Source organism: Rhodococcus sp. WS3 (assembly GCF_003797085.1).
Lineage (GTDB): Bacteria > Actinomycetota > Actinomycetes > Mycobacteriales > Mycobacteriaceae > Rhodococcus_F > Rhodococcus_F globerula.
This window is the reverse complement of sequence record NZ_RKMA01000001.1, coordinates 1,151,747-1,206,160: the sequence shown is the minus strand read 5'-3', so window position 1 is coordinate 1,206,160 and position 54,414 is coordinate 1,151,747. Positions and strand designations below refer to the sequence as shown.

64 protein-coding genes and 1 tRNA gene (2 of these 65 only partly in view) are annotated in these 54,414 nt (G+C 62.9%); 23 read left to right on the top strand and 42 right to left on the bottom strand.

Going from position 1 to position 54,414, the window contains the following annotated elements; genetic code table 11:
* From EEB13_RS05435 to EEB13_RS05300, 29 genes are all read right to left on the bottom strand, one after another.
* Positions 1-147, bottom strand: the beginning of a protein-coding gene (locus tag EEB13_RS05435) for a hypothetical protein (protein WP_141484780.1). 294 nt of this gene lie to the left of the window's left edge; 147 of the gene's 441 nt are visible here — the first part of the coding sequence; the start codon lies at positions 145-147; the stop codon falls past the left edge of the window.
* 1 nt (position 148) lies between these two features.
* A complete protein-coding gene (locus tag EEB13_RS05430; protein ID WP_410055757.1) occupies positions 149-1,429 on the bottom strand; it encodes a head maturation protease, ClpP-related in 1,281 nt (426 codons plus the stop codon).
* Positions 1,430-1,452: 23 nt separating this feature from the next.
* Positions 1,453-2,745 (bottom strand): DUF935 domain-containing protein, encoded by a 1,293-nt coding sequence (locus tag EEB13_RS05425; protein ID WP_261984447.1) that lies wholly within the window; start codon positions 2,743-2,745, stop codon positions 1,453-1,455.
* 13 nt (positions 2,746-2,758) lie between these two features.
* Positions 2,759-4,396, bottom strand: a complete 1,638-nt coding sequence (locus EEB13_RS05420; protein ID WP_141484778.1) for a hypothetical protein — start codon at positions 4,394-4,396, stop codon at positions 2,759-2,761.
* Positions 4,344-4,694, bottom strand: coding sequence for a hypothetical protein (locus EEB13_RS05415; protein WP_141484777.1), 351 nt, complete (start codon positions 4,692-4,694; stop codon positions 4,344-4,346). The genes EEB13_RS05420 and EEB13_RS05415 overlap by 53 nt, the downstream gene beginning before the upstream one ends.
* A 107-nt stretch (positions 4,695-4,801) precedes the next feature.
* Positions 4,802-5,173, bottom strand: a complete 372-nt coding sequence (locus tag EEB13_RS05410) for a hypothetical protein (protein ID WP_141484776.1) — start codon at positions 5,171-5,173, stop codon at positions 4,802-4,804.
* 117 nt (positions 5,174-5,290) lie between these two features.
* Entirely contained in the window at positions 5,291-5,611 is a 321-nt protein-coding gene (locus tag EEB13_RS05405; protein ID WP_141484775.1) for a hypothetical protein, read from the bottom strand.
* A gap of 278 nt (positions 5,612-5,889) precedes the next feature.
* Positions 5,890-5,962, bottom strand: a tRNA-Met gene (locus EEB13_RS05400).
* 345 nt (positions 5,963-6,307) lie between these two features.
* Positions 6,308-6,874, bottom strand: a complete 567-nt coding sequence (locus tag EEB13_RS05395) for a hypothetical protein (protein WP_141484774.1) — start codon at positions 6,872-6,874, stop codon at positions 6,308-6,310.
* Between the two features lie 65 nt (positions 6,875-6,939).
* Positions 6,940-7,878 carry a hypothetical protein gene (locus tag EEB13_RS05390; RefSeq protein ID WP_141484773.1) on the bottom strand — a complete coding sequence of 313 codons (939 nt, stop codon included), beginning with the start codon at positions 7,876-7,878 and terminating at the stop codon, positions 6,940-6,942.
* 184 nt (positions 7,879-8,062) lie between these two features.
* Positions 8,063-8,707 carry a hypothetical protein gene (locus tag EEB13_RS05385; protein WP_141484772.1) on the bottom strand — a complete coding sequence of 215 codons (645 nt, stop codon included), beginning with the start codon at positions 8,705-8,707 and terminating at the stop codon, positions 8,063-8,065.
* Positions 8,704-9,261, bottom strand: a complete 558-nt coding sequence (locus tag EEB13_RS05380) for a crossover junction endodeoxyribonuclease RuvC (protein WP_141484771.1) — start codon at positions 9,259-9,261, stop codon at positions 8,704-8,706. Before EEB13_RS05380 ends, EEB13_RS05385 begins: the two co-directional genes overlap by 4 nt.
* Positions 9,258-9,473 carry a hypothetical protein gene (locus tag EEB13_RS05375; protein WP_141484770.1) on the bottom strand — a complete coding sequence of 72 codons (216 nt, stop codon included), beginning with the start codon at positions 9,471-9,473 and terminating at the stop codon, positions 9,258-9,260. The genes EEB13_RS05380 and EEB13_RS05375 overlap by 4 nt, the downstream gene beginning before the upstream one ends.
* Positions 9,466-10,518 (bottom strand): hypothetical protein, encoded by a 1,053-nt coding sequence (locus EEB13_RS05370; protein ID WP_141484769.1) that lies wholly within the window; start codon positions 10,516-10,518, stop codon positions 9,466-9,468. Before EEB13_RS05370 ends, EEB13_RS05375 begins: the two co-directional genes overlap by 8 nt.
* A 162-nt stretch (positions 10,519-10,680) precedes the next feature.
* Positions 10,681-11,679: a DUF5131 family protein gene (locus tag EEB13_RS05365; RefSeq protein ID WP_141484768.1), complete on the bottom strand. Its 999-nt coding sequence runs from the start codon at positions 11,677-11,679 to the stop codon at positions 10,681-10,683.
* Complete coding sequence (locus EEB13_RS05360) at positions 11,676-12,275, bottom strand: hypothetical protein (protein WP_141484767.1); 600 nt, start codon at positions 12,273-12,275, stop codon at positions 11,676-11,678. Before EEB13_RS05360 ends, EEB13_RS05365 begins: the two co-directional genes overlap by 4 nt.
* Before the next feature lie 72 nt (positions 12,276-12,347).
* Positions 12,348-12,692 carry a hypothetical protein gene (locus EEB13_RS05355; RefSeq protein ID WP_141484766.1) on the bottom strand — a complete coding sequence of 115 codons (345 nt, stop codon included), beginning with the start codon at positions 12,690-12,692 and terminating at the stop codon, positions 12,348-12,350.
* Between the two features lie 41 nt (positions 12,693-12,733).
* Positions 12,734-13,639 carry a hypothetical protein gene (locus EEB13_RS05350; RefSeq protein ID WP_141484765.1) on the bottom strand — a complete coding sequence of 302 codons (906 nt, stop codon included), beginning with the start codon at positions 13,637-13,639 and terminating at the stop codon, positions 12,734-12,736.
* Positions 13,636-14,550: a YqaJ viral recombinase family protein gene (locus tag EEB13_RS05345; RefSeq protein ID WP_141484764.1), complete on the bottom strand. Its 915-nt coding sequence runs from the start codon at positions 14,548-14,550 to the stop codon at positions 13,636-13,638. The genes EEB13_RS05350 and EEB13_RS05345 overlap by 4 nt, the downstream gene beginning before the upstream one ends.
* Complete coding sequence (locus EEB13_RS05340; protein WP_141484763.1) at positions 14,547-14,735, bottom strand: hypothetical protein; 189 nt, start codon at positions 14,733-14,735, stop codon at positions 14,547-14,549. The genes EEB13_RS05345 and EEB13_RS05340 overlap by 4 nt, the downstream gene beginning before the upstream one ends.
* Positions 14,735-16,258, bottom strand: a complete 1,524-nt coding sequence (locus tag EEB13_RS05335) for a DNA cytosine methyltransferase (RefSeq protein ID WP_141484762.1) — start codon at positions 16,256-16,258, stop codon at positions 14,735-14,737. Before EEB13_RS05335 ends, EEB13_RS05340 begins: the two co-directional genes overlap by 1 nt.
* Positions 16,258-16,566 carry a hypothetical protein gene (locus EEB13_RS05330; protein WP_141484761.1) on the bottom strand — a complete coding sequence of 103 codons (309 nt, stop codon included), beginning with the start codon at positions 16,564-16,566 and terminating at the stop codon, positions 16,258-16,260. The genes EEB13_RS05335 and EEB13_RS05330 overlap by 1 nt, the downstream gene beginning before the upstream one ends.
* 1 nt (position 16,567) lies before the next feature.
* The gene (locus tag EEB13_RS05325) at positions 16,568-16,849 is read right to left on the bottom strand and encodes a hypothetical protein (RefSeq protein ID WP_141484760.1); all 282 of its coding nucleotides are present in this window, start codon (positions 16,847-16,849) and stop codon (positions 16,568-16,570) included.
* Positions 16,846-17,031 carry a hypothetical protein gene (locus EEB13_RS05320; RefSeq protein ID WP_141484759.1) on the bottom strand — a complete coding sequence of 62 codons (186 nt, stop codon included), beginning with the start codon at positions 17,029-17,031 and terminating at the stop codon, positions 16,846-16,848. Before EEB13_RS05320 ends, EEB13_RS05325 begins: the two co-directional genes overlap by 4 nt.
* Before the next feature lie 79 nt (positions 17,032-17,110).
* Positions 17,111-17,467 (bottom strand): hypothetical protein, encoded by a 357-nt coding sequence (locus EEB13_RS05315; RefSeq protein WP_141484758.1) that lies wholly within the window; start codon positions 17,465-17,467, stop codon positions 17,111-17,113.
* Positions 17,468-17,553: 86 nt separating this feature from the next.
* Positions 17,554-17,730, bottom strand: coding sequence for a hypothetical protein (locus EEB13_RS31380; protein WP_187328495.1), 177 nt, complete (start codon positions 17,728-17,730; stop codon positions 17,554-17,556).
* A complete protein-coding gene (locus EEB13_RS05310; protein ID WP_141484757.1) occupies positions 17,727-18,038 on the bottom strand; it encodes a hypothetical protein in 312 nt (103 codons plus the stop codon). Before EEB13_RS05310 ends, EEB13_RS31380 begins: the two co-directional genes overlap by 4 nt.
* Entirely contained in the window at positions 18,035-18,439 is a 405-nt protein-coding gene (locus EEB13_RS05305; RefSeq protein ID WP_141484756.1) for a hypothetical protein, read from the bottom strand. Before EEB13_RS05305 ends, EEB13_RS05310 begins: the two co-directional genes overlap by 4 nt.
* Positions 18,436-19,131 carry a hypothetical protein gene (locus EEB13_RS05300; protein WP_141484755.1) on the bottom strand — a complete coding sequence of 232 codons (696 nt, stop codon included), beginning with the start codon at positions 19,129-19,131 and terminating at the stop codon, positions 18,436-18,438. Before EEB13_RS05300 ends, EEB13_RS05305 begins: the two co-directional genes overlap by 4 nt.
* 419 nt (positions 19,132-19,550) lie before the next feature.
* Between EEB13_RS05300 and EEB13_RS05295 the strand changes: the two genes are divergently transcribed.
* The 5 genes from EEB13_RS05295 to EEB13_RS05275 all read left to right on the top strand — a co-directional run bounded on the left by EEB13_RS05295 (position 19,551) and on the right by EEB13_RS05275 (position 21,847).
* Positions 19,551-19,823, top strand: coding sequence for a hypothetical protein (locus tag EEB13_RS05295; RefSeq protein ID WP_141484754.1), 273 nt, complete (start codon positions 19,551-19,553; stop codon positions 19,821-19,823).
* 19 nt (positions 19,824-19,842) lie between these two features.
* Positions 19,843-20,580, top strand: a complete 738-nt coding sequence (locus EEB13_RS05290) for a lysophospholipid acyltransferase family protein (protein ID WP_141484753.1) — start codon at positions 19,843-19,845, stop codon at positions 20,578-20,580.
* A 72-nt stretch (positions 20,581-20,652) separates the two neighbouring features.
* Positions 20,653-20,886, top strand: coding sequence for an HTH domain-containing protein (locus EEB13_RS05285; RefSeq protein WP_033235460.1), 234 nt, complete (start codon positions 20,653-20,655; stop codon positions 20,884-20,886).
* Positions 20,887-20,890: 4 nt separating this feature from the next.
* Positions 20,891-21,427 (top strand): Clp protease N-terminal domain-containing protein, encoded by a 537-nt coding sequence (locus EEB13_RS05280; RefSeq protein WP_045063812.1) that lies wholly within the window; start codon positions 20,891-20,893, stop codon positions 21,425-21,427.
* Between the two features lie 39 nt (positions 21,428-21,466).
* Positions 21,467-21,847 carry a phage holin family protein gene (locus EEB13_RS05275; RefSeq protein ID WP_033235458.1) on the top strand — a complete coding sequence of 127 codons (381 nt, stop codon included), beginning with the start codon at positions 21,467-21,469 and terminating at the stop codon, positions 21,845-21,847.
* A gap of 31 nt (positions 21,848-21,878) precedes the next feature.
* Here EEB13_RS05275 and EEB13_RS05270 read toward each other — a convergent pair whose 3' ends face one another.
* The gene (locus EEB13_RS05270) at positions 21,879-22,748 is read right to left on the bottom strand and encodes a 1,4-dihydroxy-2-naphthoate polyprenyltransferase (RefSeq protein ID WP_045063810.1); all 870 of its coding nucleotides are present in this window, start codon (positions 22,746-22,748) and stop codon (positions 21,879-21,881) included.
* 61 nt (positions 22,749-22,809) lie between these two features.
* Between EEB13_RS05270 and EEB13_RS05265 the strand changes: the two genes are divergently transcribed.
* Positions 22,810-26,013, top strand: a complete 3,204-nt coding sequence (locus tag EEB13_RS05265; protein WP_261984446.1) for a BTAD domain-containing putative transcriptional regulator — start codon at positions 22,810-22,812, stop codon at positions 26,011-26,013.
* Between the two features lie 10 nt (positions 26,014-26,023).
* Here the strand turns inward: EEB13_RS05265 and EEB13_RS05260 are convergent, their stop codons facing one another.
* A complete protein-coding gene (locus EEB13_RS05260) occupies positions 26,024-26,851 on the bottom strand; it encodes an ABC transporter permease (protein WP_033235455.1) in 828 nt (275 codons plus the stop codon).
* A complete protein-coding gene (locus EEB13_RS05255) occupies positions 26,848-27,855 on the bottom strand; it encodes a daunorubicin resistance protein DrrA family ABC transporter ATP-binding protein (RefSeq protein ID WP_033235454.1) in 1,008 nt (335 codons plus the stop codon). Before EEB13_RS05255 ends, EEB13_RS05260 begins: the two co-directional genes overlap by 4 nt.
* Positions 27,856-28,096: 241 nt before the next feature.
* Between EEB13_RS05255 and EEB13_RS05250 the strand changes: the two genes are divergently transcribed.
* The 4 genes from EEB13_RS05250 (at position 28,097) to EEB13_RS05235 (ending at position 33,967) form a co-directional block, all read left to right on the top strand.
* Positions 28,097-28,990 (top strand): type IV toxin-antitoxin system AbiEi family antitoxin domain-containing protein, encoded by an 894-nt coding sequence (locus tag EEB13_RS05250; RefSeq protein ID WP_116101735.1) that lies wholly within the window; start codon positions 28,097-28,099, stop codon positions 28,988-28,990.
* Between the two features lie 269 nt (positions 28,991-29,259).
* Complete coding sequence (locus EEB13_RS05245) at positions 29,260-30,486, top strand: ABC transporter substrate-binding protein (RefSeq protein WP_116538726.1); 1,227 nt, start codon at positions 29,260-29,262, stop codon at positions 30,484-30,486.
* Positions 30,487-30,512: 26 nt separating this feature from the next.
* A complete protein-coding gene (locus tag EEB13_RS05240) occupies positions 30,513-33,233 on the top strand; it encodes a branched-chain amino acid ABC transporter permease/ATP-binding protein (RefSeq protein WP_141484751.1) in 2,721 nt (906 codons plus the stop codon).
* On the top strand, positions 33,230-33,967 hold the full coding sequence (locus EEB13_RS05235) for an ABC transporter ATP-binding protein (RefSeq protein WP_051730611.1): 738 nt from the start codon (positions 33,230-33,232) through the stop codon (positions 33,965-33,967). The genes EEB13_RS05240 and EEB13_RS05235 overlap by 4 nt, the downstream gene beginning before the upstream one ends.
* A 19-nt stretch (positions 33,968-33,986) precedes the next feature.
* Here EEB13_RS05235 and menE read toward each other — a convergent pair whose 3' ends face one another.
* Genes menE through EEB13_RS05210 form a run of 5 tightly spaced genes read right to left on the bottom strand, consistent with a single transcriptional unit; the run spans position 33,987 to position 37,283 of the window.
* Complete coding sequence (menE, locus tag EEB13_RS05230) at positions 33,987-35,126, bottom strand: o-succinylbenzoate--CoA ligase (RefSeq protein ID WP_141484750.1); 1,140 nt, start codon at positions 35,124-35,126, stop codon at positions 33,987-33,989.
* Positions 35,123-35,428 (bottom strand): DUF3349 domain-containing protein, encoded by a 306-nt coding sequence (locus EEB13_RS05225; RefSeq protein ID WP_033235450.1) that lies wholly within the window; start codon positions 35,426-35,428, stop codon positions 35,123-35,125. Before EEB13_RS05225 ends, menE begins: the two co-directional genes overlap by 4 nt.
* A gap of 4 nt (positions 35,429-35,432) precedes the next feature.
* The gene (locus EEB13_RS05220; protein WP_033235449.1) at positions 35,433-35,765 is read right to left on the bottom strand and encodes a DUF3349 domain-containing protein; all 333 of its coding nucleotides are present in this window, start codon (positions 35,763-35,765) and stop codon (positions 35,433-35,435) included.
* A 55-nt stretch (positions 35,766-35,820) separates the two neighbouring features.
* Entirely contained in the window at positions 35,821-36,084 is a 264-nt protein-coding gene (locus EEB13_RS05215) for a hypothetical protein (RefSeq protein ID WP_141484749.1), read from the bottom strand.
* Positions 36,085-36,098: 14 nt separating this feature from the next.
* On the bottom strand, positions 36,099-37,283 hold the full coding sequence (locus EEB13_RS05210) for an inorganic phosphate transporter (protein WP_033235447.1): 1,185 nt from the start codon (positions 37,281-37,283) through the stop codon (positions 36,099-36,101).
* Positions 37,284-37,545: 262 nt separating this feature from the next.
* On the opposite strand from EEB13_RS05210, the gene EEB13_RS05205 reads away from it, so the two are divergent.
* The 5 genes from EEB13_RS05205 to EEB13_RS05185 all read left to right on the top strand — a co-directional run bounded on the left by EEB13_RS05205 (position 37,546) and on the right by EEB13_RS05185 (position 43,133).
* On the top strand, positions 37,546-38,970 hold the full coding sequence (locus tag EEB13_RS05205) for an ABC transporter substrate-binding protein (RefSeq protein ID WP_045063800.1): 1,425 nt from the start codon (positions 37,546-37,548) through the stop codon (positions 38,968-38,970).
* A 75-nt stretch (positions 38,971-39,045) separates the two neighbouring features.
* A complete protein-coding gene (locus EEB13_RS05200) occupies positions 39,046-41,298 on the top strand; it encodes an ABC transporter permease (RefSeq protein ID WP_141484748.1) in 2,253 nt (750 codons plus the stop codon).
* Complete coding sequence (locus EEB13_RS05195) at positions 41,291-42,034, top strand: ABC transporter ATP-binding protein (RefSeq protein WP_092801985.1); 744 nt, start codon at positions 41,291-41,293, stop codon at positions 42,032-42,034. Before EEB13_RS05200 ends, EEB13_RS05195 begins: the two co-directional genes overlap by 8 nt.
* Positions 42,031-42,774: an ABC transporter ATP-binding protein gene (locus EEB13_RS05190; protein ID WP_141484747.1), complete on the top strand. Its 744-nt coding sequence runs from the start codon at positions 42,031-42,033 to the stop codon at positions 42,772-42,774. The genes EEB13_RS05195 and EEB13_RS05190 overlap by 4 nt, the downstream gene beginning before the upstream one ends.
* Entirely contained in the window at positions 42,771-43,133 is a 363-nt protein-coding gene (locus EEB13_RS05185; RefSeq protein ID WP_172936292.1) for a hypothetical protein, read from the top strand. The genes EEB13_RS05190 and EEB13_RS05185 overlap by 4 nt, the downstream gene beginning before the upstream one ends.
* Before the next feature lie 63 nt (positions 43,134-43,196).
* Here EEB13_RS05185 and EEB13_RS05180 read toward each other — a convergent pair whose 3' ends face one another.
* Complete coding sequence (locus EEB13_RS05180; RefSeq protein WP_092801979.1) at positions 43,197-43,583, bottom strand: VOC family protein; 387 nt, start codon at positions 43,581-43,583, stop codon at positions 43,197-43,199.
* 49 nt (positions 43,584-43,632) lie between these two features.
* Entirely contained in the window at positions 43,633-44,526 is an 894-nt protein-coding gene (locus EEB13_RS05175) for a 1,4-dihydroxy-2-naphthoyl-CoA synthase (RefSeq protein ID WP_033236506.1), read from the bottom strand.
* An 83-nt stretch (positions 44,527-44,609) separates the two neighbouring features.
* Here EEB13_RS05175 and EEB13_RS05170 point away from each other — a divergent pair, with 83 nt between their 5' ends.
* Genes EEB13_RS05170 through EEB13_RS05160 form a run of 3 tightly spaced genes read left to right on the top strand, consistent with a single transcriptional unit; the run spans position 44,610 to position 46,761 of the window.
* Positions 44,610-45,254 (top strand): PaaI family thioesterase, encoded by a 645-nt coding sequence (locus EEB13_RS05170; protein WP_045071274.1) that lies wholly within the window; start codon positions 44,610-44,612, stop codon positions 45,252-45,254.
* A gap of 1 nt (position 45,255) precedes the next feature.
* Positions 45,256-46,266, top strand: coding sequence for an o-succinylbenzoate synthase (locus EEB13_RS05165; RefSeq protein WP_141484746.1), 1,011 nt, complete (start codon positions 45,256-45,258; stop codon positions 46,264-46,266).
* Positions 46,267-46,314: 48 nt separating this feature from the next.
* Positions 46,315-46,761 carry a DUF6918 family protein gene (locus tag EEB13_RS05160; RefSeq protein WP_033236504.1) on the top strand — a complete coding sequence of 149 codons (447 nt, stop codon included), beginning with the start codon at positions 46,315-46,317 and terminating at the stop codon, positions 46,759-46,761.
* Between the two features lie 67 nt (positions 46,762-46,828).
* Here the strand turns inward: EEB13_RS05160 and EEB13_RS05155 are convergent, their stop codons facing one another.
* Entirely contained in the window at positions 46,829-47,656 is an 828-nt protein-coding gene (locus EEB13_RS05155; protein WP_141484745.1) for a siderophore-interacting protein, read from the bottom strand.
* A 43-nt stretch (positions 47,657-47,699) separates the two neighbouring features.
* Entirely contained in the window at positions 47,700-48,299 is a 600-nt protein-coding gene (locus EEB13_RS05150) for a flavin reductase family protein (RefSeq protein ID WP_141484744.1), read from the bottom strand.
* Positions 48,300-48,366: 67 nt separating this feature from the next.
* Between EEB13_RS05150 and menD the strand changes: the two genes are divergently transcribed.
* The 4 genes from menD to EEB13_RS05130 are packed head-to-tail and all read left to right on the top strand — an operon-like array spanning position 48,367 to position 52,356.
* Entirely contained in the window at positions 48,367-49,980 is a 1,614-nt protein-coding gene (menD, locus tag EEB13_RS05145) for a 2-succinyl-5-enolpyruvyl-6-hydroxy-3-cyclohexene-1-carboxylic-acid synthase (RefSeq protein ID WP_033236476.1), read from the top strand.
* Positions 49,977-50,420, top strand: a complete 444-nt coding sequence (locus EEB13_RS05140) for a DUF3592 domain-containing protein (RefSeq protein ID WP_033236475.1) — start codon at positions 49,977-49,979, stop codon at positions 50,418-50,420. Before menD ends, EEB13_RS05140 begins: the two co-directional genes overlap by 4 nt.
* A 57-nt stretch (positions 50,421-50,477) precedes the next feature.
* Positions 50,478-51,620, top strand: coding sequence for a glycosyltransferase family 4 protein (locus EEB13_RS05135; RefSeq protein ID WP_222839786.1), 1,143 nt, complete (start codon positions 50,478-50,480; stop codon positions 51,618-51,620).
* 37 nt (positions 51,621-51,657) lie between these two features.
* A complete protein-coding gene (locus tag EEB13_RS05130; protein WP_033236474.1) occupies positions 51,658-52,356 on the top strand; it encodes a demethylmenaquinone methyltransferase in 699 nt (232 codons plus the stop codon).
* Between the two features lie 11 nt (positions 52,357-52,367).
* Here the strand turns inward: EEB13_RS05130 and EEB13_RS05125 are convergent, their stop codons facing one another.
* Positions 52,368-53,630, bottom strand: coding sequence for a geranylgeranyl reductase family protein (locus EEB13_RS05125; protein ID WP_033236501.1), 1,263 nt, complete (start codon positions 53,628-53,630; stop codon positions 52,368-52,370).
* 104 nt (positions 53,631-53,734) lie between these two features.
* Between EEB13_RS05125 and EEB13_RS05120 the strand changes: the two genes are divergently transcribed.
* On the top strand, positions 53,735-54,414 hold the 5' portion of the coding sequence (locus tag EEB13_RS05120) for a polyprenyl synthetase family protein (RefSeq protein WP_045071268.1). The gene runs 370 nt beyond the window's last position; only the first 680 of its 1,050 coding nucleotides appear in the window; the start codon lies at positions 53,735-53,737; the stop codon falls past the right edge of the window.

Genomic DNA, 54,414 nt, shown 5'->3' with positions numbered 1-54,414 from the left:
GGATACGCCGAGGACTCGCAAACTGTTGGCGGCGGCGAGGCCGATTCGACCATTGTCGCGACCTTCGACGAGCTTGCCGCCGAGGATGACCTCGGTCGGCGTGAAACTCTTCGGGCCGCCCTGTGTTACCTGTACGACTGCGGACATTTCAGGCCTCCATCCAGCTCTTGAACTTGTCGTTTTCTTCGACGTTGTCGGTGGCGTCGGATTCGTTCTGGCCGTGTCCGAGTTCGGTTACGGGCACCAAGCCCTTGGCCAGACTGTTGATGTCCTTGGTCGCACCGTCGCGATCGGTCTCGAGCGCCTTGAGCCAATCGGCACGGCGAGCGGGGCCGAACTTTCCTTCACGGATTGCGTTGGAGACCAACGCTTCGTCAGCGTCGCGCAGTTGCTGTGCCCGCGCGCGTACGCCCGCTTCGGCATCGCGCTGCAAGTCAGCGAGCGTCGCAGCATCGACCGCGACAACTCCCTCGGGCAGACGCGCCGTGGCGGTGCGGGTAGCGGCGTTATCCGATTCGGTTTCGTTCTCCTCGGGCGCGGTGGCCAAGTCCTCGACCGCTGTCACGACCTCGTCGGCGGTGGCGCCGGCCTCAAGCCCGAGGGCCTCGAGGACGGAGGTTTCCTGCTCGTCAGTCAGTGTCATTGCCACTGTCGAGCCTCCTTTTCGTGTAGACCCGACCGAGCTTGCGGCTGGGGTTGTTGGCGCCCGACGCGATGCGCTCGGGCGAGATCCGGCACGGTCTGCGTGCCGGATGATCTGTGGTGGCGCCGGCGCTTCACGGCGACCCGCGTAGTTGAAGATCGAGAGGTCGAACGAGTTCTTCGCCGCAGCCTTGTCGTCTTCTTCGGTCTCAGCCTTGGCGTCGACTCGATTGGCGAGTCCGGCGTCGACCGCTTCCTGTGCGGAGTACCAGGTTTCGGCGAGCATGAAATCTCGCCATTCCTCGGTGGTTCCGCCAGTACGCTCGGCGTAGATCGACGCGATGTTGTTGCTGACGCGGTCGAGATCGTCTGCGCGCTTGCGTAGGTCGCCCGCGTTGCCGGCGCCGTAGCTCGACGCGTCGTGGATCATCATTTCGCTGTTGCGTCGCATGACAACTTCGTCGCCTGCCATGGCAATGAAGCTCGCGGCGGATGCGGCGAGCCCGTCGACATAGACGGTGATGGTTGCCTTGTGCGAGCGGAGCGCGTTGAGAATCGCGATGCCGTCGAAGACATCGCCACCAGGGGAGTTCAGGCGCACGGTGATCTCGTCAGCAGTAATGGCGCCGAGATCCTTGGCGAAGTCCTGGGCGCTCACGCCGCCCCACCAGCCGTAGCCGATCTCGTCGTAGATCAGGATCTCGGCCGGGCCATCGTCGTCATCCGCTGCGTTGCGGATCCTGTACCAATCACGCTTACTGGCAGCGGCATCGATTGGGACGCGCATGCCGTTACGCATGGATGCTCGGCTCACTCTTGCCCTCCTTCGTTGGAATCAGATGCGCCCTCGGCGCTTTGGGTGTCGGGCGTGGTGAGGCCGAATTTCTGACGGAGCATGATCTTGAGTTCGTCATCGGGCTCGAGGAGTCCGTTCTGGACGAGGATTCCGAGAGCGGCCGCAGTCGCGTCCTGCCGGGAACCGATCTCGTCGAACACAATTCGCGGCGCGGGCTCGTCTTCACCGAAATTGATATCGACCAGGTCCTCGACAACGTGGGCATTCGAGGTGTCACGGATGAATTCACCGAGCGCCTGCACGGACTGCACAAACGGATCCGCAAGGACTGACGCCAGCGCGTACGACCCGCCTCGGTCGAGGTTGAGGAAGTGGGCGAGGCCGGCGAGTGCGATCGATTTGTCGTGAAAGTTGATCGCCGGTTGCATGTCGAAGACGGTGCCGGTTGGGGCAAGCAGTTCGAGCTTCTGACCGTTCGCAAGACCGACACCGGAATTCGAGCCGCCCTTGTAGTTCGAGGCGACGGCCTGCATGTGGTCGACCTCTTCCTGGTCGTCGGCCTTCGAGGCGGTGCCGACAGGAACACCCATGCCGTGACGCCTGGCTGCGGCGGCTTGAATGCGCATGAACTCGTCCTTCAGGAGCCAATGTTTGTAGGCCGGCCGCAGGATCGAATTGCCTCGCCAATCGCCAGGTTCCGCGTCGCGCACATATGCGACGAGTCGGGAAACGGGGATCTCGACACCGGCGATTCCGTACGTGACACGCTCGGTACTCGCGGGCGGGTGTTGCTTGATGGAGTGCAGGCCGCCGTCGAGTGCGACGTTTATTTCCGAGATTGTCTTCTGGGGCCGCGGTGCAAGTTTGTGCAGCCGCGCCCGCGTTGCGTCCTCGTTCATTGAGTAGAGCTGCTCGAAGTAGCTGTGGCCGTAGGGCAAGAGCAGCAGAACATTCTGCAGGTGCTGCGCCCACGAGAAACGGCCCTTCATGCGGGGCTGCGTTCCAGGTTCAGTTCCGAGGATTGGCAGTCCGAGGTTGCGGGCGACGTCTTCCGTCACTTCATCGCGTGCGCCATTGGGGTCAACCCACCAGTGGGCGCTTCGAATCGGCAGTCCGATTGCCGACAGCACTGAGGAGACGCGGCCGTCGCCCTTCATCATCTGGCCGTAGACGTGATTGCATTGCGGCCAACGGAGTTCCGGAACGTGTTCGTCGGAATCCCACTGCTGCCAGTCGGGGTTCTGTCCCTGTGTGGTGACATAACCGAGTTCGTACTGGGGCACTGCCGTCTTCTTGAGCTCGACCACCGTGCACCTCCCTTCAGAATCCCGCTGCTAGAGCGTCGAATTGGTTCACGTCGGTTTCACGAGCGCGGGAGCCGGACCATCCGCTGATCGAATCCAGCGGTTGTTCAGCCTTTGGTTCGGCCGTCTTGGTGGAGACGCGCGATCCGAAGGTGAGTAGCGCCCACCGCGCGATCTGGGCGGCGTTGAGCGGTGCAACGATTGCGTCCGCTCGCTTGTCGAAGACGAAATCCCCACCGGGCAGGGTGCGTTCGACCGCACCCTCGACTGAATCGTTGAGAACTTTCTGATTCGAGTGACTGATGACCGCACCCTCGGCGTCGTCGACGAACGCGCGACACGAGGTAGCCATCTGATTCGTCGTCATCTTGATCAGTTCAAGCTCGGCAGTTACCAGATGCGGCTCGAGCACTGCGGCATGCGATCTCGAATCCGTCGCTATGACGCACGGGTTCCAAGCGCTGACCACCGCCAGCAGCAGCCTTAAGATCTGCTCGTGGGTACCGGCCTGGTAGTAGCCGATCTCGACGTGAATCCGCCCGAACTCTGTCCGCTGCGCAGCGGCGATAACCCACAGTGAGCCATCCATTGTGCGGTCGATGGATACTGCGACAGGACCGGTGAGCGCAGGCGCTTCGTCGTGGAGTTCATGCCAAGCGGTTCTGCCGATTACGGTCCAGGTCGGGACGTCGCTGGCGAGCTTGGGCCAGTCACCTCGACCGAGGTACTCGACGTCGAAGCTCTTCTTTCCCGCCTCGGTCGAGAACTTCTTGAGCTCGGAGGTCAACTTCTTGACGGTCTGAATGACGCCGAAGGATGGGTTCGCCCATCGCCACGTCTCATGGTCGGTTCGGTCGAGACCGTCGGGCGCCATCCATTCGGCGAAGAACAGGCCTTCCTCACCGGCGAGACCGCGTTCACGGACAGCAGCGAGGACCGCACCGTTCGGATGCTGATCCTGATTGACTGCGGACGAGGTGTAGATCGTCTGCGGATCCCCGGCGGCCATCTTGGTCGGCGAGAGTGCGGCCATGTCCGCTTCAGTCAGGTCGTATGCCTCGTCGTAGATTTCGAGATCGACCGTGTCTAGGCCGCGGCCGGCGTCCTTCGATCGGGTGGTGAACACGACCTGGGCGCCAGACTTGAGCACGATCGTGCCGCGTCCCTGCGAGCAGGTCTTCGACTCGACCAGTTCGCGCAACCAGGGTGTGCTTTTGACGATCGCCCATGTGCGCTTCCATAGCGACTTCGCCGTTTCCCACTGCTGCGCCGTGAAGACGATGTTCTCGCCGAGTTTGTAGAGGCCGTACAGCACGCGGATCGAGAGGATCAGCGACTTGCCGTTCTGGCGGGGGACGATCAGGCAGCACTCGGGATGTGTCCACGTTCCGTCGGCCGACTTCGACATGATCCGTTCGAGCGACCAGGATTGCCATGGCATCGCGCGGATGCGTGAGGATGATCGGCGCGCGAGTTCGGCGGCCTTGAGTCCGAGCTGCACGTCGCCGGGTGTGTACGTCAGCGAGTTCGGCGTCTGCCGACCTTCGAGCTTCGGCCACTCGGTGGCGATGATCTGCTGGAACTTTTCGTCAATATCCTCGTCACAGATCGTCGAGGGGATTGTCGTATCCACCGGCGCCGGGGTCGACGTCATCGGCGCGCCTCCTCTTGATGTCGGTGAGCATCTGGCGATACACCGTCAAGAGCTGACGTGCCTCGGCAGCCGCTGCATCGATGCGCACTTCAAGGACCGTGGAATCACCCCGCGAGGGAACTAGGCGCATCCAGAGCGCCTTTTCACCAGTCAGCACGCGGTGACAGAGGTCGAGGCGATCCTTGACTCGGCAGGTCTCGATGATCAGTGATGTGAGCTCGTAAGAATCCGCTTCGAGAGACATTTCGTCGAAGAGTTGGCGCCCTCCTGAGCCCAGTCCATCCGCCTCGTCATCCATCGCGGGCCCCCCTTGCGTGAAAGTTTCGAGGCCGAGCAAAAAAATCTTCCTGACTAGGGCGGCCAGTCAGGAGACCCCCCACCCCCTTAGTAATTTCAGGGGAGGGGTCATGGCCAAGGCATCACCCGGACGCCCAGGGCCTCCAGGTCGGCCTGAGCCTGCATAACTGGCTTTCCAGTGACAGCGGGACGCAGATCATCTCGTGATCCATCTCCGCGCTCCTTGTTGCACTTGCCGTGGAGAAGACGATCGGCTTTGAGTCCGCCGTGCGCTCTCGCGTGAGAGTGGTCGGCGGCGAGTGAGCCTGACGCGGCATCGGGTGATGCGGGGTCGTAGTCCCAGTTGTGCGTGCGGTCGCGGAACATCGGACGCAGGCACCACCAACACGGGGCACCGTCGACGTGGGCTCGGATCAGTCGCTCGCGTTGCTTCTGGTGATCCCATCCGAGACCGCGCGCGGTCGTAGTCTTGGCGACCATTCACGCCCTCCGCATTCGAACGAGTCCTTCGATCACCCAACAGATCAGCCTGAGGCTGGGCATCAGATCACCCAGAACTCGATGAGCGCGATCACGATTCGAACGAACTCGATGAGGTCACGCATGGGCTTCGAGGATCATGTCGAAGTTGCATTCGCGAATCCTGTTGAGCGCGCCAGCGGATGCGAAGAGCACTTCACCGCCACGCTCGAAGGTGATCCGCGTATCGGCATAGCTTCGGTAGATGCGCTTGACGTGATCGCCGAACTTCTTCTCGGCCAGTTCGACTGCTGCATCGAACTCTCCACGGACTCGCGCACTATCTCCGTCATGCATGACGAGTACACGATTGTCCATCACTACAGCCGCGATGACTGCCGCTCGCGCTGCGGAGTATCGCGCCTTGGGTATGAGTGCGACAAAGGTTCGATCAAGCACTGCGACCTCCTGAAGTTGATCCCCGGTCGCGCAGCCCAAGCCGAGTGTTGATTGCGGGCAACGCATCCGGGGGTTGCTGCACCATCCTCAAAAGGAGCGCCGTCGTCTCAGGATCGGCGCGGTGTGCAGCAAGTAAGTGGGTGGAGTAGGCGCGTGGCGTCGCCTCGTTCTTAAGCCGCAGATCAGTGATCCCACCCTTGCCGCTCGAAGCGCCCGGGTTGATCCTTGGCCGCACGTTTGGGTGACTTGCCCAGTACCGGCCTGCGGTCTCCACCTCGTGGCGATGGCGGGACTCGAACCCGCGACCTCTGGGATATGAGCCCAGCAAGCTACCAACTGCTCTACATCGCTATGACCTGACAGGCGAGTAGGCCTGACAGGCTATTCAATTTGCACCCACTCCAGCAGCTCGGCGAGGTCGGTACGTCGACAACCTCGTTGCGCCTTGCTTGGATTCCGTGATCCCCGCGAATACGACGGGGCGGTGACCTCTTGTAACCGGGGTGAGGGTCTAAAGACGCCCGGCCCCGGAGCACTCACTGGTGATGCAGTGGTGCGTCGACAGGGCCGGGCGCGATTGAGTGAGGATGGTTGTGCGGGTCAGGGAGTAGATACACCTATGGCACTGCGGATCATCCTTGCATGCTGGTCAGAGTGTTTCAACCTTCGCCACTTTTATGGGCGATGCGGCAGCGGTCAAAGGATGGCGGCTTTGTGGGTTGTATGCACTTTCTCTGCCAGCTTCGTGAGCTTGTTCGCCACCTTGTCCTGCGCTTCTACGCTGGCGAGGTCTTCGCCAGGCAGGCCAATGATGACGAGGATGACTTCGCGCAATGAGCCCGCCGCAGCGTCAAGCCCAAGAAGGGTTAATTTCGCCTCGGCCGTGCGACACGGGCTTACGCCAGGAACCAGGTCAATGTAGTTCTGACTAGTTGGAGCCGCAATGTACTTGAGGGCTAACACGTTTGCGTGCTGAAACGCTGTCAGCGAATCCGCCAGTGCGTCGAGGCGACGCTCAAGGCTCGCGCGCGTTTCGGTCGACGCGATCTGATCCATAACGCCTCGATACGCGAGAAACGCACTTCCTGCTGCGATAAGACCAGCGCATAACCCTGCCAATAGGGTGGCAACAGGCTGGGTAAACCAACTCGGGTCGGCCCCAATGTTCTGAATGGTCACCTGCGGAATCTCGGAGATATCAAATGTCGGAGGGTCCATCGGGAGTGGTGTCTCTTGTAGGCGAAACAGGCTGGACGGGCTCATGGACATCCTTATTGTTGAGTGATCGGCCATCCTAACGAGAATCGCAGGAAGCCGATCACTCAATGTCACCACGCCGGGGCGTCTGATATTCGCACCTCTCGAATGTCGCCAAGCCGAAACAGGGCTGGGTCAGATCTGCGCATCCAGAACTTGGAGTTCGTTCCGTCGGACTGCCGCCATGCACGCGGTTCGATCACCTTGCGCGAGTGCCAGGAATAGAGCGTGCCAATGGGAATCGGTTCTCCGAGCTCGCGCAATAGGCGATCAATCTCAGCCAGCGTGAACAGTTGATCGTTGACGGTCCGCATCATGGTGCGCTCAAGGTCTGTTACGCGATGGTGCGTCCAGCAACGTGGGCAGCTCACGTAATCCTCGCCGCGTTCAACATAGAGATCTGCCGAGCAAGAGAACGGTTGCTGTTCCTCGTCGTAGCCGATATGGGGGCAAGGTCCCTTGTATGCCAACTCAGGGAGTCGGTCGATCGCCTTGCGACACCGTGCAATCGCGTCCTCAATGCCGTCAAACAGTTCAGCGACGGCGGGATGACGGCGAAGATCGTCGGCATACAGCGAGAGCCAGATCGCCGCGAGTTCGGCGTCCAGTGCTCCGTCCTGTGACAGCGATGCCGGGTCCGGCCGGCGGCTGTGCCGATGACGATGCACCATGTCCCGCAACCCACGCGAGTCGATCGCCGCATCCAGATCCTCGCCTGTGAGCGCAGCCAGATCCCTTGCCCACGTCGCGAGTTCGTTCGTGAGCGCGTCAAGTGGTCGCTGTGTCGGGAAGTTGCCGAACTTGTCCATGCGGATCGGCAGAGCAGTTTCGGCACTCTTGCCGACCGACAATCCTGCGCTCATTCGGTCCTGGCGCGATCGGGTGATCAGGATGTCCGAGACCAGGCCTGGCACCTGCTGCAGGTTCTTCACGAGTGTCGCGGTGCATTCATGGCAGAGATCGAACCCGTCGGGGACTACGCGGCCGCAGTTGTGGCATTCAGTGTTCACCGCCTGCCCCTCTCTTCAAAGATCTTCGCGGCGGCGCGGTCATTGGTCTCGGGCCCTCGGCAAGGGCATGTCCCATCGCATGCGAATCCCCCGTGCGTGTGAGGTTCCGGATAGACGCACCAAGGGTTTCCGTTCATGCAATCGGTTCCCGGTTCGAAGTTCAGGTCGAGGGGAGTGGGATCGCTCATCGGTGCCTCCGTCGGGAATTAGTGCGACTCCTGCGCTGCGTACCGACATCCTTGGTCCAGAACGGTGGGCTAGTGCTCGGTTGCGGCAGTGCGCGTTCTTGCGTTGTGCGGGTGCCGGGTTCGGCGGGTTCACCCTGCACTTGGGGATCGGCATACTCGAGAAGGCGCTGAAGTGTTTCCGCGTAGTCGGGCCATTGTCGCGACGCAAGGTGAGACCACGCCTCATCGATGAACATCTGCGAGGATTCGACGCCCCTGATGTCCGCTTCCTGGGCGAGGTTGCGTTCGCACTCCAGTGCATCGCGGAGTTGTTGCGCCCGTGCGCTATACCGCGGATCCTCGGCGAGGTACGAGATGCTTCCGTTGGCGCGCTCGGTGATGTCGACAATGACTCCGAAGTGCCGACGTCCATCGCCTGTTTCCAGCGCGACCAGATCGCCGCGAACCAACTGTCGGGATGGATTGCGGCCAATTCGCGGCGGTTTCCATGTAGTGCTTTCAATCCCCGGATCGCCGGGCTCCCGAAATATCGTCCACGGATTCGATGGCACATCACCGAAAAATGCCGCGGCGCGAAGATCGGGAAAATCTGGCAGTCCACAAAGCCTGCGCATTTCTTCATACGGGATCGGTTCGATCACTTGAGGACTCCTGTCCAGTCGACCTTCGGGGCGTAGTGGTGCGGTAGTTCCGGCTCATGCCAGCCGAGGTGCATCGCGCCCATCGTGGCGAGCGCGAGTGCGTCGGACTGGTTGTCATCGCGGATCGGTGCGTGCGGCCAGAGCTCGCGCATGGCTGCCATCACTTCGAGCTTGTCGGCGCGGCCGTTGCCGGTGGCGAAAAACTTGACCGTCGTCACGCTGGCTGCGACGACCGGGACGCGGCGCAGGGCGAGCAGCTCGACGACGCGGTGGAAAAGCGCGCACCGCTCTTGGAAGAGCGAGGCGTTCTTCGGGGGCACGAACGGCAGTTCCTCGATGACGACGAGCTGGACGCTGGCAGGCATTGAACGGATGATTCGTTCGAATTGCTTGCCAACTCGGATGCTGCGCTGAGCCAGCGTGTCGGTTTTCGACCCCGTAGCGCCAACGCTGGCGAGTTTTGGGGCGTTCGGGGTATGTGCGGTGTCGGGAGAGCGCAGAATTGCGATTCCGGCCGCCGTGAGGCTCGGGTCCAATCCGACGATAGTGCTCATCGCAGCGCCTCACGTTCGGCGTCGAGTTGGCGCAAGCGCTTCTGGCGTTCGGCTCGTTGGTTGCGAGCTGGGTGGGCCGGGAAGTTCTGCAGCGGATGCGACTTGCCGTAGCGATCCTTGGCCGTGCAGACCTCGCCGGCCTTGGCGCAGCAGTGCGTGCAGATCACGGCGAGCGATTCGTCGCGGCTGATCAGGTCATCGAAATTACGCATCGTCGTCCTCGGATTTCGCTTGAGCCTTGGCACGCGCCTCGGCGAGGGATTCGTTGACCAGTTCCATTCCGCGTCGAGCTCGGGTGAATCGCTCGGAGTCGTGATCGCAGACTGTCGTGCCGATGTAGCCGAGGTCGTTGCAGAGATCGCATGCATCGATGGCGACGGTTTTGATCTCGGCCCGCAGGCGTAGCTCCTCGGAAAGCGCGAGCGACTGCGCGTCGGACTGCTCGCGGTCCCATGCCTGTCGAGTGCGCCGGGCGTCGCCGCAGGCGCGGCACGGGTCCATCGTGGGTTCGTTGATGTGTCGAGGGCAGTGGGCGGGTGGGGGTTCGATCGTCGAATCGACAACTTCGATCGCCTCGCGCTCGCGCCCTCCCAACTTAAAATCTGCAGTAGGTGACTGAGCAACTGCAACTGCAACTACAACTGTGGGATCCGGGAAGGGTTCCCCGATCCCTTCCGGGAAGGGTTCCATTTCCCCAGGTCGCTCGATCCCTTCCGCAATGGGTTCCGGTATCCCTTCGGGGAAGTCATCGGCAAAGGGTTCCGGGAAGGGTTCGAGCATCCCTTCCGAAAGAGCTGTGAGCCGGTGGTTTCCGTCAGCCATGGCGACGTCGAGCTTCTTGAGAATGGCGAGATTCTTGAACTGTGGCACCTCAACCTTGGCGATTTCGTCGAGGAGGACCGCGCCGAGTTTCGGCGATTCGACCTGAGCAGCCGACCGAAGGGCGTTCAGGAGCAGGTTTGGCTGCTTGTAAACCTCGTCGTTTCGGATGAATGTGCGGATCAAAATCTCTTCGGTATCGCTGTCCGTGAAGGCGTAGCGATTGCGCTCGAGACGAATGAGGGCGGCCTTGATTTCCCGCTCGGTGCCGCCACATGCCTTGCGTAGCTTTCGGAGCTGCATGGGCAAGACGCCGGCGTAGTTGACCGCAGGCTGCGCGACGAGGGCGACGTAAACGAGTTTGTCGAGCCGAGGCTGTGCGCAGAAATGGTCGTCCTGGAAGAGTGAGAACCAGATCTTGCCGAACTCACGAGCCATGATGTGCGATCTCCTTTCTTGAAAGTGATTCGATGGGGTCTAGGTCGGATGCGTCTTGCCCGGACATGGGGCACGCGTTGCCGGCCTTGTCGCGGTGGCGAGTCATCCGCGACTCGTCGTCGAGCGGGATTGATCGCCAGCAAACTGGGCAGCGGCCTGGGGTCATGGTTTTCTCTCGGTTGGGAACTCGTCCCATGTGCGGCCGTCGAGTTCGCGGCCCGCGGCTTTCTTGGCGACGCGGGACACTGACGCGTACTCGCCAGTGAACTGTCCGTCGACAGTCGGCTTGGAGTAAAAGCCTTGGCCGGTATTGCCTTTGCGACTTCCGGTGTCGCGGACTCCTGGCGCCCATTCGCCCCATTGTTTGAAGAGGAACGGCACTTCGGCGTCGACGCACTGGTCACGCAACGTCCGTGTCCACTCGGGATGCATCGAACGGGCATTGCGGCCGGACTCGCCGCCGACGATGACCCAATCAAGAGCCTTGTAGGTCAGCGCGGGGCATCCGCGCCAATGGACCGGGATCGGACCATGATTCGGCAGACCCGTGCACGTGCACTTGCCCGGAACCCAGGCTGCGAGGTCTACCGGCCCGAGAAGTGGTTCAGCGCTGATAAACCGAACTGCAGCAGGCGTGTCGAGAAGAATCGGAATCCGAATGTCGGCCCACTTCTGATCTTCCGTCGAGACTCCGAGCCAGACGTTCGGCAACGGCCAGATTCGAGGCTCGCTCCACATCATGTCGTTTCGGCGGAAGGATGCACCGGCATGTGGACTGTCGGCGGCTTGCTCGGCCCATCGCCTGAGTAGCGACCGCATTCGGCCCGGCCGCTTGGTGAGGATCTGGAACGTGTGTTGCTTCGCAGCGGCCATGGTGTCGAAGACGCTGCCGATGAAGTTGTCGGGGACGTCGTCGTGGAACAGGTCGCTCATCGAGTTGACGAAGATTCTTCGCGGTTTGCGCCACTCGAGCGGCTGACGGAGTTTGTCCGGCCGGAGCTGGACGTCGAAACCGCCCTCGAAGTAGTGGCCAGGCGTACCGCGGAATCGCTCAGAGAACGTCTCGGCGTAGCAGTTGTCGCAGCCCGGCGAGACTTTCGTGCAGCCGGTGACGGGATTCCATGTGGCGTCAGTCCATTCGATGCCGGTTTTGTCGCTCACGCTCGACGCTCCTCGGCCGCAACGAAGGGGGCGCACCATCTGGGGATCTGCACTGGCGACCCCCAGATGCCGCTACCGGTATGGGACAAGAACTGCCACTCGCAGACACCCCAACGGCGCCAAAGGCCACCCTCCTTGTCCCGGATCCCGTACACGCCTTCGGGTACGTCTTCGATTCGCTGCCACGGTCCGATTTCGTTGGGGGCGGGGACAACTGGCGGATGGACCTTGTACCCGAATTCGCTGCACGTCTTCGCTATCGCCCAGGCCCCATCCTCTGTGGGTGCGTAGAACCTATGAGCGCCTGACTCGACCATCCACAACTCGGGGTGAGGCCGCTCCGCTTTCGTCTCCGCCTCGGCGGGTACGGCAGGGGCGAGCATGTTGCGCCTGCGCAGTGCGCGAAGGATGGAACGCACACCTGCACGGGTGTCCTCACGCTGCTCTTCGGCGCGGTCTTCCCATCCGACCACTGGCGGCTGATCATCATCGGATTCGGCATCCTGCCAGCGGGTGTACGCGGATTGCTGCGAGGCTTCCCATGCGAGATGAGAGAGTGTTTCGACGAGCGCGGGATCGATATCGTTTGTGCCCATTGTGGATAACTCCTGTGCATAAGCCGGGCCGCCGTCAATACGACGACGGCCCGGAGCTGTTGCTGGGTTTGGTTACTCGTCGGCCGAGAACTCGGGGCCGGTGAATGCCGCGACGTTCGAGGGGGTTTCGTCCTCGTCGCCCTCGGGGTCAGGCTCGACGGGAGAGTCGAAGAGATTGGGCTCGACAGGCGCCTCTTCGTTGATGCGCTTGTCGACGCCGATGAGGATCTTCTCGATCTTCATGTTTGCGATCTTGCGTGTGCCTTCATTCGCCATCTGCTCTTCAATGTGCTTGGTGCACTGAGCCGTAATGGTGAAGGTGCGGGTCTCGCCGATGTCCGGAATGTCCTCGAAATCCTCGGAGGAGATGCCGGAGAACTTGAGACGAGCGGAGTCGATCAGGGGCTGAGCATTCATGGTGCAGACCTTTCGCTGGAGGTAGTGAATGACGTTCGTCTTCAGGCGGGTTCGCCGTTGACCATGAAGTCGAGGACTGCCGCGATCTCGGCGCTGGTGAGGTCTTTGGACTTTTCGATCTCATTGCGGCCAGTCCGTGCGCGGAGGAACGGAATGGCTTCGGCGGGATCGGTAATGCCACCCTCGGCGAGCCCGGCAACGAGCTGTGCGATCTCGTCTTCGGACGCAGGGGATTGGACGGGCTCGGCCGGTTCTGGCTCGGGGTCAGCCTTGGCCGTGCCGAGCATGGCCGCGAGTCCAGCCGTGCCACCCTTCGGCGCCGGTACGCGCTCCGATTCGACCTTGCGGGGCTCCAGCTCCAAGTCTTCGACCGTGTAAGCCATGCCCATCAGGACATCCGGGCACGCGCGCCGGCACGCATCTGCGAGAGCCTTCGCGTACAACATTCCGCGAGGATCCGACTGGTACTTCGGGTTCGAGGTATACCCGGCCTGCTTGGCGATATCGATCGTCCACGTCACCTCTTCCCAGTTCGGGGTTCCGGCGTGACGTGCGCGCACTGTCGCCGAGGTGAGAGTGCTTTCGATGGTCTCGACCTCGTGCCCCTGGCTGATGAGGAGTGCTTTCATGGCACGGGCGTACATACCCGGCACACCGTGCACGGTGAAGATGTTCTGCAGTGATGGCAGGGGCGCCCATCCGAGCTGCATGCCGTGGTAGATCGCGATTGCGGCTTCCTTGCGACCCGCGCGCCTCTTGCCTTTGTTGTCGGTGCCTCCGTCGTACGCCTGGACGGACATGTGAATCATTCCGGCGAGCAGGTCCGCCGATTCCAGAGCGGCGACGTGTGCGCGCAGGCTGTCGGCCATCGCCACGAGTGCGGCCGAGTCGGCCACAGGAGCGATGGCGGCGGATGGTGCTGTGTATGGCTCGATTTCGTTGCTCATGCTGAGATTCCTTCGATAGTGGCCGGGTCGGCCTTGGTGTTGGAGCGGAGTGCGATCGCATCACCGCGCGCAGGCGAGCGAGTGGCGATCTTGAGGTCGACAACGACGGCCGTCTGCGCGTTGCCCATGGCGTCGAGGACGCGAGTCTTCAATCCGCGCAGACGCTTTGTGATCTCTTTGTCGTCGGTAACGGCGGTCAGGTAGTCGTGCGCCAGGGCGGCGTCGAGCTGGACCTCTCGGCCGTCGATCTCGGGGTGAAGTCGGCGAACGGTCTCATAGGTCGTGATCGAGTCGTCCAGCTCGGGTGGGATTCCGCTAGCAAGGCTGGCGTTCCACTCGCGTACGAGTGTCAGGATCGAAGCGGCAATCTGGGCGTCGTACTCGATCGAGTAGATCTTGGGCTTGCCGTACTGCGGCCAGAGGACGATGTTCGCGGGTTCGTGCCATCCGGTGATGAGCTGCTGCCAGATCACCTGTGCGGCATAGTCGGCGGGTACTTCACCTGATCCGTCGTCGCCCCACTCCTCGAGGTCGCGGGCCGTCTTGATCTCGACGATGCGCCGCCATGCACCGCGCGAGGCTCGGCCGTCAATCGTGGCAGCGTTGCCGAACTCGAGTGCGTCGTCGGTGTATTGGACCTCGCCGCGGGAAATGACCCATCCGTCGTTCTTGTATCGCCAGTACTCGGCCGCGGCCAGCTCGACGGCGTGACCGTAGTCGAAGTCGTCCTGCCGAGATTCGCTGATCGGCTCGGATGGGACATTGCCGGCCATCTCGTGCCACAGTGCGAACTGCGACTTGAAGCGCGAGATGCCCAGGATTGACGGAATCTTGGATGCGGTGACGAGCTTGAGCCATTCCGGTGAGCCAGGCTCGGCCTTGTCGGCCTTGGTGACTTCGCGTGCGGTCATCTTCTGCTCCTGTCGAACTTGAGGTTGTCGGGATGGGTTGCGTGAATGACCGCAGGTTCGCCGTAGTGGACGTAGACGTACTTCTCGTCGCAGTGCGAGATGACGCCGGATTCCTTCGCGCCGGTGCCCGGGTCGGTGTAGGTCACTCGGCCGCCTGGGTTTGCCTTGGCTGCTAGTAGTTTCATCACGCCACCGCCAACGACTCGACGACGGCTGAGACGAGATCTCTTGCATTGGGCGGACATACGGCATTACCTGCCTGGCGTACCTGCTCGCGCTTGTTGCCGAGGATCTTGTAGCCGGGTGTGAACGCCATGCCTGCTGCGATCTCGTGGGGCTCGAGCATGCGGAACATGCAGTCATCCACCTTCGGCACTTCCCATGTCGTCAGCGACGCGGTTGGCACGGCCGTCAGTGTTCGGAGAGAGTCGTTGATCGCCGTCGACATCTCGGAGCCGTCGCCCTTGCGAGAGCTGTTGTGCCGCGTGATCATCGCGTGGTGCAGACCGTTGGCAGCGAACGTGTCGAGCGGCTCGGTCATAGCCTTCGGCGTGTTGTTGTTTCGCATCGGGACGATGAACGCGGTCTCGTTGCGAGTGGTCATGGTGCGCAGCGGGTCGGATGCCGATCGGGCTTCCTTTCCGTCGCGACCTTCGACCGGGATCAGCAGACCCTCGGTGTCGCGGGTGGTGCGTGTGCGCATGACGTCATCGAGGGAGGTGGCGCTTTCGTTCCACGTTCCGCCGGCGGGTACGAGCATTCCGTGATGGATGTTGGTCGATAGCGTGCCGATCGGGTTCGTGACTGGATGGTTCTTCGACTTGCCGTACATCGTGGTGACGAAGGGTTGCGGTCCACAGAACTTCTCGAGGCCTGCCTCGATGCGGGCGACAGTCTTCGGCGCGAGAGGCTTCGACCGGTCTCCGATGCGGTCGCCCTTGAGTGTCCAGTCGATCGCCGACGATGCGGGCAACCATCCGGGCTCAACAATGCCGTTGCGGCATGCCACTTTCGGGCAGCGCCACACGTACTGAGCGCGGTACCGACCCCAACGAGTTGGCTTCTTCCATCCCTGCAGGGCGGAGATAACCTCGTCGCACGATGGGCAGTAAGCCTTCGGGCGGGTCCACTTGTCGAGGTCCGGCGTGCGATTGCCCTTGAGCCAGAACACGACGTACATGCGGTCGCGGGACTGCGGAGCTGGATCGCCACCGGCCTGCGCGTGCATGCTGTTCATGTAGACGATGTGGTGGTCGTAGCCGAGTAGGTCCATTGCCTGTAGCCATGCCGGGAACATGATCCACTTGGCGGCGTCGACGACATTCTCGGTGATGATCGCCTTGTACTGGTGATGCTCGGCGAATCGGGGAACGTCCCACATTGTTGCCCTCGAGCGGTCAGCGGCGGCATCGGGCAGAACCTCGTCGAAGAGGTCCGGCGTCGAGTCGAGGTTCCGCTTCTTACCTTTAGCCTGACTGTGATTCGTGCACTCGGGCGATGCCCACAGCAGGTCGGTGCGAGGGAACAGGCGCGGGTCGACCTGCGAGAGGTCGGCGCATGCGTGGTCGGTGGTCGGATGGTTGGTGTTGTGGGTCTCGATCGCGAGATCCCAGTGATTCGCTGCCATGCGAACCGAGACGCCGGGCACCTGGACTGCGCCAGTGCTCGAACCGCCTGCGCCGCAGAAGAGATCGGTCATGGTGATCATCAGTACGGAGGCTCCTCACTGGACTTAAGTCCATAGGCGGTAACGAGCGTGCCGATGTCGAAACTCGGATTGACGAACGTGACGGCGACGATCCGGCGATGCGCGATAGCGACGTCATTCGTTGTCGGCCACTCGCTGCGAAGCTCGAGGAATCCGTGTCGCGTGTACACGCTCGAGGTGTCAGAGTCGACGAGCGGGCGACCGATGATCGCATCGGGACGCTCACCCGTGATGCGCTCGTACTCGACGAGCACTCGACGCCTGCGCTTGGCAGCCGATGCGCCGGGCATTGTTGCGGGAGTCGGCATTTCACAGTCCGTTCTTGTGGTCGGTCGAGTCGTATGCGCGGTCGACCGCGGCACCGAACTCGGGCGCGTGCTGATGTTGGACCGGGAGTCGTGCGGCCGTGACGTGGATCGAGGACCGGTCGCCGTCGGGGGTGGTGATCTCGAAGTAGCCGGAAGCGAGTCCGAGCTTGTCGGCGTCCATGTGGTTCTCGACCGTTGCTTCGTTCCATGCGCCGAAGCCTTCGACCTGAGGCATGTTTTCGTAGATGTCGAATACGACGCCCTCGGCGTCGAGGTCACTCATCGGTCATCCACTACGCCGCGCGGATTGAAGTCCGACGCATTGATCTGCTGCTGACGATTTTCGAGTGCAATGGCGAGCGTGACAGCGTCGAGGGCTTCCTTGTGTTGGCCGCCCTGCGCCAGGTCGATGGCCTGGTCATCGAGAGCTGCAGCCATTCCACGGAGGGTGAGATATTCGCTCATGGCTTCACCATCAATGCCGGGAGGATGAGCGCTCCGGCGATGCCGAGTGCGATTGTCATTGCGAGCCAGAGCATTCCAGTCACCGCCATCCGGATTGAGTTGCGTACGCCAGCAAGACGATGACGACTATGGCGACGGAGAGTGTCCCGAAGATCCAACGAGCTGCCACGACGAGCGAGTTCGAAGCTTTAGGGACATCGGTGAACTCGGCGTTGACGGGTTCGGGCTCAAGCTCAGGCTCGGGGCCATTGAAATCGCGGCGTGCGAGTTCGCCGGCGGCGAGCGCCCGAGCTTCCGGCTCGAATGCGAATCCGCCAGTGAGTGCGTACCGCTCGGGGTTGTTCTGGATTTCGGCGGCGACTGCGTTGCGCCAGACTTCAGCGCCAGTCGGGGGCAGCGGAGAAGGGATGATCATCGACATTTGGGCGTGCGTCATCGCGAGACCTCGTTTCGTGAGGGAATGAAGTGGGGGAGATTGAGCCGGTGGCGCCGACTTCCGGCCATCTGGGCCGGGCAACAGACTTACTTGGGTGACGCCACCGGGGCTTGTGCTTCGAGGCGCGTTGCGAGTGAAACTGCAAGGCTACGAATCGACTTCAGCCGATCGATGTAGTGACGCGTCGAAGGTGCTCGGTTGTTCAGCTCGTCGTTCATCGCAAGAATGTGGCGAGCAAGGATGAGATTGGTTTCGTCGCTCACGACGAATCGCCGTTCGCGTGACCTTCGACTGCGGCCATGAATCCGGTCAGGTTCACATCGCCCCAAGGGCCGACGACGCGGGAGACGATGGTTGCGCCGATGTTAGTGACGCCGAATTTCGTGGCTTCATTCTTGATGTAATCGAGAACCACCTGCGCCTCACTCTCTTTCTCCCACACCGCAACGCTCGCCTGATGAACGGGACGCGGGTCGACCATGAAACTCAATGGACTACGGGGCGGTTCGGGAACGAGAAACAGGTCGCCGCTCGGGAGTCGGATCGCGAATTGGCGGTCGAAGTCGTTCATAGCAGCCCTCCATTCGCGGCATGCTCGTGAATCTTGTCGTTGAGCTGGTCGATAAGCGTGTGCGCTTCACTCACGGACAGGCGAGCTGCAAACCGGCCTAGCGCGGGGAAGTGAACTTCGACTGGCCAAGCCTTACTCGCACCGAGATGAACCTCGGTTGCAGTGCGTGCGGGATCCGACTCGGGCGCCGCCAAGCCGAAGGCGTCCGGAATGGAGCCGGTGACGAATTCGAGTGCATCGCCAACAAGTTGGGCTTCGGTGGCACGCAAGTGGACGTTCTCGGTGGCGAGATCCGTGAGCATTTTGGCGGCGTTACGGAGAGTGGTGGCTATTCCGTCGACGGTGACAAGGAGATCGCCAGAGGCGGTGCTCGGCTGGCTGGTGATGTGCGGAACGCTCATGCCTGGCCTCCGCTCACATGCTTGCGGATCTCAGCCTCGATCGCCTTGACGGACTTGGACGCATCGTCAAGCTCGCTCGACCGGATTGTGCACTCGAGGTGAGCTGACAGGTAGACGCTTCGGTGCGCCTTCTCAAGCTCCAGGGCGATGTGCAGCTGCTTGCCGAGCTGGTCAAGAGTGGGGACGCCCGAGGAACTGACTTCAGCCTCGGCGTTGTCGATGCGGAGGGAAGCGGCGACCGATCTCAGTGAGTTGATCATCGAGGTCTCGACGCCTGTGTCGAACAGAAACTGTGCGACAGCCTCGATTGTTTCGGGGGTAACGTCGCCGGCATTGGTCGCGGGAGCTGTGTTTTCAACCCCCGCGACCTGCTCGTCTCCTACAGTTGGGCTGCTACCGCCATCAACTAAAGGAGAAGAACCGTGACCTACTTCCAGGCTTCCCGACATGCCGCTCAAGCTGCTAGTAGCGCCGAGAGTGCCCGCATCCGATCGCAAGACCCGGGCGTCAAGAAGCTGGCTGAAGCTGTTGAATACCTCTCCAAGGCCGTCGAGGAGTTGGCGAAGACCCGTCACCGAGAGATCTAGATCGCGAATATCGGAGGCGATTGCGTCGAGCTTCCCGAGCTGTTCTGCCTGGCGAAGCTCGGCGTCCTTCCATTCCTGGCGGGTGATTCCCGTAGTATTGGACATCTAAGTTCCTTTCTGGGGGCAGGCCCGTTCGGTGTTACAGCACCGAGCGGGCATTTTTTCTGGGGATTCAGGCTGCAGACGTGCTGGTTTGTGTTTCCGAATGCCACCGTCGAAGTGCTTCCCGAGTGACCTTGACTCCAGTCTCCGCAGAGAGGGTGTCAGCGATCTGCCGGTAACTGAGCTTCGCTGGGGTGTTGCGCTGGCGTTCAATCCACTTCCGCACGTCTTCTCCGAGAGCGGCAGAAGCGGCAGCCCTGGGGGTCGTTGTCGGTTGCATGTCACGAAAGGTACGTCGTTTGTTGCAGATCATGCAACTAGATAGTCAATATGCATGACAAAATTGTTACTACATGGCTGTAATTTTCCATCTTTGACCTGTGCACTTGCGAGTATGGCAAGTTACATGCAAGATTATTGACATGACCACGACGGAACGCCCGACACAGACACTTCGTGAGCGCATTAGCGCCAACGTGCTGACTTTGATGCCCAGCCGTGGTTTGCGCCGAGACAATGACCTCGCCGAGTTGCTGGGGTGGACGACAGCTAAGACGAGCCGCTGCCTTCGGCGCAATGCCTGGCAACTGGACGACCTCGATCATGTAGCCGAAAAACTGGGGGTAGATGTGGCTGATTTGACCAAGAATCCGTTCGATTACCTGCCGAGAGCAGGCAAACCTACGCAACCGTAGGTTGTGTATCGTTTGGCCTATGGACGCTCCCGAGGTTTCGCTCGACAACTACGAGGCTGTGTACGAGTACTACCGCGGTCACCAGCAGAATCGGTTCGTGGCCAAGCTTGCCTTTGCCGCGCTGGCACTGAAATATCGTCCGCGAATTGCTTATGCACCTGGCGCGGAAGCCGCGTTGGCGGCTCTACTCGGGCGTGGGACGCAACTGGTGGTTGCGGTCAATCACCTTACGGAGAGTGACCAATTCACGCTTGCGGCGACGGCGTGGCGCACCCCACTGCGGCGTGTGATCGGGCGGACTCGCGTGCTGGCGAAGGATGAGCTCTTCGTTGATCCAGCTCAGCGCAAGAAGGTCGACATGATGGGCAGCATTCCGGTGTTCCGCAGCAAGAATCACGGACTGCGGGCCGTGTCGGACGCGGGCCGCGTGATGATGGACGTTGCGGCGCAGCGCTTGAGCGAGGGGGACTGTCTGGCGATTTTCCCCGAGGGAACCTGCAATACCGAGGATCCCCGGACGCTGCAGCACGTCAACAGCGGAATCGGCCACATCGTTTCGCGCGCAGAGAAATTGGGATGCTCGCCTGCGCTCCTGTCGGTTGGAATCAGCTACGGGCCGGATGCGGGTCAGGTCAAGAGCGCCCGGGTTTTCATCGGCACTCCGGTAGTCGACCTGGGTGGAAAACCGATGGACATCGCTCGCGTCGTACAAGGCGATCTGCAGCGTGCGGTGGACGGCGCCGTGGCGAGTTACTGATCACTGGCTGCCATTCGCCCCAATGTGTCAACTTTGGTTGACGCCCGCCGGTTGTCAACCTATATTGACAACATGACCGAAGCGACCTCACTCGCCACCGCCGCAGGCAGTCCCGATCCAGCGGAGGGCTTGCGGGCCGTTCGGGCGCTGCGACGACTGCTCGAACGACTCGAAGCCATCCAGGTTGCCAACGCGCGCAAGCAAGGATGGTCCTGGCAAGCGATTGCCGAGACTCTCGAGGTGAGCCGTCAGGCCGTCCACAAGAAGCATGCAAGCGCAGAGTCGCAACGAGGGAAAGGCAGGTAGGGAAATGTTCGAGAGGTTTACCGCAGACGCCCGCGCGGTTGTCGTCGACGCGGTCGGCAGTGCCGATCAGGTGACTCCCCAGGAATTGTTGGAAGCACTTCTGGCCACCGACCGTGGCATCGCCACAGCGACCCTGCGCGAGTGCGGTGTCACCGCCGAATCGCTGCACAGCGAGACTCCGACGAACGATCTTGATCAAGACGCCGATGTGCTGGCGTCGATAGGCATCGACCTGGCCGCCATTCGGGAGAGCCTCGAGCAAGCGTTCGGGAAGGGAGCGCTCGACGAGCCTGCCGGGATCGGTTCGCGTCGTGGCAGATTCGCCTTCCCGCGCTCGAGATTCGAGAAGGACGCGAAGAAGGTTCTCGAACTGTCACTGAGGGAAGCGGTTGCGCACAAGAGCAACCACATCGGCGCCGAACACATACTCCTCGGCATTCTGCGTGTCGCCGACGGTCCGACGCGCGTGGCACTCGAAGCGCAGGTCAGCATCCCCGAGATTCGTAGCCGGCTGGAATCGGCGATGCGCCCAGCGGCCTAGACGCCACGACATGACGGGATCATGTGCCAGCATTCAGACATGACATTTCTGGCACGTCTCATAGTCAACGGAATAGCTATCTGGCTCGCCTCTATGTGGGTCACCGGAATCACCATCGACAGCAATCAAGACGATACGTGGGGAAACATCCTGGTCATCGCCATAATTGCGCTGATCTTCACCGTCGTCAACGCGTTCATCAAGCCGTTGCTGAAGCTACTGTCCCTCCCACTGTTGATTCTCACGCTCGGGTTGTTCACGCTCGTCATCAACGCGCTCATGCTGATGTTGACGGCCTGGATCTCGACGTCACTGGACGCCGGCTTGACCGTCGACGGTTTCTGGACCGCTGTTTGGGGCGCACTGATCATCTCCGTCGTGAACTTCGTCCTCAGCGCGTTTGTGCCCGAGAATCGCTGATCAGGGCCTTCGCTGATCAAGCTTTCGCTGATCAGGCCAGGCTGAGCGCAACTGCCGTCGCGGCACCCCAGACAAGCATTGCGAGTCCGGTGTCGCGCAGGGCAGGAATGAGAGCCATGCCCTGACCGCCCGAGCGCAGTGGTGCGTTGGCTCGGACTGCAAGTGGCAACGCGAGCAGTCCGAGCAGCGCCCACGGTGTTCGTAGAACAAGCAGCAGTGTTGCGATGAACGGAACAGCCAGCAGGACGACGTGCAACGTGCGGGTCTTCGCGTCGCCGAGGCGGACGGCGAGTGTGATCTTGCCGGATTCGGAGTCCGTCGGGATGTCTCGTAAGTTGTTGGCCACAAGAACCGCGCTAGAGAAGGAACCGATGGCAACGGCGCCGGCGAGTCCGGCAAGATCAATGCGTTCCGCCTGCACGAATTGAGTTCCCAGAACTGCGACCAGGCCGAAGAACACAAACACGGCGATCTCGCCGAATCCGCTGTACCCGTACGGCTTCTTGCCGCCCGTGTAGTACCAGGCGCCGATGATGCAGAACACGCCAACCGCGACCAGCCACCACGCCGTCGTAGCGGCCAGGGCAAATCCGGCAACAGCCGCGACGGAGAAGCAACCGATGGCTGCGGCCTTGACGGTGCCGGGGCTGACCAGCTTCGATCCGACCAGGCGAATCGGCCCGACGCGATCGTCGTCCGTCCCGCGAATTCCGTCGGAGTAATCGTTCGCGAAGTTCACCCCGATGATCAAAGCCAGGGAAACGATCAGCGCGAGGAGCGCCTTCCACCACACCGCGTGATCCAGTGACGCCGCTGCTCCGGTGCCGACCAGCACCGGGGCAATCGCATTCGGGAGGGTGCGCGGTCTCGCGCCTTCGATCCATTGAGCAGCTGTAGCCATACAACGATCTTTGCACTGTGCAATACCATCGAACGCGGTGGATCAGGACAAGACTCGAGACGTGACTGGCATAACTCTGCTCGGCCCCGTGTCGATCGGGGCGGTGGATCGGTGGGTCGGAGTGCCCGGGCCGCGAGCGCGCGCCCTACTCACCGCGTTGGCGCTCGATCCGGGGCATCCATGTTCGCCGCAGAGCCTGATCTCCGACATCTGGGGGTCGGAGCCGCCGCGCTCACCGACCAATGCTCTACACACGCAGGTGTCCAGGCTGCGATCCGCGCTCCCGGAAGGCGCCCTGGAGGTGACGTCGGCGGGCTATCGGCTCACGGTGCCACGGGATCAGGTTGATCTCGCGCGAGCCGAAGACGAGGTTCGAGCGCTTCGGGGTGCTGACGTGCACCCGCGCGAGTTGCTGACGAGAGTCACTGCAGCGCTGAATCTCTGGCGGGGGAGCCCGGGCGACGATGTTGTCGGGCCGGCGGGTGAGCAGTTGGCTTCGCGTGCCAAGAGCCTGCGCCGCGAACTTGTCACACTGCGACTGCGCTCGCTGCTCGAGCTCGGGGATTTCTCCGAGGCACTTCCTCTTGCGCGAGAAGCTCACGCCGACAATCCTTTCGACGACACCGCTGCCGGGAACCTGATGCGATCGCTCGCAGGCTCGGATCGTGTCAACGAGGCGCTCGAGATGTTCGCGGTGCACCGCGAGCGCCTGGCTGACCGGTTGGGCGTTGATCCGTCGCCGGCTCTGGTGGCGCTGAACGCGGACTTGCTCGCTGCGCCGACTGCGCCGACTGCGTCGACTGCGGCGGCCCGGAGTTCCCGCGCGATCGGTGTGCGCGCGGCACCCAACGCCATGTTCGGCCGCCGAGACGATATCGAGAGAATCGAGGCACTTCTCGAACGGTCTCGCGTCGTCACGATCCTCGGACCCGGCGGCGCGGGAAAAACCCGTCTGGCACACGAATTGGGGTCGCGGGCCTCGGCCCGCACGTCCGTTGTTCTGGTCGAACTGGCGTCGTTGCGAAGCAGCGACGACGTGATCGCGGCGATCGGTAGCACCCTCGGAATCAGTGAAGCCGATCTGGCACCAGGTCGCCTGACAGTCGGGCGAACGCACTCCGCCCGCGAGCGGTTGGTCGAGGTTCTTTCGGCCGGTCCGATGACGTTGATTCTCGACAACTGTGAACATGTACTCCGGGCCTGCTCGGACATCGTTGCCGAGATGATTGCAGCCAGTGCTCAGTTGACCGTTCTGACGACAAGTCGATCACCGCTCATGCTCAGTGCAGAGGTCGTCTATCCGTTGCCTCCGTTGGAGATTCACGGTGATTCCGGGTCTGCGGTGGAATTGTTCACGGCTCGGGCCAGAGCCGTGCGACCATCCGTACATCTCGATTTGGTGGCCGTCGGAAAGCTGTGCGCGACGCTCGACGGCTTGCCGTTGGCCATCGAACTCGCGGCGGCCCGCGTGCGGACGATGAGCGTCGAGGAAATTTCGGCGCGCCTGAGTGATCGATTCGCGCTCTTGCGATCCGGTGACCCCACGTCGCCGGATCGCCATCGCACTCTGCACGCGGTGATCGACTGGAGTTGGAATCTGCTCGGCCCCGAGTATCGAGTGGCACTAGCTCGATTGTGCCGATTCCCGGCAGGTTTCACATTGTCTTCGGCGCGAGCGGTCGCCGAGTGGGACGGCGTGGACGACATAGCCGACGCGATCGAGGCTCTGGTCAACCAGTCGTTGCTTACCGTCGTCGACGGGCCGGACGGGTTGCGCTACCACATGCTCGAGACGGTTCGCGAATACGGCGAGGAGAAACTCGGCGATCTCGGTGAGGGGACGGAAGTTCTTCGGAGACTTAGTGGCTGGGCCGTCGCGATCGCCGGGGACGCTCGCCGACGGGCTCGTTCCGATCAGCTGCGCCTTGTGGGCGAGATCGACGCCGAACATGACAATCTCCTTGCGGTGCTGCGTTGGGCAGTCGACGGCAAAGACGGCGTGACCACAGCGAGTGTCTTCCCGGTTCTCGGAGTGCTTTGGTCGATTCGGGGTGCACACACGGAAGTAGCGAACTGGGCACCGAAGGTGATCGAAGCAACTCGAGATCACGACCTACGTGACGTCGACGGCGACTTGGCGGCCACGACGTTCATGTTGGTGGCGATGCATCTACTGTTCGCCGAACTCAGTCGCGATCACGTTCGAGCAAGGGTTCGCCTCCGAAAGATGCTGCGCGAGCGCGGCGATCTGCGGCCGATGTTCGTGTTTTTCATCCGATTGCTGAATAGTCCCCGCTCCGGGTACGGCGTTGCGCGGTTGTTGGCGGAAGGAGTCCGCAGCGCTGACACCGAGACCCGGACGGCGGCGTTGTTCGCGCGGTCGAACTTGCGCGAGAACATCGGCGACGTGCGGGGTGCACGTAGTGATGCCGAGGATCTTCTGCGGTACGCCCGAGAGATAGGGGACGAGTGGGGCGTCGCGATGGCCGCTCAACACGTCGGCTCGGTCCACAGTCAATCGACGAGGTATGCCGAAGCTGCCGAGTACTACGCGCTTGCAGCAGCGGCCAGCGAAAGTCTGGGAGCTCACGAAGAAGCGGTGCAGCTCATCGGGTTTCAGGCAAGCGCGTTGATCGCCGACGGCGATTCCACGGGCGGGCGCGCGTTGCTGGATCAACTGCGGCCCGCGCTGGCGCAAGTCGGCGCCAGCTCTGCGATCGAAAATCATCAGCGGCGGTCGGCGATGTCGGCCAATCTTGCCGAGGCAGATCTGGCAGAGGGTCATGTCGAACTCGGTCTACGCCAATACCGAGAGGCGCTGGATCTGCTCGGCGACGCGATGGGCAATGTGTACGGAGATCCGTTTGTCATCCTGCTCAGCGCCGCCGCGGTATGCGCGCATGCACTGGCCGGGCAGTCGGCGAAGGTCGCGGATCACGTACACCGGATGGTCGAGTCGAGTCTGATCAAGTTGCATCCCAACGGATATACCGATCTGCCACTGACGGGTTCGGTTGCGGCGGCCGTCGGTGCCTACGATCTGTCGACCGGGAACGTCGGACCCGGTATCGAACTGTTGGCCCTCGCCGTCGTGATGCGGGGACGGCAGGATTTTGCCTCGCTGCAGCATGCACGGCTCATCGCATTCGCGCGCGGAATTGTCGGTGACCAGCAGTGGTTTGACGCGGTGAACACGGTTTCGAGATACCCACGCGCCACGACCCGCGAAGCAGTTCTTGCCGCGCTTCGCGGATCGCGTGGGTAATCGTCTCGCTTTATGTCTTGCGCATGTACATCCGTACGGTCAGCGGTGCCATCACGGCCACGATGACTGCCGCTCCGACGAGCGACCACACCACGTGAATACCGAAGTGGCCTTCGTTCGCGAGTTCGCGAACTGCGGTCACCAATTGTGAGACCGGATTGACGTTCACGAACTTCTGCAGCCAGCTCGGCATGGTGGCGGGATCGACGAACGCATTCGACATGAACGTCAGGGGGAACAGCACGAGCATCGAAACACCCTGCACCGTAGACGCTTTGTTCATCATCACGCCCATGAGCGCAAAGATCCAACTGATCGAGAACGCGCACACCATCACCAGAATCGCGGCAGACAGGATGCCGATCGCACCGCCGGCCGGGCGGTATCCCATGGCAAAACCGACGATGAACGTAATGGTGGTGGCGATGCCGTACCGAACGACGTCGGCGAGCAAGGCGCCGGACAGCGGAGCGATACGGGCGATCGGCAACGACTTGAAGCGGTCGAACACACCCTTGTCCATGTCTTCACGAAGCTGAGTGCCGGTAACGATGGAACCGGTGATGACCGTCTGGACGAGGATGCCGGGGATGATCGTCGGCAAGTACGCCGTGACGTCGCCGGCGATGGCGCCGCCGAAGATGTACGTGAACATCAGAGTGAAGATGATCGGCTGGATGACAACGTCGAACAGTTGCTCGGGATTGTGCTTGATCTTGAGAATGCCGCGGTACGCCATCGTGAACGTATTCGCGAAACTCTGCTCGAGACTGATCCGCCGCGGAGCCGAAGTGAGATCGGCGACTGGCGATTTGGTAGTGGTGAGAGTAGTGGTCATGCGGGAATCCGATCGGAGTTGTTGTCGGAATCGGCGTCGTTGCGTCCATGGTCTTCGGGTTGATGCCCGGTGATGGTGAGGAACACTTCGTCCAGACTGGGCTTCTGCACGTTGATCTCGTCGACGGCGATGCCGCGCTCCCGCAAACGGATCAGGAGATCGGCGGTTACGGATGGGTCGCTCAGCGGGGCGGTGATCCGGCCGACCTCGGGAGTGACACCTACCTCGACACCGAGCATCGACGCGATAATGGATCGGGCTTCGTCGGTTCGATCGCGCTCGACGAGTTTGAGATGCAACGACGAAATGCCCACCGACGCCTTGAGCTCGTCGGCTGTGCCGTTTGCGATCACTCGGCCACGGTCGATCACCGCGATCCGATCGGCCAACTGATCGGCCTCGTCCAGGTATTGCGTGGTCAGCATGACCGTCGAACCCTCGGCGACCAGTCGCCTGATCGTCTCCCACATCTGGGCGCGGGTACGCGGATCGAGGCCGGTCGTGGGTTCGTCGAGGAACAACAGTGGCGGGCGGGCGATCAGGCTGGCCGCGAGGTCGAGGCGTCGACGCATTCCGCCGGAGAAGTTCTTGAGAGGTTTGGCTGCGGCTTCGGTGAGGTCGAATTCCTCGAGAAGCTCGAGTGATTTCTTGCGGGAGTCCTTGCGGCTCAGACCGAGCAGACGGGAGAAGATCACCAGGTTCTCGGTGGCCGTCAGGTCCTCGTCGACGGACGCGTATTGCCCGGTCACGCCGATCAGGGATCGCACTGCCACGGGTTCGCGGCTGACATCGCGGCCGAAGATGCGGGCCTCACCGCCGTCGGGGCGCAGGAGGGTGGCGAGCATGCGAACGGTGGTGGTCTTGCCCGCGCCGTTGGGGCCGAGCACGCCGAACACCGATCCAGTGGGCACGGTGAGGCTGACTCCGTCGACAGCGCGTTGCTCACCGAACATCTTGACTAGGCCCTCGGCCTCGATGGCAAGAGGTGAAGCTGTGTGGTTCATGGGATCAAGCGTGACAGAGTGCGCTTGCATTTGCCTTGCGTGGAACTTGCGCAGCCGTGCGAGGGTGACAGCGGGTGCGCCGCAGGGCGATTATGCAGCCGCAGGCGCGATCAAGCGCGCGTGTGCTGATTCTGCGCGCGGCAGTGTTATCCATAGCGGCAGCCTTCTCCACAGTGCCAGCGTTATCCCCAGCCGAACATTCGTTGCCGATGAACGCCGATAGAGGCGGCACGCTCGCCACATGGGAATTCTCACGCGGGCACAGGCCCATCGGGACGGCATCAGCGACGCGCAGTTGCAGCGGGCCGTCAGGTGCGGAGAGTTGCACCGAATCGCAGCGGGAATCTACATGCGGGCCGATCACTACCGCGAACTCGATGCGCGAGCCCGTCACCGCCACACCGCCCTCGCCACCGCTGCAGCCTGCGGACCGGGCGCAATTGTCAGCCATGTATCCGCGGCAGTGATGCACGGTCTGGACTGCGGCGGGTTAGGCCTGAATGTTGTGCACGTGACGCGGAACAGAAGCTCGGGTGGGCGAAAGAGTGCCACCTTCCACCTTCATCCGGCACCGCTGGTTCCGGAGGAGATCGTGCTTGTCGACGGTGTGGCAACGACGTCGCTGGCGCGCACGTTTGTCGATATCGCGCGCACGACATCGTTTGAGAATGCCGTGGTGATCGGCGACTGTGCACTGCGCCGGGGGATGAGACGTGACGATCTTGCATCCGTGCTCGAACGTTTGCACGGCCGCCGCGGAATGAGCCGGGCGCGGGTGGTTGCCGAGTTCATCGAACCCGGTGCCGAGAGCCCAGGGGAGTCCATCAGCCGGGTGCGCATGCGCGCCGACGGATGGCCGATGCCGACCTTGCAGCAGGAGATCCGCCTCGGCGGACGGTTCATCGGGAGGGTCGACTTCTTCTGGGAAGAATTCGGGGTGGTGGGCGAGTTCGACGGCATGGTGAAGTACCGCAGCGAGAATCCGGGTGCGGTGGTGGAGCGCGAGAAACTGCGCGAGGACGCAATCCGAGATGCGGGGTTCGAGGTATTCCGCTGGGTGTGGGCGGATCTGCGGGACTTCGAACGGGTGCGGGAGCGCTTCGATCGGGCGTGCGTGCGCGGCGTCGCGCGCTGAATGTTCGGCCGCGCGGGTGATCAGGCCTGCGGCTGAACATTCGGCCTGCGGGAGCTTGTCGAGCCGTGCGCGAACCAGGCAAAACGTAACATTGCATAGCGCTCCGTAACGGAATTTTGCGAAACCGCCCTTACGGAGCGACTCGCTCTAATACGCTGCTGCCAAGTCGGACGGACTGGCGCTTCCTCGGCTGAGTAGTCGCAGCTCAGTGGATCAGGCCAGGGCAGGGCGTCCGAAACATCGCTGTCTACACACAAAAGGACGCGCACGTGAACTTGAAGAGAATGACCCCAGCAATCGCCGCGCTCGCGGCTGTAGGACTGCTCGTGTCGAGCTGTAGCAGCGATAGTGGTTCGGACCCGTCCGAGAACGCCGCGACCGGAGATCCGATCAAGGTAGGTCAGATCGCTCCGATCGAGGCGCCGGGGCTCGGCTCCGCCGCTTACGCCGCCGGCATGGTCGCATCGGTCGACGCTTTCAACGATCGGGGCGGCGTGAACGGACGCCCCCTCGAGCTGATTCAGTGCGACTCCATGGGTGATCCGAACAAGGAGGTCGACTGCGCGAACAAGATGGTCTCCGAGGGGGCCGTCGCGACGCTCGCGGACTTCACTCCGGTTTCGTCGGAGGCGTCGTCGAAGATCCTGCTGGACGCCGGAATCGCCCGCATCGGGCTGAACCCGGTGAACATGGCCGACTTCACCGCGACCAACGTCTACACGCCGTTCTCCGGTTCACTGCTCAACCTGTACGGAATGATCGACATGCTGGTGGCACAGGGCAAGACCAAGCTTTCCTTGATGCGCCCCGACCTTCCGGTAACCGCACAGCTGGTCGGCTTGCTGACCCCTGCGGTGCAGGCCAAGGGGGCGGAGATCGTCAACGACGTCGCAGTGGGTACCGGTGCGACCGATTACACCCAGTTCATCGCGGCGGCGGAGCGCAACGGCGCGCAGGGCGTGATCATGGCGCTGGGTGCGGCCGACGCGAACCCGATCGCGCAGTCGTTCGAGCAGCTCGGATCGAAGCTGACTTTCGCGTTGGGGTCGGCGGGCTTCTCCCAGGCGGACCTGCAGGATCTCGGCACCTTCGCCACGTCCTCGACGTACACCGGCCCGACTCCCGCAGCGTCGTCGAGCACCGACGACTTTCCCGGTCTGAAGGATTTCCTGGCAGACATGGAGAAGTCCGGTAAGGACGAACTGGGGCGCGAGAACCTCAACGGCGACGCGATGAACCCGTGGTTGACGGTGCGCGCATTCGGTGAGGTCGCAAAGGATCTCAAGGATGTCAACAAGAACACGGTCATGCAGGGATTCGAGAATGCCAAGGCCCTTGACATGGCGGGCCTTGTGCCCGCTTGGACGCCGAGTGCGGTCGAGCCTTTCGGGATCTTCCAGCGCGTCTCGAACTCGATGATGTACCGGATGACGTTCGACGGTGACGTTGTCATCACCGATCCGGTTCAGTACGACCTGCGCAACCCTACTGCCTGAGCCGAATTCACCCTGGAGATTGACGAATGACTGAGTTCCTACAGTTTGCGATTCTCGGCCTGGGGGCTGGCTCTGCCTACGCGCTCCTGGCGCAGGGCATCGTGCTGGTTTATCGCGGTTCCGGGGTGGTGAACTTCGCGCAAGGCGCGATCGCCATGGTGGGGGCCTACTTCAGTTTGGAAACCCTTCAGCGCGATCATGATTGGGGCCTGGTTCCGGCTTTCCTCGTGGCAACGGTAGTGGCTGGACTGATCGGACTGGCATTTCAGCTGCTGGTGTTGCGGTGGCTCACCAATGCCGCGCCGATCGTCCGGCTGGCCGCCACCCTCGGCTTGATGGTGATCCTGCAGGCCGGGGTGCAGCAGTACTACGGCAGCACCCCGATCCGGGTGCGTGCCTTCCTGCCCGACGACGCGTATCACTGGGGAGGTGTTGTGGTACAGCAGGATCGGATGATCCTGCTGGGTATCGCGGTGGTGTCGACGGCGGCGCTGTGGGCCTGGACCACGTTCACCCGGGTGGGCTTGGCCATTACCGCGGCCGCTGAGCACGAGCGAGCGGCCGCTGCGCTCGGCTGGTCTCCGCAGCGTCTGGCAACGTTGACCTGGACCGTTGGCGGAGCGCTCGCCGGTGCCGCGGGAATCCTGGTGGCGCCCTTGACCGGGCTCACTCCGTCGGCGTTTGTGGTGATCGTGACGGTCTCGGCGCTTGCCGCGGCTTTGCTCGGTGGTTTCCGCTCCTTCCCACTCACTCTGCTCGGCGGATTGTTGCTGGGTGTGGGTGAGAGCCTGGTCGTCCTGTATCAGGACGGCCTGCGGGATCTCCTCGGGATGGAGACGCTCACCGGCGTCAATCGGGCTGTGCCGTTCGCGGTGATCCTGGTGGTGCTCGTTGTGCGGGGGAAGGGGTTGCCGCTGCGCAGTCATGTTTCCGAGCGGCTGCCCAAACTCGGATCAGGCGAGATCCGTTGGGCAGGTGCCATACTCGGAGTTCTGGTGGCTGTCGGCATTATTGCGGCCGGTGGCGACTGGCTGCGGTCCTTGACGCTGACTCTGGCTGCGGCGGTGTTCCTGCTCTCGATCGTGGTCCTGACGGGTTTTGCCGGCCAGCTCTCGCTCGCCCAGTACACCGTCGGTGGCCTTGGTGCGCTGTTCGCCGCGCGGCTCGTCGGGCAGGCCGGTTGGCCACTGGTGCCGGCGGCGCTGGTGAGCGTGGTGGCGGTGATTGTGATCGGGGTGGTGTTCGCGCTGCCGGCGTTGCGAACGCGGGGTGTGAATCTGGCGGTTGTCACACTGGGGCTCGGGTTCACCATCCAGGAGATGGTGTTCAACAATCCGACCTTCACCGGCGACAAGCTCGAGGGTTCGGTGAAGATCAACCAGCTGAGCCTGTTCGGGCTGGAGGTGACGCCAACGCGTTACCCCGAGCGGTGGGCTCTGCTGTGCCTCGTAGCGCTGGTGCTGTGTGCACTGATGGTCGCGAATTTGCGACGCTCGCGCACCGGCAGACGGTTGATCGCTGTGCGGACCAACGAGCGAGCGGCGGCGTCGCTCGGGATCAGCGTGTTTGCCGTCAAGATCTACGCGTTTGCGTTTGCAGCCGGTTTGGCTGCTGTGGCAGGCATTCTCCTCGGTCTACGCAACACCGCGGTCACCTATCTCGAGTTCAACGTGTTCGCGTCGATCAATGCCGTAGTCCAGACGGTGACCGGCGGCCTCGGCTTTGTACTGGGTAGCGTCATCGGTGCGCTGATGGCGCCGGGAGCGCTGTTCAGCCGACTGCTCTCGGGCTTGGCTATGGCCGCACTGCTCGGCGGTGTGATCCTCATTGTCACTCTGCTCACCAACCAGAACGGTATCGCCGACATGATTTCGCGCGGGCTTCGGTCGGTTCCAGGGCTGAGCACGCTCGGCACCCGCAAAAAGGGCCGTGGTCATCAACTTTCGGATGAATCGCCAACTGGTTCGGTAACCCCGACGCCATTGATCGTACGGGGATTGACGGTGCGATTCGGCGGCGTCGTCGCGGTCGACGGTGTCGACCTCGATGTTGCTCCGGGGCAAGTGGTAGGTCTGATCGGACCCAACGGGGCCGGGAAGACCACGGTGATCGACGCGATCACCGGATTTGTCAGCCCAGCGGCGGGGCAACTCACCCTGGGGGACAACAACATCACCGGGTGGTCCACTGCGCGCAGGTCCAAAGGTGGGCTCCGCCGCTCCTTCCAGTCGCTCGAGCTGTTCGAGGACGTCACCGTCGGGGAGAACATCCATGCCGGCGCCGACGAATCGACTTGGCGCACATGGGTTACCGACCTGATTCGCCCCGGCCGTCATCCACTCTCACCGAGTGCGTCGACCGTTGTGCGGGACTTCGAGTTGGAGAACGATCTGGACAAGTTACCGGGCGAACTGTCGTACGGTCGGCGACGGCTGGTGGGCATCGCCCGAGCGGTTGCCTCCGCACCGTCCGTCATCCTGCTCGACGAGCCGGCAGCCGGACTGGACGACGCCGAGAGCCGTGAACTCGCAGTTGCCATCCGGCACTTGGCCGTACAACGCGGCGCGGGGGTGCTTCTCGTCGAACACGACATGGGACTCGTGATGTCCACGTGCGATCGGATCGTGGTGCTCGAAGCCGGCCGGGTGATCGCGTCCGGAACACCGGACGAGATTGCCTCCAGCCCGGCTGTCCGCGACGCCTATCTGGGTACCGACATCGAGACGACAACGGAGGCAACACGATGACAAGCACCAGTGAGAAGACGGTGGCGGCGGACGTTGTCCTCGAATGCCGTGGCCTGAGTGCGGGTTACGCGGGGGCGGTGGTCTGCCGTGACCTCGACATCACGGTGCGATCGGGGGAGGTGGTGGCACTTATCGGCGCCAACGGCGCCGGCAAGTCCACCACCATGCTCACCGTGGCCGGAGAACTTGCCCCGATATCGGGCGAGATCTCGGTACTCGGCTCCAGTCGGCGTTCGTCCCTGTCGTCGTTGGCGCGTCGCGGTCTGAGCTACGTGACCGAGGAACGGTCCGTGATCATGGGCCTGACCGGGGCCGAGAACCTCCGCCTGGCAGGTGTATCCGCAGACGCAGCCTGCGCGATATTCCCCGAGTTGCGCGCTCTCCTGAAGCGTCCGGCAGGCCTACTGTCAGGTGGTGAACAACAGATGCTGACGCTGGCCAGAGCGCTGGCCCGGGAACCTCGTCTCCTGCTGGCCGACGAACTGTCGCTTGGGCTTGCGCCGCAGATCGTGCAGCGCCTACTCGCCGTGGTGCGGGAGGCCGCGGACCGCCAGGGTCTCGGTGTACTCCTCGTCGAACAACACGTGCGGCAGGTGCTCGCGGTAGCGGATCGGGTGTACGTCCTGCGCCGAGGCGCAGTGATGATGGAAGGCACCGCAGCAGAGATCGGTGCGGACCTCGACGCCGTGCAACGTGCCTATCTGGCGCAGGGTCCAACGAGCACAGAGCAATAGGCTTCCAGTGCGCAGAGCTTCAGCCGAACCTGGCCACCAGAGCCGCCCGGTCGAGTTTTCCCGGCCCACGGAGGGGGAGTGCGTCCACGACGAACAGCTCGCGCGGCGCTGCGGTCACATCGAGCGTGCGCTGAGCGTGGGCGCGCAATTCCTCGAGCGTCGGGGGTGCGCCTTCGGGCACAACGCACACCACGACCCGTTGGCCGAGGCGCGGATCGGCGACGCCGATGACAGCGCACTCCCGAACAGCGGGATGATCAGCGAGTGCGGCTTCGACGACCTGCGGCACCACTGTCAGTCCGCCGGTGGAGATCGCTTCGTCGAGGCGTCCGCTGATGCGCAGTACGCCGTCGACTACCGATCCGGCGTCGTCGGTGCGAAACCAGCCGGGCTCGGAAAAGGCCGGGTGATCCGGGAGTCCACGATACCCGGACGCGAGCATCGGCCCGCCCAGCAGAACTCGGCCGTTGTCGATGCGAATCCTTGCCCCGGACAACGGGATTCCGTCGTACACGCATCCGCCGGCGGTTTCGCTCATGCCGTAGGTTCGCACAACTTCGATGCCCGCCGCGGTGGCTTGCTCGAGAACCGGTGCGGGAGTTGCGGCTCCACCGAGCAGTACGGCGTCGAGGGAGGCAAGCGCGTCGACAGCAGTGGGATCTGACAGCGCTTTGACCAACTGTGTCGGGACCATCGACGTGTACTTTCGCGGGCCACTCATCGCGGCAACCGCAGCGGGAAGCGCGGCGGGATCAAAACCCGAGCTGACGTCGACGACAACGGGTTCTGTTCCGGCGAGAGCGCTGCGCAGCAGAACCTGCATGCCCGCGATGTGGTGCGGCGGAAGGACGAGTAGCCAGGAACCGGGCCCGCCGAGGTACTCGTGGGTGGCCTCGCCGCTCGCGCGTAGTGCGTCGGCGCGCAGCATCGCTCCCTTCGGAGTCCCGGTGGTTCCCGATGTCGCCACAACCAGGGCAATGCCGTCGTCGATGGGTTCGCCGGGATGCAGAGCGTCGGAGAGCCTGGCTCTCTCGCGCGAATCAGCGGCCGGGACAGGGAGAACGGCGGGGCCTGTGCCGTCGAGTATCCGGGCGATGTGCGGCAAGACTTCGAGGACGGACGCGCCCTGCGGAATCGGTAGTGCTTCGAGGGTATTCATCGTCGAACGTCCGGTCCGGCCAGCGGCCAGCCGCCGGCAGCAAGATGACTGCGGACACGATCGACGTCGGTCTCCAGCGGCATCTCGTTGGTGATCTTGGTGATCAGGACCTGGATGTCGGTCTTCTCGATCGGGAGATCACCGTCTTCGATCAACGCGTCGGCAACCGCGTCGACTTCCGTTTCCGAGAGTCGACGCGTCAGCAGAGCAAACAACGGAATGTAGTCCTGTTCGGGAACGCCGTTGGGATAGCCGGCCCGCAACCAACCGACTATCGAGGTGAGGAAGGGCGGAAGGGCCATGACGTCAGCTCACATCTCGAACTTCATGTTCGGCGTTGTCGTCGAAGACGGGCCACCCGCCTGCGCGCAGACGCGCAGTCACACGTTCGACGTCCTCTTCGGAGGATTCCTCGTGGAGGATCCCCTCGATGATCGCCCGGAGCGTGTCGTAGTCGACGTGCCGATCCGGAACTTCGTGCGCGGATTCGATGGACATCGCGACGACCTGTTCGATTTCCTCGTCGGTCAGGCGTCGACGCAATACGGCGAGCAGCGCAAAATGATCTTTGTCCGGGATTCCTTCGGGGTATCCCGCCCGCAGCCAGTCGAGCACGCTGCGCAATGAATACTTGCTCAAATCCTCGGCCTCTTTTTCGTTTCGGTGGTGGAGTCGGATCGCCCTTGCGCCGGATTCAGAAGACGTTGATTCCGAACGTGCTGGCCAGGAAGTTCTTCATCAGCAGCAGTATCCCAGCGAAGATCGTGATCAGCACGACGGCAAAGCACAGATAGGCTCCGGCCTTGCCGAGCGCAGTCGGCCCGTCGGAGCCGTCGGCGTTCTGCAGACTCAGCGATTTGAGGCCGAGCGCAAATATCGCGGGCAATCCGGCGCCGAAGAGCAGGCCGACGGCAACTACCTGCCAGAGTGATTCGAGAGTGTCGGTGAGGAGATGCATTCTCGTCTGCCCTTTCAGGAGTTGTGGGTGGTCTCGGGGGTCGGTGTCGGATCTGCGACGGGCACAGCTTGATTCTCGTCCCACTCAGCGGTCACGTTGGCCGCGTCGACAGGTTCTTTACGCGAACGCACGTACATGAAGATCGCAAACGCGATCAGGGCGGCGAAGACGACCAGAACACCGGCGAGTCCGCCGATGAAATGTGCGATGGCCCAGCAGATCGCGCCGACGATTGCGGCCGACGGGAGAGTGATCAGCCACGCGGCACCCATGCGTCCGGCGACGCCCCAGCGAACTTCAGCGCCCTTGCGGCCGAGGCCGGTGCCGAGGATGGATCCGGTGGCAACGTGAGTCGTGGACAGCGGGAGTCCGAGGTGGCTCGACGTAAGAATGATTGCGGCCGAGGATGCTTCGGCAGCTAGTCCCTGAGGTGCGGAAATCTCGACGAGACCCTTGCCGAGTGTGCGAATGATTCGCCATCCGCCGAGGTAGGTACCCAACGCAATTGCGACGGCACACGTGAACTTGACCCAGAACGGCATCTCCGTCTCGGCGGTGATGGATCCGTGAGCCACCAAGGCCAAAAAGATGACGCCCATTGTCTTCTGGGCGTCATTGGTGCCGTGCGCAAGGGAGATCAGTGAAGCGGTTCCGATCTGACCGAAACGGAATCCGCGCTCACGCTCGTCTTCCTTGACGGACGCGGTGATCCGGTAGACGAGCTTGGTGCCGACGCCGGCAACCAGTGCCGCCACCACGGGGGCCAGGAGTGCCGGAACGACAACCTTGGTGAGGACGCCACCCCACTCGACGCCGCCCATTCCGATGGACGCGATCGCCGCGCCGATCAGACCGCCGAACAGCGCGTGGGACGAACTCGACGGGAGGCCGAGCAACCACGTCGCCAAGTTCCAGATGATGCCGCCGACCAGACCGGCAAAAACGATCAGAAGAAGGTCCTGTCCGCTGACCGCGCCCAGGTTGACGACGCCTTTGGCGACCGTCGCCGCAACCTCGACGGACAGGAAGGCACCAACCAAGTTCAGGATTGCGGAGAGTGTGACCGCGACCTTCGGTTTGAGTGCGCCGGTGGCAATGGATGTGGCCATTGCATTGCCTGTGTCGTGAAATCCGTTCGTGAAATCGAACGCGAGGGCGGTGACAACTACCACCAGGAGGATTACGAGCTCTGCGGTCACAACGTGAATTGTGCGTATCGAACGCGTAAATGTACAGCCAACGAGATGTGACCTTCCGTGACATGAGGTAGAGGCGGGCGCGTGGGCTGCGCTACCGCAGCTGAGGGCGTGTTCAGTGACACTGCTCCGAACTCTTGTGTTGCGTTTCACTTTTCCGTCTCACTGACCGGGAAAGCACATTCGTCGCGTTTTGATCGCTGATTACCTACGGCACTGAGCGCGCTGTTCGGCAGCGCACGTGTGTGAGAAGGAGAGTTTCGAAGTGAAGCCCAACAAGACCGCGAAGCTGGTTGTGGCACTGGCCGCAACTGCTGCATTGGTCTCTGCCTGTGCAGGCGACCGCGGTGACGACCCGTCGGCAACGTCGAACGGTGCATCCGTTGCGACGGCCGACGTTGCGTCGAAGAGTTCCGACGCCAAGTTCGGAACCCTGGATTCGCCGTGCGGCGACGGAGATGCGAAGGGCGCGACGGATCAGGGTGTCAGCGACACCGAGATCAAGATCGGCTTCGGCGACGACCGCGGCTACGTGAAGTCGCCAGGCCTCAACAAGGAGATGAGTGACGCGGTCAACGCCCTCATCTCGTGGTGCAACGATCAGGGCGGCATCAACGGCCGCAAGGTTGTCGGCACCGACTACGACGCGGCGATGACGCAGGCCAATTCGGTCATGCAGGAAGCCTGCGCCAGCCAGTTCATGTTGGTCGGCCACGGATTTGCAATGGACCAGACAGCAGAGCAGACCCGTGTGGCCTGCAACATGGTTGCCGTTCCCGGATTCACGGTGTCGCCCGACGCCGCCAACGGACCGATGACGTTCCAGGGTGTCCCGTTCCCCGTCGACTACGCCAACGGTTCGCAGTGGTTCCAGATGGCCGAGATGCATCCGGACCTGCTGAACGACTTCGACGTCGTCAACAGCACGATGCCGACGATCATCACCTCCACCAACAAGATTCGGTCCATCGCCCAGGCTGCGGGCTTCAAGCTCAAGGACTGCGGCGTCACGCTGAATTACGAGGGCGAATCCAGCTACGTGCCGTTTGCCGAGAAGTTCAAGGAATGCGGTGCCAAAGGCATCTGGACCTCGCGTTCGGCCAGCCCGGCCGAGCTGAACTTCGTCAAGTCTCTCGATCAGGTCGGCATCGATCCGATCTTCTTCGGTGAGGCCACCTGGTACGGCGAGTCCATCGCCTCCTGGAACAAGGACACCGGACTGCTCGACAACCTGAACGCCGGCATGACCTTCCAGATGCTCGAGAACGCGGACAAGGTTCCCGCTGTCAAGAAGTACGTCGACCTGGTCAACGAGCAGGGCGGCAAGACGGCACTTCTCGGTATGCAGGCTGCATCGTCGTTCCTGCTGTGGGCCACCGCTGCGGATGAGTGCGGCAGCGACCTGACGCGCCAGTGCATGGTCAACGAACTGTCGAAGATCGACGACTGGGACGGCGGCGGATTGCATGCCGCTACCGATCCGGGCAAGAACATGCCGGCCACCTGCGGCCTCATGACGTCACTGAAGGGCGCCGAGTACTCACAGGCGTTCCCGACGACGGCAGGCGAGTTCAAGTGCGACCCGAAGTACATGGTTGCCACGGACAAGAGCACGTGGGGCACCGATCTGGATGCCGATCGCATCTCCACGAAGTACCAGAACGCGAATGTGATCAAGCCGCAGTCCTGATCCACCTGAGGAAGGTGGCGCGCTCCGCGAATGCGCGCAGCGCGCCACCTTTCCTCCCCTAACGAGGGTTCAGTTATGAACACTTTTGTCACTTTCACGATCCTGGGTTTGGTCCTGGGATCGGTGTATGCGATCGCCGCTTCCGGGTTGGTGCTCACGTACAACACGTCCGGAATTTTCAATTTCGCGCACGGCGCTCAGGCGATGCTGGGTGCGTTCATCTACTGGCAGTTGCGGTACGGCTGGGAACTCCCGACCGTGGTTGCGTTGCTGATTTCTTTGGTTGTGGTCGGCCCGTTGATGGGGCTGGGCCTGTACGTGTTCATCATGAAGGGCCTGCGCGATACGGCGGAGGTCACCAAAATTGTTGTCACGGTGTCGATCCTGCTGGGTATGCTCTCGATCTCGCATTGGTTCTGGCATCCGGAGACCGCGCGCACGATGCAGATGTTCTTCGGTGATCAGTCCAAGATCACGGTGTTCGGTGCGAGCATCCGCTACCACGAGTTGATCTGCATCCTCGTCGCGATCGGTATCGCGGTGGGTCTGCGGATCCTGTTCACCAAAACCCGCGCCGGTGTCGCGATGCGCGGTGTTGTCGACGATCCGGATTTGTTGCGCCTGAACGGTCATAACCCGGAACGCTTGGCGGCGTTGTCGTGGGCGATGGGATCGACGTTGGCGGTGTTGGCGGGTATCTTGATCACCCCGATCAGCGGCGGCACCCTCGAAGCGAACATGTTGACGCTGTTGGTGATCGACGCGTTTGCCGCCGCGATGTTCGGTCGGCTGCGCAGTATTCCGCGCACGTTTGTCGGCGCCGTGGTTCTCGGTCTCGCCGGTACGTACGTGTTGGCGTACTTCCCGACGAGTTGGAGTTGGACGTCGAATTTCCGTGTCTCCCTGCCGATGATCGCGTTGTTCGTGGTGCTGATCGTGCTGCCGCAGGACCGTCTGCGCGGCGCCGTCACTCGTACTCGCGAGCGGTATCACGTCCCGTCGGTCCGCAAGGCCGTCATCTGGGGTGTCGCGCTCATTGTCATCGTGTACCTGCTGCGTCTGCTGATGGTGACGTCGGCGATCACGACGTTGACGATCGGGATGACGTTCGCGATCATCGCGCTCTCGCTGACGTTGCTGACCGGGTATGCCGGTGAATTGAACTTGGCGCCGGTCTCTTTCGGTGCCATCGCCACCATCGTGGCGTTCCATTTCGGTATCTCCGGTAGCGGGTTGGCGGCGCATCTGAACCTGTGGGGCATCGTCGTCGGTGTGCTTGTCACCGCCGTCATCGGTGGTCTCGTCGCGTTGCCGGCGCTGCGTCTGCGCGGGTTGTATCTGGCTTTGGCGACGATGGCGTTCGGTGTGTTCCTCTCCAACATGGTCCTGCGTGATACCACCGAACACGAGATGTTCGGCATCCGGTACTCGCTGTTCAAGGACGGCAACATCGCGATCCCGCCACTGAAGGTGGGGCCGCTCGATCTCAGTAACGACACGGTGTTCCTGATGACCGTCACGGCACTGTTCTCCGTGCTCGGTGTCGGAGTGATCGCGTTGCGCAACAGCGGTTACGGGCGTCGACTCGCCGCGATGAAGGACAGCCCCGCCGGATCGGCGATGCTCGGCCAATCCCTGGTTCGGCTCAAGCTGAGCGTGTTCATGATCTCCTCCGGCATCGCCGGATTGGGCGGCATCCTGATGTCGAGCGCGATGGGCTCGGTCTCGGGTGAGAGTTTCGCGATCATGGTCTCGTTGTCGTTGCTGATGCTCACCGTCGTCGCCGGAATCGGTTATGTCAGTGGCGCCCTGTTCGGTGGTTTGATGGCGGGCATCGGTTTTGCCGTCATCATGGTCTCGTTCACCAACCTCGCGTCGGCGCAGCCCGAACTCGAGGGAATGTGGCTGCTGCTGGGCAACATCGCGGCAGTGAGCCCGGCGTTGATCGGTATCGGTGTCGGCGCGAACCCCAGCGGCACCATCCACCAGGTCGTCGAAGGGTACCGCCGTTTGATGAACGCGAAGCCGGTCCTCTACGGCGGCGCCGCCGTGATCGCGGTGACGTATCTGCTCGCCTTGGGTGGGGTGCTCGGAAACTGGTGGTTCGCCTCCATCACCATCGCGGTGGTGTTCCTGTTGCCGGTGATCGGTGAAATGGTCATGCCGGCAGCAGTTCTCACCCCCGAGGAGTTGGCGGCGAAGAAGACGCTTGTCCCGGAAGAGGTCGGGATCGATGTCCCGTACAGCGACGAGGTGCGCGGCGAACTCGACCGTGAACTCGGCATCGACCTGCGCAAGTCCGAAAAGGAGTTGGCCGCTCATGTCTGAGACGCCTTTGCTCGAAACCCGCGGTGTCACGGTACGTTTCGGTGGCCACGTGGCCGTCAAGGATGTGTCCCTGACGGTGGCCCCGGGAACGGTGACCGGGTTGATCGGCCCGAACGGTGCCGGGAAGACCACCCTGTTCAACACCATCACCGGGTTGCAGAAACCGACGTCGGGACAGGTCTTCCTCGATGGTGTGGACGTGACGAAGTTGGCTCCGCACAAGCGCGCCAACAAAGGTTTGGCGCGCACGTTCCAGCGCCTCGAGTTGTTCGTCTCGTTGTCGGTGCGCGACAACCTGCGCGTCGCCGGCGATATCCACAAAGCGAACAGCGGCAACAAGATCGACGTCGACGCCGAAACGGATCGACTGCTCGAGCTGACCGGCCTGAGCGATGTAGCGGCCAAGGATGTTTCCGACATCCCCACCGGCCGCGCCCGAGTCGTCGAGGTCGCGCGGGCCTTGATGACGAACCCGCGGATTCTGCTTCTCGACGAGCCGGCATCGGGTCAGACGGAGCAGGAAACGGAGGTGTTCGCGCAGATGCTCACCGACCTCGCAGCCGGGGGTCTGGGAATTTGTCTGGTCGAGCACGATATTCCGTTGGTGATGAAGGTGTGCTCGACGATTCACGTACTCGACTACGGAGCGGTGTTGGCCTCGGGTGATCCGGAGAAGATCCGCACCGACCCCGAAGTGATCGCCGCGTACATCGGCACCGAGGAGGAGGCAGTATGACCGCAGCAACGATCGACCTGGCAGCGGCCGAGAAGATCCGTCCGGAGCCGTTGCTCGAATTATCGGGTGTGCGTGCCGGTTACGGGGCCATCGAAGTCCTCCACGGCGTGGACCTCGTGCTGCAGCCCGGCGCTGTTGTGGCGTTGCTCGGCCCGAACGGCGGCGGAAAAACCTCGACGTTGAAGGTGTGCTCCGGTGTCCTACCGCTCACACGCGGGGAGTTCAAACTCGCCGGACGGGTCGTCAACGGAATCGAAGCGTCCGAACTCGCCCGGTTGGGTGTGTGTTCCATCCCGGAAGGCCGCGGGATCTTCGCGAACCTGTCGGTGCGGGAGAACCTGTGGATCGCCACCGGAACCGGAGCCTCGCTCGCGGACCTGGAAGAGGTTGCGTACACACGTTTCCCGATTTTGGGGGAGCGGCGTAGTCAGTTGGCGGGTTCGATGTCGGGCGGTGAGCAGCAGATGCTCGCTCTCTCGCGGGCATTGGGAACTCATCCGACGGTGTTGCTGCTCGACGAGTTGTCGATGGGTCTGGCACCACGGATTGTCTCGCAAATGTACGACGTGGTGGGTTCACTTGCCGCGGAAGGTATTTCCATCCTCGTGGCGGAGCAGTTCGCGCGGGCGGTGTTGCCGATCGCGACGTCGGCGGCGTTGATGTTGCAGGGTCGCGTTACTCGGGTCGGTGACCCGCATGAGATCGAAGAAGAACTTTCTACCAGTTATCTAGGAGGATGACGATGACGACAGTTGAAGATCGCCGTGATGAGTTCAAGAAGAACATCACCGACCTCAAACTCGACAAGGGACAGTCCGGCGGCGACGCGAAAACACTGTTCGGCGGCCTGATCCTGATGATCGTGGGGGTAGTCGGCGCATTCGTCCTCTACATCTCCTCGCTCACCGAATCGGACCTGCGCAACATCGCGTCGTACCAGATCTTGGCGATCGCGTTCCTGGCGTTGACGGTCATCGGAGCCGCGATGTTCATCGCCGCGTCCGTCGCCAAGGTCCTGCGGTTGTGGCTGGTGCGTCAGCTGCTCGAAGGCCAGGCCCAGACCGATCAGATCGCACAGGCACTGAACACCCGCATCTGAACCCGGCTCAACTGAAAATGCCCGCCACGGAAACTGTGGCGGGCATTTTCGTGCGCTCGGAGACTACTGCGGCGTTCGGGAGTCGCGTCGGATCGGATGATCGTCCGGAATCTGCACCATGACGATCGGCGTCCCGTCGGGATCGGCGATCCACATCTCGTGCAGACCCCACGGTTCCTGACGTGCCTCTCGGGCAATCTTGACTCCGGCGAGCACCAGTTCCGTTTGCACGGCCGTGAGATCGCGAACCTGCAGCCAGATCGCGCCCCGGAACCCACCGTTGCCTGCGGCGCCGTGTGCGGCGATCTCGATCAACCCCTGGCCGGCGAAGAACACTGTGCCGCCGGGGTATTCACGGGCGATAGCCAGGCCGAGGGTGTCTCGGTAGAAGCTCAGCGTCATCTCGTAGTCATCGGGGCGCAATATGGTTCGGCTGCTCAGAATCTCCACGGAACCATCCTTCCACGTCTCGCTCGGCGATATCAGAAATGCTCGGCAATCAGAAATACCAGGGATACGGCGACCAGTCGGGATCACGCTTCTCGAGGAAGGAATCGCGGCCCTCGACGGCTTCGTCGGTCATGTATGCCAAACGTGTTGCCTCACCGGCAAATAGCTGCTGGCCGACCAGGCCGTCGTCCTGCAGGTTGAACGCGTACTTGAGCATGCGCTGAGCTTGCGGGGACTTGCCGTTGATCTTGCCTGCCCACTCGATGGCAACGTTCTCGAGTTCGGCGTGATCGACAACCTTGTTGACCGCGCCCATCTGGTGCATTTCCTCAGCGGAATAGGTGTCGCCGAGGAAGAAGATTTCGCGAGCGAACTTCTGGCCCACCATCTTTGCGAGGTAAGCGCTGCCGTACCCGCCGTCGAAGCTGCCGACGTCGGCATCGGTTTGCTTGAAGCGGGCATGTTCACGACTCGCGAGGGTGAGGTCGCAGACGACGTGCAGGCTGTGTCCGCCGCCGGCGGCCCAACCGTTGACCAGGCAGATGACCACCTTGGGCATGAAACGAATCAATCGCTGCACTTCCAGGATGTGGAGGCGTCCGGCACGAGCCTTGTCGACGGTGTCGGCCGTTTCGCCTTCCGCATACTGGTAGCCGCTGCGGCCACGGATGCGCTGATCGCCGCCGGAGCAGAAGGCCCAGCCGCCGTCCTTCTCGCTCGGTCCGTTGCCGGTGAGCAGCACGGCGCCGACGTCGGACGTCATCCGGGCATGGTCGAGTGCCCGGTACAGCTCGTCGACGGTGTGTGGGCGGAAGGCATTACGTACTTCGGGGCGGTCGAAGGCGATACGAACGGTGCCTTGACTGACATGCCGGTGATACGTGATGTCGGTGAGATTCTCGAATCCGGGAACGGGGCGCCAAAGCTGCGGGTTGAAGGTCACGTAGGTCACGATAGAGGCAGGCATCGTAACCCCGACGAGTACCTGGAGTAGAACATGTTCCCCCACGCGCTAACGTGCAGGTCATGAGCGAACCCACCGTAGAAGGCAAGGAGACCGTCGTTCCCGACGAGCGTCGAGGCGGTTTCCCGGTCTTCCGCCACACACCTGCAGGTCCCGACTTCGGTCGTTTCGTCGAGGCGATGCGCAGGTTGCAGGACCTGGCGGTGTCGACGCACGTCCCTGACGAAGTTCTCGCGGAGATCGCCACGCAAGCGGAGGAACTTGCCGATCGACTGGCCCCGCACGAGGTGCCCGAAGGGGCGTCGCCTGCAGGCTCGAATATTCAGTTGCCTGGTCGCGGCAGTCTCCTCATGCCGCCCTGGACAATCGAGAGATTCGACGCCGAAGGTGTGCGCAGCACCGGCATGTTCCGGCGCTACCACCTCGGTGGCAACGGCGCGGCGCACGGCGGAATCGTGCCGTTGCTGTTCGACGACATCTTCGGCATGACCACCCACGCGGGTGGCCGCCCGATGTCGCGAACCGGTTACCTGCACATCAACTACCGCGCGATCACCCCGCTGAACACGCAATTGGTGATCGAAGGAAAAGTGGATCGGGTGGAGGGCCGTAAGACGTTTGTCAGTGCACGGCTGACCGACCTCGACGGAAAGCTACTTGTCGACGGTGACGCGCTCATGATCGAGCTACTCCCCGGTCAGCCCTGACATGTCTCCCATCTTCGAGTTGCCGTCGTTCGACGATCTGATCGCCGACGCAGTTGTGGTGAGTTTGCCGATGCGGGTGCGTTTTCGCGGGATCACGACGCGTGAGGCGCTGCTTCTGCGCGGCCCGGCAGGATGGGGGGAGTTCGCTCCGTTTGTCGAGTACGACGACGAGGAAGCCGCGCACTGGCTGCGCGCCGGCATCGAAGCCGCGTGGCTCGGCCCCCCGCCTGCGATTCGGGCCACGGTGCCGGTCAACGCCACGGTTCCCGCGATCGACGCGTCGGCGGTGCCGGAATTGTTGGAGCGTTTTCCCGGATCGCGAACAGCCAAGATCAAGGTCGCCGAAAAAGGACAGTCGTTGGCGGATGACGTTGCCCGGGTGAACGAGGTCCGTCGGCACATCCCCAATGTGCGTGTCGACGCAAACGGTGGGTGGAGCGTCGACGAGGCCGTTGTGGCGCTGCGGGCGCTGACCGAAGGCGGTGAACTCGAGTACGCGGAGCAGCCGTGCGCAAGCGTCGAGGAACTGGTGCGGGTGCGCGCAGCGGGGACGGGTGTGCGGATTGCCGCGGACGAGAGCATCAGGCGCGCGGAAGATCCGCTGCGAGTGGTGCGCGCTGGAGGAGCAGACGTCGCGATAGTGAAGGTGCCCCCGCTCGGCGGTATGCGCGCGGTGGTCGCGTTGAGTACTCAACTGGCCGAGTACGGCGTGCCGGTGGTGGTGTCCAGTGCGCTCGATACGGCAGTCGGGATGGCGTCGGGGCTCGCGGCCGCAGCTGCGTTGCCCGAGTTGCCGTTTGCGTGCGGATTGGGCACTGGCGGGCTGTTCGTCCGGGACGTCGCAGTTATCGATCCGGCAATCTCGGGTGCTCTGTCCGTCGGCGCGGTCGAGCCTGATCCGTCGATCCTCGCGCAGCTGACGGCCACGCCCGAACGCACCGCGTGGTGGCTGGGCCGCGTCCGCCGCTGTCATCGGATACTCGATCAACGAGGCGCGCTGAATTTCGTATAGTGTCGGGCCCGACCTGATGAACATCAGTCAAGAATGAAGGGATCGAAAGTGGTTGCAGCTCTGAACGAAACCCTGCTCGAGGATTCACGGCTTCCCGCGGTCGTCGCGGACGTGCAGACCTTGATCGACGCAGAGGTTTCGGATAAGTCGGGGGCCTCAGGGCTAGCTCTCAAGGGCGGCTACGGCGCAGTCAAGAAGGTGAGCCCGTCCATCGTGCCGGACGCAGTCACCGCACTTCTGCCCGAATTCGTGGCAAAGCTCGAGCCGTACTGGCAGGAATTCTCCGCCTCGGGCGGCGGAAGCTTCGCGGAGTTCATCACGGCTCGCGGCGACGCCGTTGCCAACTCACTGCTCCAGGTGACGGACGAGCGCATCGAAGGCAGCGACAAGGCCGTCGTCAAGTCGATGTACTCCAAGCTGCGTGGTTCGGCGCAGAAGCACGTAACGGCCGCACTGCCGCGTCTGGGTGATCTGATCCAGAAGCACGCCGCATAAGTTCGACCAGCACGACACAGAGCGGCCCGGGAGGTTTCACTCCCGGGCCGCTCTTCGTTGTGCCAGATCAGTTCGCTGCGTGGCCGTCGCGCCAGAACCCGGTGAACGTGATGTCGGTTTTCGGGAACTTGCGGTCGTTCACGAGGTGGCGTCGTAGCCCGCTGGTGAGGGCCTGCTCGCCGGCGACAAACGTGTACGACGGGCCTTCGGGAAGTTCGGCCGCGCGAACAGCCTCGAGGGCAAGTGCTCCGGGCTTGGTGTCTGTGTCTTCCCGGATGATCCAATGCACGTTCACGTGAGCGAGCTGCGGGAGGTCCTGCTTGTCCTCGACGTTCGGGACCTCGATGAAGACCTCTGCCCGCAGATCGGCGTCTGCAGTCTCGAGAATTCCGGCGATTGCCGGTAGGGCACTTTCGTCTCCGACCAGGAGTTGCCAGGTGCAGTCGGGAGTCGGGTTGTAGATGCAGCCCTCGTCGAGAAGCGCTACCTTGTCGCCGCTCGAGGCCGTGTCAGCCCACGCGGATGCCGGACCGATATCGCCGTGAAAGGCGAAGTCGATGTCGATTTCCGCTGTGTCGCCGAAGAGCCCGGATCCGGCGGGCCGGTACTCGCGGATCGTGTAATTACGCACCACGGGACGGGTGTCCTTGGACATCACCAGGTACTGCGCATACCAGAGGTTGTTTGCCGCGGACGGCAGTCGCAGCTCACTCTGGCCGGCTTGCGGAATGAAGAGGCGGAACCAGTGATCGGCGCCCATCGGGGTGATGGTGCCCAGCTCCTCGCCGGCAATCGTGATGCGGATGAAGGTGGGACTGATCCGTTTGTTCGCGACAACTTCGGCTGACGTGATGCTGCGTGACACCGGTTTCACGAACTTGGAACGCTTGGCCATGACGGAACCCTCGATCGACGACAGTAGGTCAGGCAATCCTAACTTATCGTTTCGGTCTGCTGGGCCGCTCTTTGACGACAACCTCCGGCGGCAGGCCCCATTCCGAGCGGCCCAACCGACTCAAAGGTGCCAACGCCGCGAACTCCGGCAAGCCGTCGTCGGCCAACGCGTCTGGGCGAACCGCGACGGCAACAACGTCGCCCATCACCACAAACGAATCACCGACCTCGATGACCTGGCGCAACGTGCATTCGATCGCAACCGGCGATTCCGCGACCCGAAGCGGGCGCACGCGTTCGCTCGGCTCACTGCGAATACCCAACTCGAGAAACTCGTCGGCGTCGGGAGCGTAGGGGGCCGAACTGTCGTTGATCATGTCGAACAACGACGCCGTTGCCACGTTGATCACGAACTCGCCGGTCGCCTCGATGTTGCGCAAACTGTCCTTGCGGCCAACCGAGGTGAACTGCACCACCGGCGGGGCCGCACTGGCCACGGTGAAGAAGCTGTGCGGCGCCAGATTGCCGACGCCGTCGGCCGAGAGCGTCGACACCCAGGCGATCGGCCGCGGAACCACCGTCGCCGTGAGCAACTGATAGAACCGGCGGGGTGAGGTGTCGGAGGGATCGAAGAGTGTGCGCACTCACACATGGTGCCGCAGACTCGCCCCTCGGAACGGCCCGGCCCGAACATCTGACACTCTTGAAGGCGTGAATCCGTCCACAGCACAAGCCACAGCCGTCGTCGACGAACTGGTTCGTGGTGGCGTGCGTGAAGTCGTGCTCTGCCCAGGCTCACGCAACGCGCCGCTCGCATTTGCCCTTCAGTCCGCAGACATCGAGGGACGCCTGCGTCTGCACATGCGGATCGACGAGCGGACAGCCGGCTTCCTCGCGCTCGGACTGGCAATCGCCGGCAAGCGTCCGGTGCCGATCGTCATGACGTCCGGAACGGCCGTCGCGAACCTCGGACCCGCAGTGCTCGAAGCGAACTACGCACGAGTGCCTCTGGTAGTCTTGAGCGCCAACCGGCCGTACGAAATGCTCGGAACCGGCGCCAACCAGACCGTCGAGCAACTCGGATTGTTCGGCAGCCAGGTGCGCGCCACCATCAGCCTCGGGCTGGCCGAAGACGATACGACGCAGAACAGCCAGTGGCGTTCCGCGGTGTGCCGGGTACTCGCCGCTGCCCGTGGAACCCGGTCAGGCAACGCCGGGCCCGTGCACTTCGACATACCGTTGCGCGAACCGCTGGTTCCCGACGTGCATCTGCAGGGGCCGGTTCCGGAAGGTCGGCCAGGCGGCGCAGCGTGGACCACCACGCAGAACGCAACACTCGACGTCCCCCTCGACCTGGATCTGACCGCAGACACCGTTGTCGTCTCCGGCCACGGCAGCGCGCTGCGACCCGAACTCGCCGGACTGCCGACCGTCGCCGAACCCACCGCGCCGCTGCACGGAATTGCGTTGCATCCCCTGGCTCTGGCGCAACTCAAACCCCGGCAGGTAGTCATCACCGGCCGTCCCACGCTGCATCGTCAGGTGTCCAAGGTGCTGGCCGACCCGAGCGTTGACGTCTATGCGCTCACTACCGGGCCGCGCTGGCCCGACGTGTCCGGCAACGTCCTTGCCACCGGAACCCGGGCCGTCGTGAGCGGAACACCGGACCCGGCGTGGATCGCGCGATGCATGTCGCTGACCGAGCACGCCGACGCGGCCGTCGCCAAGCAGCTGGCTGCCCACCCCAAGGCCACCGGCCTGCACGTAGCCGCAGCGGTGATGGGTTCTCTGGGCGACGGTGACCAGTTGCTGCTCGGAGCCTCCAACCCGGTACGCGACGCGGCGCTGGTGAGTTACCCGAAGTCGTCGGTGCGAGTGCTGTCCAACCGCGGCGTCGCCGGGATCGACGGCACGGTCTCGGCCGCGGTCGGCGCTGCTCTGGCCTACGACGAGGGACGAACAATCGCCCTGATGGGCGACCTCACCTTCCTGCACGATGCCTCCGGGCTCCTGATCGGGACCGGGGAACCGCGGCCTCGCGACCTCACGATCATCGTCGCCAACGACGACGGCGGCGGAATATTCGAACTGCTCGAGCAAGGCGATCCGCAGTACGCCGGAGTGTTCGAGCGTGTCTTCGGCACGCCACACGGCATGGACCTGGCAGCACTGTGCGCCGCCTACCGCGTTCCGCACACCGCCGTGAGCGTCGACAAGCTCACGGAAGCGCTGGCACAACCCGCTGCAGGTATCCGGGTTCTCGAGGTTCCCACCGACCGCAGCGGTTTGCGGGAACTGCACGCATCAGTGCGAGCGCAACTGTGAGCGACGTGGTTCTGCGCCGTTTCCGCATCGGAATCCTCGTCGTTGCGATCGGCATTTCGGTTCTCGCGGTCATCCTCGTACTCGGTGCCTGGCGGAACGACCGGACCATCGAATCGAACATGGGGACCGCAACCGCCGAGGTGCTTTCCGCCGGTTCGCTGCGGTCCGCTATCAGCTTCGTGACGCCGGACGGCGCGAACCACAATCCCGAACTCGGCGTGCTCTATCCCACCAATCTGACTGTCGGACAACGCATCGAGGTCGAGTACTACAAGACCGACCCCGACCTGGTCCGGGTGGCCGGCCGCAGCGCGAGTGTCGCGCTGATTCCCGCCGGATCGGTCATCGTCGTGACGTGGCTCCTGGCCGGACCCGCCGTCTGGTACCTGCGCAAACGTGAGGCCTTGGTGCGCACGTCAGAGCCCGTCACCTCGAATTAGCCTGCGCTTCACACGAACACGGCACGGACTTTCCCTCGCACTGTCACCGTGATCGGTGTGAGAGTAGCCATCGTTGCGGAGTCATTCCTGCCCAACATGAACGGCGTCACCAACTCGGTCCTACGCGTGCTCGAACATCTCGATCGAACCGGCCATGACGCGATGGTCATCGCGCCGGACACCGTGGGAAATGGGCACGCCCCCACCTGGCACGAAGGCGTCGCCGTGCACCGAGTGCCTGCCGTCATGGTTCCGAAAGTCAGTTCGCTACCGGTCGGACTGCCACAACCACGATTGACCGCCGCCGTTCGCGCCTTTGCGCCCGACGTCATGCACCTCGCGTCTCCCTTTCTCCTCGGCGCTGGGGGAGTAGGCATCGCCAAACGACTCCACGTTCCTACCGTCGCCGTCTATCAAACCGATGTCGCGGGCTTTGCCGAAAGCTACGGACTCGGCCTCACCAGCAGGGCAGCGTGGGCGTGGACCCGGCGAATTCACAAGAGCTGCATCAGAACCCTCGCGCCGTCCACCTCCGCCGTCGACGCCCTCGAAGAACACGGAATTCCCCGGGTCCACAAGTGGGCGAGGGGCGTCGACGCAGCAAGATTCGCGCCGTCGCGTCGTAGCTCCGCTCTGCGCCGAACCTGGAGCGGGGACAGTGATCGCCTGGTTGTCGGCTTTGTGGGACGGCTGGCGCCGGAGAAGCACGTCGAACGATTGGCCGCGTTGGCCGGAGATCGCAGCCTGCAACTCGTGATCGTCGGCGACGGCCCGGACCGAGAGCGCTTGCGCGCGCTGTTGCCCGACGCGGTCTTCACCGGCGCGCTCGGCGGAACCGATCTTGCCGAGGCCTACGCCAGCCTGGACGTTTTTGTGCACCCGGGAGAGCACGAGACGTTCTGCCAAGCCGTCCAGGAAGCGCTGGCGAGCGGTATACCCGTCGTCGGGCCGGACGCGGGCGGCCCGCGGGATCTCGTCTCGCATTGCCGCAACGGCTACCTCCTGCCGGTGGACAGATTCGGTGAACTTCTCCCCAGCGCAATCGACGCCCTCCGTCAGCGCGATCTGCGAGTGCAGTTCGGTTCGGCCGCTCGGCGGTCGGTCCTGCACCGGACGTGGCCGGCCATCTGCGACGAGTTGCTGAATCACTACGAGGACGTGCAAGGTCTTGGCCGGCGAACAGGCGCCCGAGCAGCCTGAACCAGCCCACTTCGCGAGTGTTGGTAGCGTTTGACGTGTGGCGACTACACACGGAACCCGGGCAACTCTCGACAAACAACCGCGCGAGGTCGCGTCGATGTTCGACGACGTCGCCGAGCGATACGACCTGACCAACACCGTGCTGTCCTTCGGCCAGGACAAAGGCTGGCGCAAGGCAACGCGAGAGGCCCTCGACCTCAAGCCGGGCGAGAAGGTTCTCGACCTCGCCGCAGGCACCGGAGTCTCGACCGTTGAACTGGGCCGGTCGGGCGCGTGGTGCGTCGCCACCGACTTCTCCAAGGGCATGCTGCAGGCAGGTCGCTCCCGCAAAGTCCCGATGGTGGCCGGCGACGCCATGTTCCTGCCATACGCCGACGACGTATTCGATGCCGCGACCATCTCCTTCGGTCTGCGCAACGTCTCCGATTTCGAGGCCGGCTTGCGGGAGATCGCCCGCGTCACCAAGCCAGGTGGACGCCTTGTCGTCAGTGAGTTCTCGACGCCCGTCTTCGGGCCCTTCCGCACCGTCTACATGGAGTACCTCATGAAGGCACTCCCACAGGTGGCCCGCGCCGTCAGCAGCAACCCCGACGCGTACGTCTACCTCGCCGAATCCATTCGCGCCTGGCCGACGCAGGAAGAACTCGCACGCAAGATCGAGGCAGCCGGGTGGAAGAACGTCAAGTGGCGCAACCTCACCGGCGGCGTCGTGGCGCTACATCACGCGACGCGCTGAACCTGCTGTAATCAGCCGAACAGCGGACGGGAGTCGATCCTTCGGGATGCGGCTCCCGACGCTCGCCAGGCCCGCGCCGTCAGATCAGCGTCGGCGTCGGTGACGAGGTTGCCCATCACCCTGACCGCGACGGTCATCATTGCCTTCGACCGCATCGCGATCGGGCCGGACGCGGGGAGGAACCGCGGAACCGTGAGCAGCCCGGCAAGACGCCGCGCGACGGAGAACGCCTGCCCGTAATGCTCGCGTAGGACGCTCGGCCACAGTTCGGTCAGATCGCCGTCGCCGAGGTGTTCGACGATCAACCGTCCACCCTCGAGGCCGTAGTCGATGCCCTCGCCGTTGAGTGGATTCACACACGCCGCGGCATCGCCGATGATCGCCCAGTTACGGCCGGCGATGTTGGATACCGCGCCGCCCATCGGTAGCAAAGCTGAAGCAACGGAATGGATTTCACTGTTCCACTGCCATTCGCCGCGGCGCTGATCGGTGTACAGATCCAGGAGCGGGCGCAATGCTCCGGGGGCCGGCCGCTTGGCTGTCGCAAGGGTGCCGACGCCGATGTTCACCTCGCCGGTGCCCAGCGGGAAAATCCAGCCGTATCCCGCCTGTAGGGTGCCGTCGCCGTCACGCAGTTCCAGGTGCGACGTAATCCAGGGATCGGCGCTGCGGGGAGTTCCGACATAAGCGCGCGCGGCCACTCCGTACGCGGTGTCCCGATGCCACTGCCGCCCCAGCTTCTTGCCGAGCGTCGAACGAACACCGTCGGCGACGATGAGGGTCTGGCACCGCAGAGTGCTGGTTCCGGAGGGGCCGGACAGCACAACTGCACTGACCCGATCACCGTCACGTTCGACGTCGACGGCTTTGGTGCCTTCCAGCATCACCGCACCGGACTCGATCGCGCATCGTCGGATCCGATCGTCCAGCTCGGCGCGGGGGACAGCGCTGCCGATAGAGGGGAACGCTGTGGACGGCCACTCCATTTCCAGCTCTTGGCCGAAGCCTGATAGCCGGAGTCCCTTGTTCGTCGTGTGTGACCTAACCCACTCTCCGAGGCCTAGTCGATCAAGCTCGGCGACGGCCCGCGGAGTGAGTCCATCACCACATGTCTTGTCTCGGGGGAACACGGCCGCATCGATCAGGACGACGTCGCGGCCACTGCGCGCGGCCCATGCAGCGGCCGAAGAACCCGCAGGACCTGCACCGATGACCACAATGTCAGTTTCGGTCGGCTGGGAATTCACGGCGGGGGACTGCTCTTCGGCGGACACACTCACATCTTCCCAGGCTCGTGATCGAGACCGTGGCGAGGCCGTGCCAAGTGCGAACCGCTAGGTTCACTACCGTGGGAACCGAGCCGTCACTGACGACAGGAATGGGTACTGACATCGTGAGCACCGAAAAAACTGCTGCCGACACAACGGCAGTGAGCACCGTCGTAGCGGGCATAGACCTGGGCGACGAGAAGCTTGCTGATGTTGTCCGTAGTGGACTCGCCGATGTCGAAGAGTTGTTGGTCAGCGAGCTGTCCGACGGGGAGGACTTCCTCACCGAAGCCGCCCTGCACCTCGCGCGCGCAGGTGGCAAGCGGTTCCGGCCGCTGTTCACGATCCTGACGGCCCAACTCGGACCCAATCCGACCGATCCGTCCATCGTCACCGCTGCCACGGTCACCGAACTCGTGCACCTCGCGACGCTCTATCACGACGACGTCATGGACGAGGCGGAGATGCGCCGCGGCGCACCCAGTGCAAATGCTCGCTGGGGCAACAGTATTGCCATCCTCGCCGGTGACTACCTGTTCGCTCACGCGTCAAGACTGGTGTCGACGCTCGGGCCCGAAGCCGTTCGCATCATCGCGGAAACGTTTGCCGAGTTGGTCACCGGACAGATGCGCGAGACGATCGGTGCCAGGCAGGAACAGGATCCGATCGAGCATTACCTCAAGGTCGTGTGGGAGAAAACCGGTTCGCTGATCGCCGCTTCCGGTCGATTCGGTGGAACTTTCTCGGGATCCGACGCCACCCAGATCGAACGACTCGAGCGACTCGGCGA

Bases quoted from the DNA above. Each gene is read 5' to 3' on its own strand.
- EEB13_RS05330 (WP_141484761.1), bottom strand. From the start codon at position 16,566: ATGCCGACTCCCGCAACAATGCCCGGCGCATCGGCTGCCAAGCGCAGG.
- EEB13_RS05275 (WP_033235458.1), top strand. From the start codon at position 21,467: ATGACATTTCTGGCACGTCTCATAGTCAACGGAATAGCTATCTGGCTC.
- EEB13_RS05375 (WP_141484770.1), bottom strand. From the start codon at position 9,473: ATGCGTAATTTCGATGACCTGATCAGCCGCGACGAATCGCTCGCCGTG.
- EEB13_RS05170 (WP_045071274.1), top strand. From the start codon at position 44,610: ATGAGCGAACCCACCGTAGAAGGCAAGGAGACCGTCGTTCCCGACGAG.
- EEB13_RS05280 (WP_045063812.1), top strand. From the start codon at position 20,891: ATGTTCGAGAGGTTTACCGCAGACGCCCGCGCGGTTGTCGTCGACGCG.
- EEB13_RS05310 (WP_141484757.1), bottom strand. From the start codon at position 18,038: ATGAACGACTTCGACCGCCAATTCGCGATCCGACTCCCGAGCGGCGAC.
- EEB13_RS05430 (WP_410055757.1), bottom strand. From the start codon at position 1,429: ATGCGCGTCCCAATCGATGCCGCTGCCAGTAAGCGTGATTGGTACAGG.
- EEB13_RS05235 (WP_051730611.1), top strand. From the start codon at position 33,230: ATGACAAGCACCAGTGAGAAGACGGTGGCGGCGGACGTTGTCCTCGAA.
- EEB13_RS05165 (WP_141484746.1), top strand. From the start codon at position 45,256: ATGTCTCCCATCTTCGAGTTGCCGTCGTTCGACGATCTGATCGCCGAC.
- EEB13_RS05355 (WP_141484766.1), bottom strand. From the start codon at position 12,692: ATGAATGCTCAGCCCCTGATCGACTCCGCTCGTCTCAAGTTCTCCGGC.
- EEB13_RS05305 (WP_141484756.1), bottom strand. From the start codon at position 18,439: ATGAGCGTTCCGCACATCACCAGCCAGCCGAGCACCGCCTCTGGCGAT.
- EEB13_RS05350 (WP_141484765.1), bottom strand. From the start codon at position 13,639: ATGAGCAACGAAATCGAGCCATACACAGCACCATCCGCCGCCATCGCT.
- EEB13_RS05260 (WP_033235455.1), bottom strand. From the start codon at position 26,851: ATGACCACTACTCTCACCACTACCAAATCGCCAGTCGCCGATCTCACT.
- EEB13_RS05370 (WP_141484769.1), bottom strand. From the start codon at position 10,518: ATGGCTCGTGAGTTCGGCAAGATCTGGTTCTCACTCTTCCAGGACGAC.
- EEB13_RS05395 (WP_141484774.1), bottom strand. From the start codon at position 6,874: ATGAGCCCGTCCAGCCTGTTTCGCCTACAAGAGACACCACTCCCGATG.
- EEB13_RS05345 (WP_141484764.1), bottom strand. From the start codon at position 14,550: ATGACCGCACGCGAAGTCACCAAGGCCGACAAGGCCGAGCCTGGCTCA.
- EEB13_RS05185 (WP_172936292.1), top strand. From the start codon at position 42,771: ATGACGATGACGACAGTTGAAGATCGCCGTGATGAGTTCAAGAAGAAC.
- menE (WP_141484750.1), bottom strand. From the start codon at position 35,126: ATGAATACCCTCGAAGCACTACCGATTCCGCAGGGCGCGTCCGTCCTC.
- EEB13_RS05420 (WP_141484778.1), bottom strand. From the start codon at position 4,396: ATGACGTCGACCCCGGCGCCGGTGGATACGACAATCCCCTCGACGATC.
- EEB13_RS05270 (WP_045063810.1), bottom strand. From the start codon at position 22,748: ATGGCTACAGCTGCTCAATGGATCGAAGGCGCGAGACCGCGCACCCTC.
- EEB13_RS05335 (WP_141484762.1), bottom strand. From the start codon at position 16,258: ATGATCACCATGACCGATCTCTTCTGCGGCGCAGGCGGTTCGAGCACT.
- EEB13_RS05320 (WP_141484759.1), bottom strand. From the start codon at position 17,031: ATGAGCGAATATCTCACCCTCCGTGGAATGGCTGCAGCTCTCGATGAC.
- EEB13_RS05155 (WP_141484745.1), bottom strand. From the start codon at position 47,656: ATGGCCAAGCGTTCCAAGTTCGTGAAACCGGTGTCACGCAGCATCACG.
- EEB13_RS05200 (WP_141484748.1), top strand. From the start codon at position 39,046: ATGAACACTTTTGTCACTTTCACGATCCTGGGTTTGGTCCTGGGATCG.
- EEB13_RS05295 (WP_141484754.1), top strand. From the start codon at position 19,551: ATGACCACGACGGAACGCCCGACACAGACACTTCGTGAGCGCATTAGC.
- EEB13_RS05255 (WP_033235454.1), bottom strand. From the start codon at position 27,855: ATGAACCACACAGCTTCACCTCTTGCCATCGAGGCCGAGGGCCTAGTC.
- EEB13_RS05380 (WP_141484771.1), bottom strand. From the start codon at position 9,261: ATGAGCACTATCGTCGGATTGGACCCGAGCCTCACGGCGGCCGGAATC.
- EEB13_RS05360 (WP_141484767.1), bottom strand. From the start codon at position 12,275: ATGGGCACAAACGATATCGATCCCGCGCTCGTCGAAACACTCTCTCAT.
- EEB13_RS05410 (WP_141484776.1), bottom strand. From the start codon at position 5,173: ATGGTCGCCAAGACTACGACCGCGCGCGGTCTCGGATGGGATCACCAG.
- EEB13_RS05325 (WP_141484760.1), bottom strand. From the start codon at position 16,849: ATGAGTGACCTCGACGCCGAGGGCGTCGTATTCGACATCTACGAAAAC.
- EEB13_RS05190 (WP_141484747.1), top strand. From the start codon at position 42,031: ATGACCGCAGCAACGATCGACCTGGCAGCGGCCGAGAAGATCCGTCCG.
- EEB13_RS05240 (WP_141484751.1), top strand. From the start codon at position 30,513: ATGACTGAGTTCCTACAGTTTGCGATTCTCGGCCTGGGGGCTGGCTCT.
- EEB13_RS05415 (WP_141484777.1), bottom strand. From the start codon at position 4,694: ATGGATGACGAGGCGGATGGACTGGGCTCAGGAGGGCGCCAACTCTTC.
- EEB13_RS05225 (WP_033235450.1), bottom strand. From the start codon at position 35,428: ATGGCCCTTCCGCCCTTCCTCACCTCGATAGTCGGTTGGTTGCGGGCC.
- EEB13_RS05340 (WP_141484763.1), bottom strand. From the start codon at position 14,735: ATGAAACTACTAGCAGCCAAGGCAAACCCAGGCGGCCGAGTGACCTAC.
- EEB13_RS05285 (WP_033235460.1), top strand. From the start codon at position 20,653: ATGACCGAAGCGACCTCACTCGCCACCGCCGCAGGCAGTCCCGATCCA.
- EEB13_RS05215 (WP_141484749.1), bottom strand. From the start codon at position 36,084: ATGCATCTCCTCACCGACACTCTCGAATCACTCTGGCAGGTAGTTGCC.
- EEB13_RS05195 (WP_092801985.1), top strand. From the start codon at position 41,291: ATGTCTGAGACGCCTTTGCTCGAAACCCGCGGTGTCACGGTACGTTTC.
- EEB13_RS05300 (WP_141484755.1), bottom strand. From the start codon at position 19,131: ATGTCCAATACTACGGGAATCACCCGCCAGGAATGGAAGGACGCCGAG.
- EEB13_RS05250 (WP_116101735.1), top strand. From the start codon at position 28,097: ATGGGAATTCTCACGCGGGCACAGGCCCATCGGGACGGCATCAGCGAC.
- EEB13_RS05290 (WP_141484753.1), top strand. From the start codon at position 19,843: ATGGACGCTCCCGAGGTTTCGCTCGACAACTACGAGGCTGTGTACGAG.
- EEB13_RS05315 (WP_141484758.1), bottom strand. From the start codon at position 17,467: ATGACGCACGCCCAAATGTCGATGATCATCCCTTCTCCGCTGCCCCCG.